Raw genomic sequence first — 57,671 nt, 5'->3', positions numbered from 1 at the left:
ATGCATGCCGCGCATGAGCGCATCACCTACGAAAAGCTCAAGGCGGGCCGGGCCTGCAGCAACCTGCGCTCGCAGATGATGCTGGTGCCGCTGAACGTGGCCGTGAGCGCGAAAGAGGCTGCCGCCGCCGAAGAGCACGCGGATGCGCTGGCCGAATGGGGCCTGGAGTTGTCGCGCAGCGGTCCGTCGGGCGTGGTGGTGCGGCGGATTCCCGCCTTGCTGGAAGGCGCCGACGTTGCCCAGTTGTGTCGCGATGTGCTGGCCGAACTGGCCCAGCACGGCAGTTCGCGGCGCCTGCAAGAATTGGAGAACGAACTGCTTTCCACCATGGCGTGCCATGGTTCGGTGCGGGCAGGGCGGCGCCTGACCATTCCGGAAATGAATGCCTTGTTGCGTGAAATGGAAACCACCGAGCGATCGGGACAGTGCAACCATGGGCGCCCGACCTGGACGCAGTTGAGCCTGCCCGAGCTGGACAAGCTGTTCCTGCGCGGTCGTTGAGCCGGCCCTGGCGCGCTTGCCACATCGCCAAATGGACGGCCATACTCGGATACTGATGTCGACGGGGCCTGCCATGTTGCGTACCGCCGTTTTTGCTTTCGTCTTGAGCCTTGGAGTTGCCGCCGTGCATGCCCAGAATTCCTCCGCCGCCGACCCGGCCGATGTCTCGCAACAAGTCCTGCAGTGGCAGCAGAAGCGCCTGGCCAGCCTCACCGCACCCAACGGCTGGCTGAGCCTGGTCGGCCTGGAATGGTTGAATGAAGGTGCCAACCGGGTCGGCAGCGCGGCCGACAACGACATCGTGCTCAAGGTGGGTCCTGCCCACCTTGGCGTGGTCACCCTGGGCAAGCAGGGCGCGATGCACATCGTGCTCGACCACGACAGCGGCGCCACCATCGATGGCAAGCTCGTGCATGAGGCCGATCTGGTCGACGACATGCACGCCAGCGCAGCCTCGCCGGCGACGCTGGTGGCCTTCGGTTCGGCCAATTTCTTCGTGATCGATCGCGATGGGCGTAAGGGGTTGCGCGTCAAGGACAGCCAGGCCGAGACGCGCACGCATTTCCTCGGCCTCGATTATTTCCCGATCGATCCGTCGTGGCACATCGTTGCCGACTGGGTGCCGTTCGACCCGCCGCATGAGCTGGAAGTGGGCTCCGTGCTCGGCACCATCAACAAGGAAAAAGTGCCAGGCAAGGCCGTCTTCCAGCGTGATGGCCATACTTACGAGCTGCTGCCGATCCAGGAAGAGCCGGACTCGCTGTTCTTCGTGATCGCCGATCGCACCTCCGGTCATGAGACCTACGGCGCCGCGCGATTCATGTACGCCGACCTGCCCAAGGATGGCAAGGTCGTGCTTGATTTCAACCGGGCGTATAACCCGCCGTGCGCATTCACGCCGTATGCGACCTGTCCGCTGGCGCCGCCGGAGAATCGCCTGGATCTGCGCGTGACCGCTGGCGAGAAGAACTACCGCGGCGGGCACTGATACGGGGCTTGGGTAACTGGGCCGGGTAGCGGGGTACCCCGCTTGCCCGGCCCTGCTCTGGCAGGCTCAGCGACCGTGGAACACAGCCTTGCGCTTCTCCAGGAACGCCGTGGTGCCTTCGCGCATGTCCTCGGTGGAGAAGGCGAGGGCAAACGCCTGCGTCTCGAACTCCAGCCCCTGATCGATGGTGGTTTCGCCACCCTGCAGCACCGCATCCAGGATGGCGGCCGCGGCCAATGGCGCCGCCTGGGCGAGCTGGTCGGCCAGGCCGTCTACCGTCTCATCCAGCGCTTCGGCCGCCACCACGCGGGTGACCACCCCCAGCTCGTACGCACGCTGGGCGTTGATCAGGCCGCCGCTCAGGCACAGCTCCAGCGCCGCGCCACGACCGGCGAGGCGAAGCAGGCGCTGGGTGCCGCCAAAGCCCGGGATCAGGCCGAGATTGATTTCCGGCTGGCCAAACTTCGCCTTCTCGCTGGCGATGCGCAAATGGCAGGCCATCGCCAGCTCCATGCCGCCGCCGAGGGCGAAACCCTGGATGCGCGCGATGACGGGTTTGCCCAGGCGTTCGATCAGGCTCATCAGGCGCTGTCCGGTGCGCGAGAAACCCTGCGCCTGCACCGGGCTGTAGCCATGCATTTCGGCGATGTCGGCGCCGGCCACGAACGCCTTCTCGCCCGCACCGGCCAACACGACCACACGCACGGCGTCGTCCTGGGAGGCCTGGGTGAAGGCCAGCGTCAGTTCGTTGAGTGTTTCGCGATTGAGCGCGTTGAGCTTGTCCGGACGATTGACAGTGATCGTGCGAACCGCGCCGCGGTTGGCGATTTCAAGGTTTCGATAGGCCATGAGGAAATCCGGCGGGGAAAACAGGCATAGTACCAGTGGGAACCTTTGTCGCCCCCGGCGTTCTCAGCAGGGACGCCGGATTTGCCGGTGTTCGCTGCACGATCCGCCCGGACCGCTTACGATGGTGGAGTTCCGGCTGCAATGGAGATAGGCATGGCACAACTGCGTTGGCTGGCTCTGGGCGTCCTGTTATGGGGTGCGGCAGTGCATGCGCAGGACAACGCGGCATCGCGCGATGCCGCTTCGACCAAGCTCGACAAGAGCAAGCTTTCCTATGCCATTGGATTCCAGATCGGCAGCCAGTTCGCCAATGGCGATCCGGATATCGATATTCCGACGCTGCAGCGAGCGATCCAGGACGCCTACTCGAAGAAGCGTCCCAGCGTGTCGATGCAAGACATGCATGATCAGCTGCAGATGCTCGACGAACAGATGCACGCGACCGCGATCGCCGAATTCAAGCGCATCGCCGAAAGCAATGCGCGCAAGAGTGCCGATTTCATGGAGCGCAATCGCCAGCAGTCGGGCGTGGTCCAGCTGCCGTCCGGCATCCAGTACGCGGTGATCAGGAAAGGCGAGGGCAGGATCAGTCCCACCGTGACCAGCATGGTTACGGTGAATTATCGCGGCATGCTGGTCGACGGCACCGAATTCGACAGTACCTGGGCGCGCGGTGCGCCGGTTCATTTCGAGGTCGACAAGGTGATCCGCGGCTGGCAGGACGTGATTCCGCGCATGCACGTGGGCGACCGCTGGAAAGTGGTGATTCCGCCGCAACTGGCCTATGGCACGCACGGCGCCTTGCCGCGCATCGGGCCAAACGAGGCGCTGGTGTTCGAGATCGAGCTGCTTGAGATCCAGCAGTGATGCCCTCCAGCAGTGACGCACCGCCCTGCTAGTCGACGCCGAATCGGCTAGCATTAGCGGGCTCATGCTTAACGACCCCGCTCCAACCATCACCGTCGCCCTGTCGCCCTGCATTGGTATCTGCAGGCTAGACGCGCGTGGCTATTGCATTGGCTGCCTGCGCACCGGCGACGAGATCGCCCGTTGGCGCGGCATGAACGACAGCGAGCGCCTGCGTTATATGCGCGAGGTGCTTCCTCCACGCAAGGTGCCGTGATGGGCGAGGTACTGACCCAGCTGCATTCGGCGCTAGTGCCGTTGTCGGCGCCGCCGACCGGCCAGGGTTGGAATCACCGTGACATGGCGGAGCTGCTGGGTGACGTGCCGCGCCGTCCGGCTGCCGTGCTGGTGGGTGTGCGGGAGGGTGTCCAGCCACGCCTCGTGCTCACGGTCCGTACCGATCATCTGCAGGATCATGCGGGACAGGTGGCGTTTCCCGGCGGTCGCACGGATCCGGCGGACGCCGACGCCGTTGCGACGGCGCTGCGTGAGAGCGAGGAGGAGATCGGCCTGGCGCGCAAGCTGGTCACGCCCTTGGGTTTCCTCGATCGCTTCGAAACCGTGAGCGGCTATTGCATCACGCCGGTGGTGGCGCGCATCGATCCAGACGCGCGGCTTTATCCCGCACCCGATGAAGTGGCCGAGGTCTTCGAGGTGCCGCTGTCATTCTTCCTGGAGCCGGCCAACCTGCGCCGTTACACCATGGAGTTTCGCGGACATCGGCGCGACATGGTGGAATTCGTGCATGGCGGTCACCGCATCTGGGGCGCGACTGCCGCCATGGTCTTTAACCTTCTGCAGAGGATGGGCCGCGCATGACACGCAAGACCACGCTGATCGAAGCGGGCGAACTCGCCGCGCTGTCGCCGCAAGACGTTCTGATTGTCGATTGCCGCTTCGAGTTGATGGCGCGAGCGAATGGCAAGCGTGATGTCGCCAAGGGCGAACGTGATTATCTGCAAGGACATATCCCGGGCGCGGTGTACGCAAGCCTGGACCAGGACCTCTCCGATCTGTCGCGCCAGGCCGAAGGGCTTGGGCGCCATCCCTTGCCGCTGGCATCGGCGTTCTCTGCCGTCGTGTCGAGTTGGGGCTGGCGCCCCGGCTTGCAGGTCGTGAGTTACGACGCCGCGGGTGGCTCGCTGGCAGCAGCACGCCTGTGGTGGCTGCTGCGACTCGTCGGTGTGCAGGAAGCGGCCGTGCTCGATGGCGGCTACGCTGCATGGCTGGCGGCTGGCTTGCCGGTGGAAGCGGGCAAGGTGACGCGCGCGCCGAGCAAGGTGGAGCTGCATTACGACACCAGCCGCTATCTGACCGATCACGCGCATTTGCTCGACGCGCCGGAAAGACTCTTGCTCGACGCCCGCGCCGCGCCGCGTTATCGCGGCGAGGTGGAGCCGATCGATCGCGTCGGTGGGCATGTGCCGGGGGCGCTCAATCGACCGTTCTCGGAGAACCTGGGCGCCGATGGCCGCTTCAAGTCGGCGGATGCGCTGCGCCAGGAATTCCTCGATGTGCTTGGCCCGCACGCGCCACGAGACGTGGTGCATATGTGCGGCTCCGGCGTTACCGCCTGCCACAACCTGCTGGCGATGGAGTACGCGGGATTGGCAGGTTCGCGGCTGTATGCGCCCTCATGGAGCGGCTGGGTCAGCGACCCCAGCCGCCCGGTGGCGAAAGGCTAGGGCGTTCAGTCCTTCTTCTTCAGGCGAGCCACCAGCTGCTGCAGTACGGCCTGGGTTTCTGGGTGGAAGGTTGCGTCGACGAACTGATCGATCGGCAGCGCATCAACGTCGGCCCATACCTGGATGAGATCGGCTCGCGCCAGGGCGCGGGTGGTCAGCATGGCGTGGGACGGCAGGGCCAGCAGCTCATTCAGCCACTGCACGGCGCGCGTGGTGACCTGTTCCGGCCCTGCGAGCTCGTCCACGAAGCCGCAGGCGAGGGCCTGGGATGATTCGATCATCGCTCCGGCGACCAGCAGGCGTTCCGCGCGATAGGTTCCCACGATGCGGCGCAGTGCCATCTGGATGCACTCCGGCACCACCAACCCAACCTGGACTTCGTTGAGGCCGATGCGGAACGGGCCCTCGGCCATCACGCGGTAGTCGCAGAACAGCGAAAGCACGGCGCCACCCGCCGGACTATGGCCGGTGATTGCGGCGACGACGGGCACCGGTGTGCGCGCCAGTTTGGAGCAGGTGACAAAGAACTCGCGCCAGAATTCATACACGCCCGCACGATCGCTGGTCAGCAAGGCGGGAACGTCCACGCCCGCCGAGAACATGCCCTGGGCACCGGACAGCACGATGCCGCGCGTACCGGCATTCACCGCATCGTCGATCGCGCCCTGGATGGCTCGCAGCAGCTCCAGGTTGAGCGCGTTGACGGGCGGGCGCGCCATCTTGATTTCGGTGATGGCGTCGTGGGTGATCAGGTTGAGCATGGCTGAGCCCTGGCAGGAGTGGATAGCGGGAGCTGAGAGTAGCAAACCCGCCAGGGCGTCGCGTCTACCGATGCAATGACGCTTTTCTGCATGCCTTACTGCGCTTGTTCGTCGGCAGTCCATTGGTAGCGCACCGCATAATCCAGCGTGGCCTTGCCGCCTGCCGGTACGCTCACCTGGAACTCCAGGCTATCCGGCGTCTGCTGGCTGGGCTTGATGCTTGATGAGGCCAGGGTCCACTCACGCCAGCGCACCGGGTGCTCGCGAACCGTGATGGTGCGGGCGCTGTCGCCGGCGTTGGTCAGCGTGATGCGAAAAGCTTCGTTGAGCGTGCGGCCAGCCTTGTCCACCTGGAACGCCGTGCGCTCGCGCTCTCCACGCAGGTCGAACGCATTGCCGAGCACGATGCGGGCATCGCTGCCCTTGGGCGTGTCGTTGATGCGACCCTCGCCGATGAATTGCGGCATGCCGTTGCGATCGGCAGCCAGCACGCGCAGATAACCGGCAGGCAGGCTGTCGAACGCGCGCAGCTGCAGCGTGCTGACAATCGCGTTGTTGCTGCCTTGAAGGACATCGCGGCCGATCATCGGGTGCGGTGGTGTCCAGATGCTGCCGTTCTCATACAAGGCGGTGCGTTCGCAAGCGATCGTGCGGGTGGCATACAGCGGCACCTGGCTGACGCTGCCGTCGGGCAGGTCGACGGCGGCCGGAAGTGTATAGGTGCGGTAATCGGCGAGCGTGGCTTGCTCCGGCAGCTCGGCGCCGTTTGTTTTGGCAAGCACCGCATGCGCCATGGCCATGGGACGAGGTGCCGAGGGTTTGGCAAATTGAGGTTCCCCCGCCACCAGGGTCAGTTGCAGGTTTTTCCAGTCGCGTCCGCTACGGTTGGCGATGCTGGCACGCGATTCGAATTGCAGCTTGCAGCTGTTTCCGGCTTGCAGCGTACCGACGTAGGCGGCGCGCCAGCCCAGTCCGCCGGTGGGGTAGCTCAAGGTGGCCCGCGCCGCACCCGCGCGGCTCGCATCGACGCGCAGCTCGAGGCTGGAACCAGTCTGGAAGCTGCCTTGCGCGCGGACCGAGGCAAACTCGCGGATCAGGCTCGTGCGCCCCGCGGCATCCTGTACCAGCAAGCCGTCGCCGGCTCGCAGCAAGGTGCCGCTGGCGAGCGGCTGTCCGCTATTGGCCAGTACGTCCACCGGCTGACCGATCAGGCTGGCCAGGGCGGCGTTCTGGCCCTGGCCCAATTGCAGGCGCTGTGAAATGACCGTGGCGGCGTTGCCATCAACGCTCAGTGCCAGCGCTTCAGGGTCCAGATACTGCGGCAGGCCGCCGAGGCGCAGGTCCTGTATGCCGGCTTTGAGCTGCAGTTCGCGCGGCTCGCGCACGACGGCGTAGCCTGCCTGCACATTGCCGCCATCGCCGGCGCTGAACAGCGCGGCATCATCACTGCGATACAGCGTGAGGCTGGTCGATGCCGATGGTGCCGCGACGGCGGCAGTCGTGGCTGCCGCTGCGATGGCGAAGGCAAGAAGGCGGAGGGAATGCTGGCTCACGGTCGAACTCCTTTCGGGTGTCGACGTGAATCTTACGGATGCCGTATGAAGCTTCGGCATCCGCTGGATGCGATGTTTAACCCCTTAATCGGCCCAGGCCGTTCAAGCGGCGGCTTCGGCCGCATCGCGGATGGCTTGCGGCAGCGCCACGGGCTTGCCAGTGGTGGGATTCATCCACACCATCACCACCCGCCCATCGCTGTACAGGCGGTCACGATCGTCGGCATCGATGATGCGGTGGGCCAAGGTCACCGAACTGTTGCCGAGGCGTTCGCAGGCCAGCTCGACCAGCAGCTGCGCCGGCCATTCGATCGGTCGACGATAGTTGATCTCGCTCGCCGCCAGCACCGGCATCGACTGCTCGTCGAACCAACCCGGCACATGTTGCAGCCAGTGCAGGCGCGCCTCTTCCAGATAGGTGAGGTAGTTGGCGTTGTTGACGTGGTTGAACGCGTCGAGGTCGCGCCAACGCACGCTGATGGGCGCGACGAACAGCGGCCCGGGTTGCGTCGATGTTGTCCCGGCCTCGGGCGCGACCGAGGCAGGGTCCGCTGCCTCGGCCTGGTTGGCGCGCGCGCGTTTCTTGGGCGCCGTTTCGCTGGAACTCATGCAGTCTTCTTCCGTAATGCAGGTTTGCTCTTGCCGTTGCTCTCGACCTTGGCGACCTTGGCCGGCTTCATGTCGAGATGGGGTGCCAGGAAGTGCCCGGTATGCGAGCCTGGTGTCGCGGCCACCGTCTCCGGCGTACCCGTCACCAGGATGCGGCCACCACCGGCGCCACCTTCCGGACCGAGATCGACGATCCAGTCGGCGGTCTTGATCACATCGAGATTATGCTCGATCACCACCACGGTATTGCCTTGCTCGACCAGCTGATGCAACACGTCGAGCAGCTGTTCGATATCGTGGAAGTGCAGGCCGGTGGTGGGCTCATCGAGGATGTACAGCGTGCGGCCGGTGTCGCGCTTGGACAGTTCCTTGGAGAGCTTCACGCGCTGCGCTTCACCGCCCGAGAGCGTCGTCGCGCTCTGGCCCAGCTTGATGTAGTCGAGGCCTACGGCACGCAATGTTTCGAGCTTGCGCGCGATGGTCGGCACGTTCTCGAACAGCTTCAGTGCATCTTCCACCGTCATCTCGAGCACATCGGCGATCGTGTGGCCCTTGTAATGCACCTCGAGCGTCTCGCGGTTGTAACGCTTGCCGTGGCACACGTCGCAAGGCACGTACACGTCCGGCAGGAAGTGCATCTCCACCTTGATCATGCCGTCGCCTTCGCAGGCTTCGCAGCGGCCACCGCGCACGTTGAAGCTGAAACGTCCCGGCGTATAGCCGCGGGCACGCGCTTCCGGCACCTGCGCGAACATTTCGCGCAACGGCGTGAACAGGCCGGTGTAGGTCGCCGGGTTGGAGCGCGGCGTGCGACCGATCGGCGATTGGTCGATGTCGACCACCTTGTCGAACAGCTCCATGCCGTCGATGGACTTGTACGGCGCAGGCTGCGCGCTGGCGCCGTTCAACTCGGTGGCCGCCAGGCAGAACAAGGTGTCGTTGACCAGGGTGGACTTGCCCGAGCCCGACACGCCGGTGACGCAGGTGAACAGGCCGGCCGGAATCGCCAGGTCGACGTTCTTCAGGTTGTTGCCGCTGGCACCCTTGAGGTGCAGCCAGGAATCGGGATCAAGCTGCTGACGCCGCTCCTTGGGCACTTCGATGCCGCGCTTGCCGGACAGGAACTGGCCGGTAACCGAGCGCGGCGAGGCGAGGATGTCCTTCAGCGTGCCCTGCGCCACGATTTCGCCACCGTGCACGCCGGCACCGGGACCGATGTCCAGCACGTGGTCGGCCATGCGGATGGCGTCCTCGTCGTGCTCGACCACGATCACCGTATTGCCGAGATCGCGCAGTCGGGTCAGCGTGCCGAGCAGGCGTTCGTTGTCGCGCTGATGCAGGCCGATGGATGGTTCATCGAGCACGTACATCACGCCCACCAGGCCGGCGCCGATCTGCGAGGCCAGGCGGATGCGCTGAGCCTCGCCGCCGGAAAGCGAGTCGGCCTGGCGGTCCAGCGTGAGGTAGTTGAGGCCTACGTCATTGAGGAAGCTCAGGCGCTCGCGAATCTCCTTGACGATCTTCACGGCGATCTCGCCGCGCCAACCGGTCAACGTCAGCTTTTCGAAAAAGGCCAGTGAGTCATCGATCGAACGTGCGGTGAGCGAGGGCAAGGCATGATCGGCCACGAAGACGTTGCGCGCCGAACGGTTGAGGCGCTGGCCTTGGCAATCGGGGCAGGGCTGGTCGCTGATGTATTTGGCCAGCTCTTCGCGCACGGCGGGCGACTCGGTTTCCTTATAGCGCCGCTCCATGTTCGGCAGGATGCCTTCGAACGCATGCTCGCGCGTGACCCGGCCGCCGCGTTCGGTGATGTAGCGGAACGCGATCTTGTCCTTGCCGCTGCCGTACAGGATCGCCTTCTGCACCTCGTTGGACAGTTTCTGCCACGGTGCATCGACATCGAAGCCGTAGTGCGCGCCCAGCGACAGGATCAGCTGGAAGTAGTGCGCGTTGCGGCGATCCCAGCCGCGCACCGCGCCACCGGACAGCGACAGCTCGGGATGGCCCACCACGCGCGCCGCGTCGAACACCTGGGTGACGCCCAGGCCGTCACAGGTCGGACAGGCGCCCACCGGCGAGTTGAACGAGAACAGACGCGGCTCAAGCTCGGGCAGCGAGTAGTCGCAGACCGGACAGGAATAGCGCGAGGACAACAACTGCTCGGGTGCCTTCGCATCATCCATGTCCACCACGATGACCAGGCCGTCACCCAAGCGCAGAGCGGTCTCGAACGATTCGGCCAGTCTCTGCTTGATGTCGTCGCGCGGACGGAAGCGGTCGATCACCGCTTCGATCGTGTGCTTCTGGCGCAAGGTCAGCGGCGGCACGGCATCGAGGTCGTAGACCGTGCCATCGACACGGGCGCGCACGAAACCCTGCGCGCGCAACTGGTCGAATACCTGCACATGCTCGCCCTTGCGCTCCCGGATCACCGGCGCCAGCAGCATGTAGCGCTTCTCTGGATCGAGCGCCAGCGTCGCATCGACCATCTGGCTCACCGTCTGCGCTTCCAGCGGTATGCCGTGGTCGGGGCAACGCGGTGTACCCACGCGGGCGTAGAGCAGGCGCAGGTAGTCGTACACCTCGGTAATCGTGCCCACGGTGGAGCGCGGATTGTGCGAGGTGGACTTCTGTTCGATCGAGATCGCCGGCGAGAGACCTTCGATGTGGTCCACGTCCGGCTTTTCCATCATCGACAAAAATTGCCTGGCGTAAGCCGACAACGATTCGACATACCGCCGCTGGCCTTCGGCATAGATGGTGTCGAACGCCAGTGACGACTTGCCTGAGCCGGACAGGCCGGTGATCACGATCAATCGGTCGCGGGGCAGGTCAAGATCGATGTTTTTCAGGTTATGCGTGCGCGCGCCGCGTATGCGGATGGTGTCCATGACGCCCGGGGTTTGGGGAAAAGTGTACTATACCAAACTAATCAGGTTAGTTATTACCCGCCCGTTAGTTGCCCTCCTCCTTAAAACCCCCATCTTCAGGGAGGTTCGGCCCGACTATGGCTTAATAGCCTTTTGGCCGATCCAGGCCCAAGTGAATGACAGAGAGTGCGGATGAGTAAGTTGACACGATGGGGCGCCGCCCTGGCGCTGGCCATCTGCGGTGGGCAGGCCATGGCCTCGACCGCCCCGGCCAGCGAAGAGCAGGTACGCCAACTGATGGACGTGGTCGGGGTGGGCAAGATGCTCAGCCAGATGAACTCGCAGGCGGTAAGCACGATGCAGCAGTCGATGCCGTGCGTGCCGGCCGAGTTCTGGCAGAACTACATGGACGCGAACCAGACGCAGCAGTTCATTGGCCGCCTGGTGCCGGTTTACCAGCACCATTTCAGCGCCGACGAGCTGGACGGCATGCTGAAGTTCTACCGCTCGCCCTTGGGCCAGAAGGTCATCAACGAGATGCCCACGACCATGGCCGAGGCCAACCAGGCCGGCCAGCAGTGGAGCCATGAGCGCAGCGACCAGATGATCGCCGAGCTGAAGCAGATGGGTAGCCTGGATGCCAGCGGCCGCTGTCCGGGCAAGCTGGCGTCCGCGGGCGTAGGTGCAGGCGTTGCCGGGTTTGCGGGCGCTGCCGCGGCCAAGGCGACGGACGATACGGCCGAGGCCGCTCCGGCCAAGGCCGCCACCAAGGCCAAGCCCAAGCCCGCGGCCAAGAAGCCGGCCAAGGCACCGGTCAAGAAGCCCGTGGCCAAGACGCCAGCCAAGACGGACGCGAAAACGGACGCCAAGCCGGCGGCCAATCCTGCTGCCAAGACTGATGCCGGCGCGGCGCCGGCCAAGGCGCCGGCCCAGGCGGCACCTCAGAACGGCTCGTGAACGGCGCGGCCGGGGCGAAATGTGATGGGTGGTCAGTAATTGACCAGCGCCGGATGGGCTCGCTATAATCCGCAGTTCGCCGGTGACGGTTTGTACTAGGCGAACCCAAGAGAATAACGACAGAAGGGATAATCCCATGAGTTACGCAGTCATCAAGACCGGTGGCAAGCAGTACCGCGTTCAGCAGGGCGATGTCCTGCGCGTGGAGCTGTTGAACGCCGAAGAAGGCGCCGCCATCAACTTCGACCAGGTCCTGCTGGTCGGTGCCGGCGAGTCGATCACCGTGGGCGCGCCCACCGTGGCCGGTGCGACCGTCAGCGCCACCGTGCGCAAGCACGGCCGTGCCGACAAGATCCGCATCATCAAGTTCCGCCGCCGCAAGCACCACAAGAAGCAGCAGGGACATCGTCAGCATTTCACCGAAGTCGAGATCACGGGCATCAACGCCTGAGCAACTGGAGCACTAAGTCATGGCACATAAAAAAGGCGTAGGTTCCAGCCGCAATGGTCGCGATTCGAACCCGAAGTACCTCGGCGTGAAGATCTACGGTGGCCAGGCCATCGAAGCCGGCAACATCATCGTGCGTCAGCGTGGCACGCAGTTCCACCCGGGTACGGGCGTGGGTCTGGGTCGTGATCACACTCTGTTCGCACTGGTCGACGGTACCGTTGAGTTCAAGGTCCGTGGCCCGCAGAACCGCCGGTTCGTCAGCGTCGTCAAGGGCTAAGTCCTTTCGATGCGGCAGCGAAGGCCCCGCTTCGGCGGGGCTTTTCGTTTGTTTTCCAGATAAATCGGCAACAGTGGATGGCGAAGGTTGAGCGGGCGTTGGCGTGTGCTTTGCCGCTGACAGGTCCGCAACGTGCTTACCCCTTACCATTAACCGATCACTATTACGGTCCTTGATATGAAATTTGTCGACGAAGCCATCATCAAGGTCCAGGCCGGTGACGGCGGCAACGGTTGCATCAGCTTCCGTCGCGAAAAATTCATCCCCTTCGGTGGCCCCGACGGTGGCGATGGCGGCAGCGGCGGCTCGGTCTGGCTGGTTGCCGACGAGGGCCTCAATACGCTGATCGACTTCCGCCACCAGCGCGTGTTCAAGGCCGAGCGCGGCCAGAACGGCATGGGCAGCCAGATGTACGGCAAGGGTGGCGAAGACACCTATATCCGCGTGCCGGTCGGCACCGTGATCACCAATGTCGATACCGACGAGACCATTGGCGACCTCACCCAGCATGGCCAGCGCCTGCTGGTGGCGCAGGGCGGCAAGGGTGGCCTGGGCAATATCCACTTCAAGAGCTCGGTGAACCGCGCGCCGCGCAAGGCCACGCCGGGTACGCCGGGCGATGTGCGCGAGCTGAAGATGGAGCTCAAGCTGCTGGCCGACGTGGGCCTGCTGGGCTTCCCGAACGCCGGCAAGTCGACCTTTATCCGTGCCGTATCGGCGGCGACGCCGCGTGTGGCGGATTATCCGTTCACCACGCTGCATCCCAACCTGGGCGTGGTCAGCCTGGGCACCGACCAGAGCTTCGTCATTGCCGATATTCCAGGTCTTATCGAAGGTGCGGCGGACGGTGCGGGCCTGGGCATCCAGTTCCTGCGCCATGTGTCGCGCACGCGCCTGCTGCTGCATGTGGTCGATATCGCACCGCTGGACGAGTCCGATCCGGTCGACCAGGTGCATGCGATCGAGCAGGAGCTGATCAAGTTCGATCCCGAGCTGTTCGAGCGTCCGCGCTGGCTGGTGCTGAACAAGGCGGACGTGCTGCCCGAAGATGAGCGCCAGGCCGTGGCCGAGGACATCGTCCAGCGCCTGGGCTGGACCCAGCCCTGGTTCCTGGTGTCGGCGATTGCCCGCGAAAACACCATGCCGGTGTGCCAGCAGGTGCAGCGCTTCCTCGAGGCGCAGCACATGGCGCATCAGGAGCGTAACGATATGTTGCCGGGCGATGTGCGTTTGCGTGGGGAAGGGGCGGTGGAATAATTTCGCCAGACCTCGCGACTGAAAAGGGCGGCCATTGGCCGCCTTTTTTATTGCCCGCCATCCGAGGCTTTTTGCTCGTCATTCCCGCGAAAGCGGGAGGCGCTTTTCAACAGCGAAGCTGGTCATCCAGTGACTTTGGCTCTACGTCCAAGGCAAGGCACGGGATTCCCGCTTGACCAGCCCTTCGGCTGTTGAGAGCCGCGGGAATGACGGTGCTTTTTGATTGGCGCATGAGGGTTTCAGGGGGGGGCGATGGGGGGGGGGGCTTTCGCCGGCCCCGCACTTGGACAACACAAAAAAGCCGGCTTTCGCCGGCCCCGCACTTGGACAACACAAAAAAGCCGGCTTTCGCCGGCCTCGCACTTGGACAACACAAAAAAGCCGGCTTTCGCCGGCCCCGCACTTGGACAACACAAAAAAGCCGGCTTTCGCCGGCTTTTTCGCCAACCCAAGAATCACTTGATTGCCGGCTTACGCCAGTTCGCGGATCTTCGCGTTGAGACGGCTCTTATGGCGAGCAGCCTTGTTCTTGTGGATCAGGCCACGGGCGGCGTAGCGGTCCATGACCGGCTGCGCGGCGGCGAACGCCTCGACGGCAGCAGCCTTGTCCTTGTTCTCGATCGCCTTGACGACCTTCTTGAGTGCGGTGCGCACCATGGAGCGGGCGCTGACGTTGCGCAGGCGGCGCTGCTCGGACTGGCGCGCGCGCTTCTTCGCGGACTTGATGTTGGCCAAGGTAGAACTCCGGAATTGCTGGGTTGGAAAAAGACGGCGATTATGCGGCCAATGCGCCGTTGCGTCAACAGCTTAGCTGTTTGTCAAGGCGCCAGGGCTGGCGCAACGCCTTGTGAAAGGCGCTAGAGGTGAACAGGTGGCCCGCATTATGCCACGTCTGAGCTGTCATCTTGCCATCGGCGGCTGTCAGACTATGCGCCTTCCCGGGCAGGGGGTCGGGTTCCGACGCGGCCTGGCTCTTATTCAAGCAAAGGCATCATCAGAGGCATGAAGTCTCCCAGCATGTTCCGTGGGCTGCTGTCGTTCAGCAGCATGACCATGATTTCGCGCGTACTCGGTCTGGTCCGGGATATGTCCATCAATGCGGTCTTCGGCGCGAACGCGGCGACGGACGCGTTCTGGGTGGCGTTTCGCATTCCCAACTTCATGCGCCGGCTGTTCGCCGAGGGCTCGTTCTCCACGGCCTTCGTGCCGGTCTTCACCGAGGTGAAGGAGAAGCGCAGCCACGAGGATCTCAAGCAGCTGATGTCCCGCGTCTCAGGGACGCTGGGAGGCGTGTTGCTGGTGGTGACCGCGCTGGGGGTGATCTTTGCGCCCCAGGTGGCCACGCTGTTTTCGCAGGGCGCGGCCGATACGCCGGAAAAATTCACGCTGACGGCTGATCTGCTGCGGCTGACCTTCCCGTTCCTGCTGTTCGTGTCCCTGACCGCCTTGTCGGGCGGTGCGCTCAACAGCTTCCACCGCTTCGCCTTGCCGGCGCTGACCCCGGTGATCCTGAATCTGTGCATGATCGGCGGCGCGCTGTGGCTGTCGCGGCGGATCGAGCCGCCGATCATGGCGATGGGCTGGGCGATCATGGCGGCTGGCGTGCTGCAGCTGCTGTTCCAGCTGCCTGCGCTGCGTGGCCTGGACCTGCTGACCTTGCCGCGCTGGGGCTGGAGCCATCCGGACGTGCGCCGGATTCTCAAGCTGATGGTGCCGACCCTGTTTGGCTCCTCGGTGGCCCAGATCAACCTGCTGCTGGATACGGTGATTGCGGCCTATCTGATGACGGGCTCGCAAAGCTGGTTGTCCCAGGCCGATCGCTTCCTGGAATTGCCGCTGGGCTTGTTTGGCGTGGCGCTGGGCACGGTGATCCTGCCGTCGCTGTCGCGCCATCACGTCACCACCGATCGCGATGGTTTTTCCAAGGCACTGGACTGGGGCTTGCGCACCACGCTGTTGATTGCCGTGCCCGCCATGTTTGCCCTGATGCTGCTGGCCAGGCCACTGGTGGCGACGCTGTTCCAGCATGGGCAATTCACCCCGTTCGATACGCGCATGGCGACGCTGTCCATCACGGCGCTGAGCTTCGGATTGCCGGCGTTCGCCCTGGTCAAGGTGGTATTGCCGGCGTTCTATGCGCGCCAGGACACCCGGACGCCGGTACGCGCTGGCGTCGCTTCGCTGGTGGCGAACATGCTGTTCAACCTGCTGTTCCTGCTGCTGCTGTTTGGCTTGTGGGCGACGCCGGCGCAGAAGCAGCTGCCGTGGCTGGCGGCGCTGGCCGCGGTGCCTGGCCTGCACATGGCGCTGGGCATGGCCAGCGCGCTGGCCAGCTATATCAACCTGGGCCTGCTGTGGCGCTGGCTGCGCCAGGCCGGGGTGTATCAGCGCCAGCCGGGCTGGGCGCGGCACATGCTGCGCCTGGCGCTCTCCTGCGCGGTGATGATTGCCGTCCTGCTGCTGGGCATGTGGCTCTGGCCGGACTGGACCACCGCCTCGAAATGGACGCGCGTCTGGCGCCTGGCGGTGCTGGTGGCGGCAGGTGGCGGCGCCTATGTCGTCACCTTGTTTGCCGCCGGCTTCCGCATGCGTGAACTTCGTGGCGTGTGACGGTCAAGCAAGGCGGGGCGGGCAGCGCAGCGGCTATACTCGCTGAATGATGAGACTTTCCAGGGATGTCGCCGGCACCTGTCTGGCTCCCGGCGGCAGCGTGGTTGCCGTTGGCGCGTTCGATGGCCTTCATCGAGGCCACCAGGCCTTGCTGGCGGAGGTGCGCGCGCGCGCGACCGAACGCGGGCTGACGCCGGTGGTGGTGAGCTTCGAGCCACTGCCGCGGGCCTACTTTTCGCCTGAGCCGGTGCCGCGGCTTTCCAGCGTGCGCGAGAAACTGCTTGGCTTCGATGCGGCCGGCATGGAGCAGGTGCTGCTGCTGCGTTTCAACCATGCGTTGACGCAGATGTCGGCCGAGGATTTCGTGCAGCGCGTGCTGGTTGACCGGATTGGCGCGCGCGAAGTCTGGGTCGGTGGCGACTTCCGTTTTGGCCACAAGCGTGGCGGCGATGTGGCCATGCTGCAGACCCTGGGCGCCGAAAAGGGCTATGTGGCCCGCACGATGCCGCCCGTGTTGCTGGATGGTGCGCGGATTTCCGCCACGCGCGTGCGCATGCTGCTGGCGGCGGGCGAGTTCGCCGGCGCGGCCCCGCTGCTTGGCCGTCCGTTCGTGATCGAGGGCAAGGTGGAATACGGTCATCAGCTGGGTCGTACGCTGGGCTATCCCACCGCCAATATTCATCTGCGTGAGCGCACCAGCCCGGTCCATGGCATCTTCGCCGTGCGCGTGGGGCTGGGTGAGGGCGAGTGCAGCTGGCCTGGCGTGGCCAGCCTCGGCATCAGGCCGACCATCAACGAGGTCGCCGAGCCGTTGCTGGAGGTGCATCTGTTCGATTTCGATGGCGATCTTTACGGCCAGCGCATGGCGGTGGAGTTCGTGGCCAAGCTGCGTGACGAGCTGAAATTCGATGATCTGGACGCGCTTAAGGCGCAGATGGTGCAGGACTCGCGCCAGGCACGTGAGCTGCTGGGCATGAATCCGCGTCTCAGCGAGGCGTAGGCGCCCCAAATCCGGTAACGTTGGCGCTTTCGCCAAGTCCATGGCGACCCCGACAGCAATGAGCAACGGCGCGGCATGCCCGCGCCAGGCACAACCCGACGGCATTCAAGCAATGACTCAGGACTACAAGAACACCATCAACCTGCCGCAGACGGAATTCTCGATGCGCGGCGACCTGCCGAAGCGCGAGCCGAAATGGCTGGCCGATTGGGAGCAGGTCGGGCGCTACGCGCAGATCCAGCAGCGCGCCGCCGGGCGCGACAAGGTGTTCGTGCTGCACGACGGCCCGCCGTATGCGAACGGCGCCATCCACCTGGGCCATGCGGTCAACAAGGTGCTGAAGGACGTGGTGGTGAAATCGCGCCTGCTGGCCGGCTACCGTGCGCCTTACGTGCCGGGCTGGGACTGCCACGGCCTGCCGATCGAGATCGCGGTCGAGAAGAAATTCGGCAAGGCGGGCGACAAGCTCGACGCCGCCGCCTTCCGCCAGAAGTGCCGCGAATACGCGCAGCAGCAGATTGACCTGCAGCGCACCGACTTCAAGCGCCTGGGCGTGCTGGGCGACTGGGATCGTCCGTACCGCACGATGGATTTCAAGTACGAGGCCGACATGGTGCGTGCGTTGGCAAAGATCGTTGCCAACGGCCACGTGGTACGCGGCGCCAAGCCGGTGTACTGGTGCTTCGATTGCGGCTCGGCCCTGGCCGAAGCGGAAATCGAGTATGCCGACAAGACCTCGCCGGCCGTCGATGTGGCCTATGACGCCGTCGACGCGAAGGCGCTCGCACAGAAATTCGGCGTGGACGCAGGCGACGCCATCGTCGCCGTGCCGATCTGGACCACTACGCCGTGGACGCTGCCGGAAAGCTTGGCCGTCTCGCTGGGCGCGGAACTGGAATACGCATTGATCGAAGCCCAGCCGCGCGACGGCCGGCGCGTGCTGCTGGTGGTTGCCAGCGCACTGGCCGAGAAGGCTGCGCAGCGTTATGGCCTGGAGCACGCACAGGTGCTCGGCCACGCAGCTGGCCAGGCGCTCGAGGGCGTCCTGCTGAAGCATCCGTTCTACCCGCGCGAAGTGCCGGTGTTGCTCGGCGAACACGTGTCGGCCGAGGACGGTACCGGTGCCGTGCACACCTCGCCCGATCACGGCGTGGAAGACTTCGTGGTGTCGCGCAAGTACGGCATCGAGACGCTCAACTACATCGAGAGCCGCGGCACTTATCGCGCCGACACGCCGGCGGCAGCGGATGGCACGGTCATCGCTGGCCTGCATGTGTGGAAGGCCAACGACGCCATCGTCGACCTGCTGCGCCGCCAGGGCGTGCTGCTGGCGTTCGTCAAGATCGAGCACAGCTATCCGCATTGCTGGCGCCACAAGACGCCGGTGATCTTCCGCACCACACCGCAGTGGTTCATCAGCATGGAGCAGCAGGGGCTGCGTCAGACCGCGCTCGATGCGATCAAGCAGGTGCGCTGGGTGCCGGGCTGGGGCGAGGAGCGCATCGCCGGCATGGTCGGCGATCGTCCGGACTGGTGCATCTCGCGTCAGCGCACCTGGGGCGTGCCGATCGCCTTGTTCGTGCACAAGGCGACGCAGGAACCCCATCCGGACAGCGTCGCGCTGCTGGAACAGGTGGCCAAGCGCATGGAGCAGGGCGGCATCGACGCGTGGTATGCGCTGGATGCAGCCGAGCTGCTTGGCGACCAGGCGAAGGACTACGAGAAAGTCCTCGACGTGCTCGACGTGTGGTTCGACTCCGGCGTCAGCCACTTCGCCGTGGTTGGCCAGCGCCCGGAGCTGCAGCAGGGCAACGCGGGCAGCTACAAGGTGATGTATCTGGAAGGTTCGGATCAGCATCGCGGCTGGTTCCAGTCGTCCTTGCTGACCTCGGCCGCCATGTTTGCGCGTGCGCCGTATGACGACGTGCTCACCCACGGTTTCACCGTGGATGCGCAGGGCCGCAAGATGTCCAAGTCGCTGGGCAACGGCATCGAGCCGCAGGACATCATGAAGACGCTGGGCGCGGACATCCTGCGCCTATGGATCTGCTCGACCGACTACCGCAACGAGATGTCGCTGTCGGACGAGATCCTGAAGCGCGTGTCCGATACCTATCGGCGTATCCGCAATACCGCGCGCTTCCTGCTCGGCAACCTCGATGGCTTCGACCCGGGCAAGCACCTCATGCCGGTGGAGCAGAGCCTGTTGCTGGACCAGTGGGCGGTGCAGCAGGCGCATGACGTGCAGCAGGCGGTGGCGGCGGCGTACGACCGCTACGACTTCCCCGAGATCGTGCAGCGCGTGCAGAACTTCTGCACCAACGAGCTCGGTGCGCTGTATCTCGACATCACCAAGGACCGGCTCTACACGATGCCGACCGACAGCCACGGTCGCCGCAGCGCGCAGAGCGCGATGTACCGCATCGCCGAAGCGCTGGTGCGCTGGCTGGCGCCGGTGTTGACGTTCACCGCCGAGGAAATCTGGCAGAGCCTGCCGGGCGAGCGCAGCGAAAGCGTGCTGTTCGAAACCTGGTACGACGGCCTGACCGCCACTCAGGGTTCGCCCGAGCAGCGTCGCTACTGGTCCGACTTGTTGGCCATCCGTGACACGGCCTCGCGCGTGCTCGAAGGCATGCGCAAGGGCGAGCAGATCGGCGCCTCGCTGGAAGCGAAGCTGGCGATTCATGCCGACCAGGCCATCGTGTCGCGTTATGCGCCGGTGGCCTCCGAGCTGCGCTTCTTCTTCATCACTTCCGAGCTGCGCATGGATCTGGCCGGTGGCCAGCCGGCCGACGCCGTGCTGACCGAGTTGGAAGGCGCTGACGTTTGGGTCTCCGCCACGGTGAGCGACGCCGCCAAGTGCGTGCGCTGCTGGCACCGCCGCGAGGACGTCGGCACGCACGCCGCACATCCGGAGCTGTGCGATCGCTGCATCAGCAATGTGGAAGGCCCGGGCGAAGACCGCCGCTGGTTCTAGCACTTTCCTCCTCTCCCCTCCGGGGAGAGGACCGAGGTGAGCCCCTAAAAGGGGGTAAAGGGCGGGTGCTCGCGACCACGTTGCAAAGAAAGCCGCTTCGCTCTCTCTTGTCGCAAGATTTTCCCCTCACCCCAGCCCTCTCCCCGCAGGGGAGAGGGGGTTAATTCGCCACCGTGACTTGCCTATGAAATCCAAACCCAACGCACTCCCCTGGCTGTGGCTCTCCGTAGCCGTCATCGTGCTCGACCAGCTCAGCAAATGGTGGGCCTTGGGTGCGTTGCAACCGGCGGGCATGCCGCATCCGGTCATTCCGGGATTTCTGAACTGGACGCTGGCCTTCAATACCGGTGCAGCGTTCAGCTTCCTGGCGGACAGTGCGGGATGGCAGCGTTGGTTCTTTGTCCTGCTGGCCCTGGTGATCACCAGCGTGCTGGTGGTGTGGCTGGCCCGCACGCCGCGAAGAGATTGGCGTACGGCCCTGCCGCTCGGTCTCATCATCGGCGGCGCACTGGGCAACCTGATCGATCGGCTGCACGCGGCCCAGGTCACCGACTTCATCCAGGTGTACTACCGCCAGTGGAGCTATCCGGTATTCAACGTGGCCGATTGCGGCATCACCGTGGGCGCCGTCATGCTGATCGCGTTTGGCCTGTTCTCGGGCAAGGCCAAGGCCTGAGCGCCCGCTAACGTGCCCCCGGGCGGGCCGTGCGATAATGCGGGCCAGTCAGTCGACCGATTCCAGCTTCGGAGCCTCCGTGGATATCCTGCTCGCCAACCCCCGTGGATTTTGCGCCGGCGTGGACCGTGCGATCGCCATCGTCGAGCGGGCGCTCGAATCCTATGGCGCGCCGATCTACGTGCGCCACGAAGTGGTGCACAACCGCTACGTGGTCGACAAGCTGCGCGCCGATGGCGCGGTGTTCGTCGAGGAGCTGCACGAGGTGCCCGATGGCGCCACCGTGATCTTCAGTGCGCATGGCGTTTCCAAGGCGGTGCGCGAAGAGGCCGACCAGCGCAAGCTCAACGTATTCGACGCCACTTGTCCGCTGGTCACCAAGGTGCATATGGAAGTGGCGCGGCTGGGACGCCTGGGACGCAGCGTGGTGCTGGTCGGTCATGCGGGCCATCCGGAAGTCGAAGGCACCATGGGCCAATGGAATCCCGCGAATACGGGTGAAATCCTCCTGGTCGAGTCGGTCGAGTGCGTGGCTACGCTGGAACCGAAATTCCCGCATGAGCTTTCCTACGTCACCCAGACCACGCTGTCAGTGGATGACACCAAGGCCATCATTGCCGCGCTGCGCGAGAAATTCCCGGATATCGAGGGGCCGCGCAAGGACGACATCTGCTACGCCACGCAGAATCGCCAGGATGCCGTGCGCCGCCTGGCCGATGCGGTGGATCTGATGCTGGTCGTGGGTTCGGTGAACAGTTCCAACTCCAATCGCCTGCGCGAACTGGCTGAAAAGCAGGGCGTGCGCTCTTTTCTGATCGATGGCGCCGAACATATCGAGCGCAGCTGGCTCGACGGCGTCACGCGCATTGGCCTGACGGCCGGGGCCTCAGCACCGGAAAAACTTGTTCGCGACGTGATCGCGCGGCTGCAGTCCTGGGGCGCGGGTGAAGTGCGCGAGCTCGACGGCGAACCGGAAACCATCACGTTCGCGCTACCCAAGGAACTGCGCATGGTAGGCAGTTCTTCCGCGAGCCTGTAAGCGCGAACGTCTTGCACGGTTTCCCTCAGCTCCGTAGAATTGGCGGTTCCTCGCCGGAATAGCTCAGTTGGTAGAGCGGCGCATTCGTAATGCGTAGGTCGTAGGTTCGATTCCTATTTCCGGCACCAGTTTCAACACAAAGGCCCGCGCAAGCGGGCCTTTGTGTTTTCATCGTGCGGCGCAAATGCCGGCCAGGTCCTACTTGGCAGCGGGACCCGAACGTAGCGCATCACGCCGCTATGCGCCCGGCAATATATTGCGAGATTGACGCAGGGGCCATCCACCCGGACTGCGTCAAGCAACTGATTTCAAGCAGCTTTCGCCTTTAGTTTGATCTGCGTCTCGATTCAATTGCATGAACTTGCCGTTCGTCGGGGGTTTCATACCGCCCATCATCGCAAGTATTTACGTACGAATTCATCTGATTAAAGTCCCCTGACGGCACCAGGGGAGACTCCATATGCAGGCTCGTTCGCGACAGCGCGGCATCTCGCTGATCGAGGTGCTCATGGCTGTGTTGATCTTCAGTGTTGGCCTGATTGGCCTGGCTGGACTGATGGTGATGGCGGCACGCTCCAACCACGCGGCCTACCTGCGCACACAGGTCACGTTTCTTGCCGGCAACATGGCTGATCGGATGCGCGCCAATCCGATCGGGCTGTGGAACGGAGCGTATGACGCCAGTGGTTCCGCCGGCTACCCGACCTCCACCAGTCAGACCTGCAGCCAGGCCTCGCCATGCACGCCCGCGCAGGTCGCTGTGCGTGACCAATATGAGTGGAGCCAGCTACTCAAGACACTGTTGCCCGACGCATCCGCAACGATCAGCTGCACCGGCAAGGCCGGTCTCGGCTACGACCCCAGCGCGCAGATGGGCATGCGGCCACCTTACGGCGGGACCTGCGCGATGACCATCAGCTGGACCGAGCGCAAGGTGATTGCCACCGGCAAAAGCGACACGCCGACGCAGTCGTTTGCCTGGGAGTTTCAGCCATGACCAGTCCCCGTCTGCGCGTCCATCAGGCTGGCGTAACGCTGGTCGAACTGATGATAGCCATGGTGCTCGGCCTGCTCGTCTCTGGCGGCATCATCACCGTGTTCCTGACGACGTCGCACAGCAATCGCGTGCAGAACCAGCTGGCGCGACTGCAGGAAGAGGGGCGCTACGCGATAGGTCGCCTGGTCGGCGATCTGCGCATGGCCAATGGCCATTACTGCACGAACACCGGAGGCCTCGCCAACCAGACATCCAGTGGCGTGCTACTCGACGGCTTGCGCTCACCGATGGTGTACGCCAATAACCTGGTGGGCGCGATGAGCGACGTGACCACGAACTGGGGCGCGTCTCCCTATCCCGCCAAGCCGACGTCGCCTTACTACTTCCCGTCGTTTCTTGCCATGCGTGGCTATGACTGCACGCGTACGAGCTGCACGCCGGTGGTAAGCAAGGTTCCCAACATGGGCACGAACGTCGACAGCCGCGTGGTTGGCTCGAGTGTCCTCACCCTGCGCTATCTCGATTCGTCCAAGGGTTGGGCGCTGGGCGGCGCCAACAGCACGGTGACCACGGACGCGGATGGCACGGTGGCCGCCATCGATCTGAAGCAAGGTCGGGGCGAACCGCCCGTCACCGACTTCGAAAGCGGTGATCTGGCGATGCTGGCGAACTGTTCCAGTGCGGCAATCTTTGCCGTCGACGGTGGCGGTGCCCGGATCTCGCCGGCGGCGGTGAGCACGGCACTCGATGGCAACACCGGCAAGCCAGTGGCGTTGCAGCCGCAATCCGCGCCGCGCCTGTTCGACTTCAAGAAGGATTTCCTCACCGTTACCTATTACCTGAAGGTGGTGGCGAACGACGATGGCAGCACCACCGGAGCACTGATCCGTCGCGTCAACGGCAAGGACAGCGAGATGGTCCGCGGTGTTGAGCGGCTGGATTTCCTCTACGGCGTGGAGGACAGCAACGGCAACACGAGTTATCTCACCGCCGCCCAGGTCGATGGCGGCACCAACTGTCCGCCGTCAGTGCCGGTAAAACTGGGCAACGATCCTGGCTGCCTGTGGCGCGGTGTGAAGAGCATCGAGGTGCGCATCCTCATGAGCGGCCAGCAAGCGCTGCCGACGCTGGCCGCGAGTGACACCCGGTACACCTATGCCTCAGACGGCATCACCGAGCCCAAGCCGCCCGCTGACGCTGGCCGTTCCGTCACGCCTGCGCAGCAGGGATTTGACGATCGCATGCTTCGACGCGAATTCAGTGCGCTGGTCGCGCTTCGCAATTACAACCCCTGAGCTTGCGCGTGGCCGCGAGGGCGCGATGAGGACTCCATGATGACGTCACGTTTCTCCAGATGGTCCAAGCGCTCCGGCCCACGCGCTCAGCACGGCGTGGTGCTGGTGGTGGCGCTGATCTTTCTGCTGTTGCTGACCATGCTTGCGATCAGTGCTTCCGGTCGCTCGTTGCTGCAGGAACGCATGGCCGGCGGCCTGCGCAACAACCAGATGGCCGAGATGGCGGCCGAAACGGCGTTGCGCGGCGCGGAGTGGAAGTTGTGGAAGGCAGGCAGCCAGGGCGGCGTGAACTGTGGCACCTCCGTGATCACCGAGTGCTACGTGTTCGATGCGGCGAGTCCGGTCAACGACGTCATCGAGTTCCGCACGAGTGGTGGATGGGTGACGGCTGGCTCGACCGAATACAGGGGTGAAAACGGCGGGCATGACTACACCAGCCCCAGTTCGAGCGGATTCTCTGCGGAGCACAAGTTGATTGCCGCGTTGGCAAGCAATCCGCGTTACCTGATCGAGGATCTCGGCCCGGAGTTGCCGCCAGGCGCGGGCGGGCAGCACGAATCCGGCGTCACCAGCAGCACGGGCACGGGAGCATCCAACCCAGGCACGCATATCTATCGCATCACGGCGCGTGGTGTCGGTGGCAATGAAAACGCCGTGAGGGTGCTCGAGTCCACCTTCGGCGCGAAGAGCAACTGACACCCGGAACGATAACCATGGCTAAAGCGAATTTCGCACTTCAGCGGCTGCAGCCCGCCTTCATTGGATTGGCGATGAGCGTGTTTGCCGGTACTTCTGCCGTATCCATGGCCGGCACGGTCGAACTCAGTCCAGGGCCGCCAGCAGCCACCACCTCGGTGGCGCCTAATCTGGTGCTGACATTCGACGATTCCGGCTCGATGACTTGGCGCCATATGCCCGATGCGCGCCCCTATAGCAACGTCAGCTGGGGCGCCGGCAACGGGCAGACGGAGGCGGAGAATTACGCCTATCCGAGCGGCACCGCCGTTGGTCCCTATCTTTGCGCGGGCGTGATTGCACCCGGCATCACGGACAGCAGTGATCCGCGTTCCTGGAGCATGAATGGCGTCTATTTCAATCCCGACAATACCTATGCGCCACCGGTGAAGGCCGACGGCACCAGCATGCCCAATGCGGTGTTCACCGCAGCCTGGGTCAATGGGTTCAAGGTCAACCGGCCTGCCAGCCCCGTTTCGGCGACGAACTACACGCAGAACCTAGCCACGCTCAGCTTTTGTGGAAACAAAGGAGCGGGCTACTACAGGTACACCGGGGCGGCGAGTACCTTGCCGGTGAATAGTTCGGGCCAGCTCACGACGCAGGCGATAGCCAATCTTTACACCGCCGGGAGCTGGACCTGGGTACCGCTGCCGGCGGCCCAGCAGCAGAACTTCGCCAACTGGTTTTCGTACTACCGTACCCGCACCATGGCGTCGGTATCTTCCGTTTCGCACGCCTTCCAGCCGTTCAATGACAACGTCCGCGTCGCGTGGCAGAACATCAATGCGAATACCACGACAAATCCATGGCTGACCACGGCGACCTCGATCTACAAGTTTGTCGACGGTACGACGACGAGCAATGTGCGCACGCGCTTCTACAACTGGCTGTTCGCCATGCCGGACGCAGGCGGCACGCCGAATCGCACCGCCGCGTTGCGCGTGGGCGAGTATTTCAAGAACCGCACGGGCGCGACCGACAATAATCCGTATTGGGACCGCGATGTCGGCAAGGAGCTGGTATGTCGCCAGAACTACCACATTCAAATGACCGACGGCATGTGGAATGGGGATACGCCAACGCAGGGGGCCGTAAACGATCGCGCTCCCATCAGCCGCTTGCCTGACGGGATCGGCAGCTTTTCCCTGTCGGATAGCGAAAGCAAGGTCGTGTGGAACGAGGAAAGCAATAGCGTCGAGACGATGGCTGATATCGCTTTCCGATATTGGGCCACCGATTTGCAGGCGGGCGTGACGGGCACCAGTCTGTTCGCAACCCCAGCCAATCGGCTCAAGGTGTTGTCCAATTTTCCCGACCAATCCACCACGCTGTTCAACAAGCCACTGGCGCCGGATGCGGATCCGCGCACGAACAAGGAGATCTACTGGAACCCGGCCAATGATCCGGCCACCTGGCCGCACCTGGTGCAGTACATGATTGGCTTCGGCGCTTCGGGGACGCTGTCGAACAATGCGACGACCTATAAGAGCCTGCGCAGCGGAGCCATCGCCTGGCCTGTTCCCGTCGTCGGAACGGACGATGGCAAGAAGATCGATGACATGTGGCACGCGGCGCTCAACAGCCGCGGCGTGTTCTTTGCCGCCAGCAATCCTTCCGCACTCAGCAATGCGTTGAAGAACATCATCAACAGCATCGTCTCGCGCAACACCACGTCGGTGTCGGGGAGCCTGAGCTCGGCGGTTCTTACCGAAGGCGCCGTAACCTGCCAGGCGGGCTACGACACCAATGACTGGAAAGGCAGCCTGACGGCCAACGCGGTCAATACCGACGGAAGTATTTCGGCGGCCGCGCTTTGGAATGGCCGCAGCTTGCTGGATACGCGGGCGAAGGCCGGGGATAGCCGGGTCATACTTACGAGTACGGGCGCGGGCGCGGGAAAAGGGACCGCCTTCCGCGGCGCCGCGGTCGTCAGCGCAGTCCATGCGGTGGATGCGGGTTTTGGATCGGGAACCACCACGCCAACCGGCAACGACCGGCTGAGCTGGTTGCGCGGCGACCAGAGCAAGGACGGCACCAGCTTCCGACAGCGCAACTCCGTGTTCGGTGCGGTCGTCAATGCGCAAACGCTTTACGTGGCCCAGCCAAACAGCGGTTACGGCAATACCTGGCCGGCAGGTTCTGCCGAGGCGGCGGCTGCCGCATCGGGTAAATCGTATGAGAAGTTCCGCGCCGATCATGCCAGGCGTGCGCCCACCGTCTACGTGGCGGCGAACGACGGCATGCTGCATGCATTTGACGCAACCACCGCGGCAACGCTTGCCAGCGCCGTGGACGTCGCGCCGAATCCAGGCGCGGAGCGCTGGGCCTATGTGCCGTATTCCGCATTTGGCCGCCTGTCCGGCTGGTCATCGCTGGACGATTTCAAGTTCATGCCATCGGTCGACGGTACGCCGGTGAGTCGCGATGTCTATTTCAGTACCGGCAGCAACCAGGGCTGGCACACCATCCTGGTAGCCGGTTTGCGGCTGGGTGGCCGGGGTGTCTACGCGCTGGATATCACGGAGCCGTCGGCCACGGAGGGCGGTACTTCCGGCAAGGTGATCGGGCCTGCCGAAAAAGTGCTGTGGGAATTCAACCACACCGTACCGCCGACGGGTGGCAACGATCCCGCCAATCTCGGTTACACCTATGGCAGGCCCAATATCGGCAGGTTGGCCAATGGCAAGTGGGTCGTCATGGTGCCGGCTGGCTATTTTCCGACGGGCAGCACCGAGCCGGCGGCAAGCAACGCATTCAGTTCGCTGTTCGTGCTCGATGCACAATCCGGTGAATTGCTGCGGGAGCTGAGGACGCCCACCAGCGTCAGCGGCTTGGCGGGATCCATCGAGAGTTACGGCCTGACCACGCCAGTCTTGGGCGACTACAACAGCGACCAGGTCGATGACGTCGCCTTTGCCGGCGATCTGCTGGGCAATCTATGGCGCTTTGATCTTACGGATGGCAATCCTGCGAATTGGAAAGCCGAGTTGTTCTACCGCCCCCAGAACCCGGGCTACCAGCCCATCACGGTGATGCCGCGCCTGTTTCCGGATGCCGCTGCGGGTGGCTTCATGGTGTTGTTCGGCACGGGCAAATATCTCGGTGGCATCGACAACGTCATCGACGCCAATACCAGGGTGCAGTCCATCTACGGGATGCGCGACGCAGGTTCCGCGGGGCAGGCGCCGATCATCGGCGGCAGCTCGTCGAGCCCTCTGGTGAAGCAGACGATGGTCGAGTCTTCCGGCATAAGAGGCCTCACCAGCAATCCGGTACCGGCCAAGACGACAAGCGGTACGGCCATTCGCGGTTGGTCTATCGATCTCGATATCAGCTCGGCCAAGGGCGAACGGGTAGTGGTGGACGCAACGGCGATCTTCACTACCAACCAGGCGATCATCACGACCTTGATACCGCAGAACAACGATCCTTGCGATCCCGCGCCGCGCGGCGCGCTGTTGATACTCGATGCGTTGACGGGCCAGGCCAATCTTGGTGGCAGCTACGGCGGCATCACCGGCTGGCCCGACGGCTATGCGCAAGCAGGACTGCGCGTAAAAAATCCGCCGACAGGCGGCTTTCTGCCGGTGTCCTCGTCGATGGGTGGTGGTCTTGCCTACGTGCCAGGCTTGATCGCGGACACGGGCAATCAGGCGCTTGATGGCAAGGCGCCTTCGTTCGGCATTCCCGTCTGGCGCCGGCGATCCTGGCGAGTGCTCAACCATGCGGACTAACCGGGAGCGCATCATGCGGCGTGTGCATGGCTTTACCCTCATCGAGCTGATGGTCGTGGTTGCGATCATCGCCGTACTTGCAGCATTCGCCGTGCCGGCCTATAGCCGTTACGGTTATCGCGCACGGCGAACCGATGGACAGGAGTTGCTCTTGCGCATCGCCACAGCGCAGGAGCGCTACTACGCCACGTACAACAAATACGGTGCACTTGCAGAGCTTGGCTTCGCCGATCCCGCGCTATCCGATAACGGCTTTTACTCCGTATCGCTGTCGAACCAGACAGCCTCGACTTACCTTGCCACGGCGACTCCTCGCAGCGCCCAACAAAGCGATGCGTGCGGATCGTTGCAGCTCGATGGCATGGGTACGAAAACCTCGGCGGCGGCGGGCAACGTCAGCAACAATGGCAGTTGCTGGTGATGATCATGGCCAAGCACCGTTCCAGGCATCGTGGCTTTACGCTGGTGGAACTGATGGTGACGTTGGCGGTCATCGCCATTCTCGCCATGATTGCCGTTCCCAATTTCGGCAGCCTGACGCGCCGTCATCGCGTGGCCTCGGTGGCCAATGAATTGCTGGCGGATTTCACCTACGCACGAGCTGAGGCTGCCACGCGCGGAAAGTACGTATCGATCTGCGCCAGCAGCGATGGCGCCACCTGTAGCGAATCGGCGGACTATGCGTCCGGCTGGATCGTCTATGCCTACCCCACAGGCGGCAAAGGTGCGAATCAGTTGTACGACGGCAGCAAGGCGGACTTTGCCTTGTTGCGGGCCACGGGGACGCAGCCGGGCGTGGCCATCGCGGCGTTGGATGCCGCTCCGTTCACGTACGGCCAGCAGGGGGAGGCGAGGCGTGACTCGTTCGGTCTCATCGTCTGCTCGCGGCCGTCAAGCGGCGCCCAAGCAGAAAATTCAGCTGCCGTACCAGGCATCAAGGTCGGCTTGATCGGTTCTGGCAGCGTTGCGCTCGGTCCGTTGCCGTCCGGCAGCAACTGCTCTTGATCGCCGGCATGGGGCCGGCTATTCGGTCACCTGCCAATGTGCATGCAGTCCTGAGTGTCGATATACCGGCTGGCCGACGGTTTGTTCGACGATGGACATGGCGGCCTGCAGGCTGAACCACCTGCGGGCGCGGGTTATCCCGGTGTAGAGCAGCTCGCGCGTGAGGACGGCGTTTGGCTCATCGGGCAGCACCAGCGCGGCGTGCTCGAATTCGGAGCCCTGTGATTTGTGCACGGTCATGGCATAGACCGTTTCGCGCTCGCCCAGGCGTGAGGGCAGTACGAAGCGGATGCGCGTGGCGGTATCGCCGGCCGTTCCGGCGACCTCGAAGGCCACGCGCAGATGCAGCACGCCAAGTTCGTCGGGAACGCGCAGTGCAATGCCGACATCGCCATTCATCAGGCCCAGGCTGTAGTCGTTGCGGGTCACCAGCACGGGGCGGCCTTCGTACCATTCGCGGCTCGCGTCGATCAGTCCCGCTCGGTGCAGGATGTCGGCCACCTGGCGATTGAGCCCGTCGGCGCCCATCGGGCCCTGGCGCAGCGCGCATAGCAGCTGGAAGCGGCCGAAGCTCTGCAGCACGCTACGGGCCCAGGCGTCGAACGCCGCCGCGCCGGCATCGGCGCGCGGGCGCTCCTGGCGCATCCATTCAAGGTAGTGACGGTAGCCTTGCGGCGAGGCATCGTCGCTGCGTGCAGAAAAACGCCTGGCGCCACCATCGAGGACGAGTTCCGCAAGGCGTTGCGGTTCGGCGGACGGGTTCACCCATGCGATATCGGTCTGCGACCGCCGCAGCAGCTGCCGCACTTTGGCGACGTCGCCTTCGTTGGTGGCTTGAGCGAGCATGCCGATGCCGCTGTCGGCGCCGAAGCGGTGGCTGTGGCGCAGCATGGCCACATGCTGGTCCAGCGGCGCGGCGTCGGCACGCACCCAGGCATTGACGTCGTCGCCCGTGGTCTGGCGCAGCCACTCGGCCGTTGCGGGATTGTAGTGCGCGCTTTCCGCACGGCGACAGAGGTCGCCCAGTACGGCGCCCGCTTCCACGGACGACAGTTGATCCTTGTCACCGAGCAGGACCAGTCGCGCATCCTCGGGCAGCGCGGCCAGTACGGCCGACATCATCTCCAGATCGATCATCGAGGCTTCGTCGATGACCAGGACGTCCAGGTGCAGCGGATGGCTACGGTCGTGGCGGAAGCGACGCGTATCCGGCCGTGCACCCAGCAGCCGATGCAGGGTGTCGACCTGGCTGGGAATCGTTGCGCGCACGTCGCTGTCGACATCGAGCTGCGCGATCTGCGCGCTGATCGAGGCCTGCAGTCGCGCCGACGCCTTGCCGGTCGGTGCGGCCAGGCGAATGCGCAGTGGTCGGGACGAGTGGTCGAGCTGCAGGGTTTGCAGCAGCCCAAGCAGGCGTACGACGGTGGTGGTCTTGCCGGTTCCCGGGCCGCCGGTGATGACAGTGAAGGCGCCGCGTGCAGCCAGCGCGCAGGCGATGCGCTGCCAGTCGGGGAGGTCGCCGGCCTCGGCGGGAAACAGTCGCGCCAATTGTTCCGCCAGTTGTGGCGGCGCGCTGGGTGACTGGATCAAGCGCAGGCTGATGGCCTGCGCCACGCGTTGCTCATGCTGCCAGTAGCGGCGCAAATAGAGCCGATGGCCGTCGAGCACGAGGGGCGAGCCGGCGTGATCGCCGGCATCAGGCGTGGCGACGAGGATCGAGTGGGTCAAGGAGGCAGGATCGGCGGTGGCAGTCGCGACCAGTGCGCGCCAGCTCGTGGGCCACGCGAACTCGTCGGCCAGCGGCTCCCACGATGCCAGATCGAGGCAGAGATGGCCGTCGGCCTGTTGCCGACTCACCAGGGCGCCCAGCAAGGGGAGTACGGCCGGGGCATGGGCATCCTGCGCCGCGAGGAAGCGGGCGAAGGCGACGTCGAGAGCGCGCAGGGTGCCGCGCTCGGGAGCCTGGTCCAGCAGGTCCAGCCTGGCGTCATGCCGCATGCGCGTGCACTCCCGTCGCGAACAGGCGGTCCATGGCGTCGATCAGCGTCCGTGGCAGACGCTCCTGGTGGACACCATGGCCCGCGTCGTCGATACCGCGCAGATACAGGTAGGCCACGCCGCCCATATGGCGATCGTAGTCATAGCCCGGCAGGCGCGCGCGCAGCTGGCGATGCAGGGCCAGCGTGTAGATGGCGTACTGCAGGTCATAGCGTTCGCGCAGGATCGATTCGCGCATGGCGGCAGGTGTGTAAGCGCCGGCGTCGTTGCCGAGCTTGTTCGATTTGTAGTCGATCACGTAGTAACGCCCCTGCTGCTCGACCACCAGGTCGATAAAGCCCTTGAGCAGTCCGTTGATGCGTTCGGGCAGCAACGGCGTGCGCGCCTGGCCATCGAGCGAGTGCGCGGTGACCAGACGGTCGAGTACCAGCGTGTCGACATGTTGCGCCTCGAACCAGAATTCCATTTCGGCGTAATAGCCATCCACGCCGGCGAGGCTGGCCGAAGCGCCATCGGGCAAGGCGAGGTTCGCGCGAAGCAAGGCAGGCATCCAGCGCGATAGCAGGGGAATGTCGGCTTGCCAGCCTCGCCGTTGGCAGCGTCGGGCGATTTCCTTTTCCAGTCCACCGGGGTCATCCACGACCGCCGCGAAGCCCTCGTCCGCTGCCCATTCCAGCAGGTCGTGCAGGAAGGTGCCGGCCTCGGCGCCGGCGTGAAAGGCGTGCATGCCCTGCGCGTTGGCAGGCGGGAAGTCGGCCATGGCTGCTTGCGCGCTGCCCAGTTCGATAAGAACGTCCTGCGTTGGCGTTTCCGGCGCGGGCACCGAGGCAAGTTCGGCTTCGGCGTATCGCAACGAGCTATAGCTCGCCACCCACCAGCGTTCCTGGGCGCCGCCGGTATACGTGCGAGCATCCCACAGCGGGGTGATGTCTGCGTCCACGGCCCTGAGCAGATGCTGCTCGGGCTGCTGCAGTATCCCGATCGACAGGTCCGGATGGCCTCCGCGCAAACTGGCGAGGCGGCGCATCAGTTCGCCCGGCGGGATCGGCTCGCCACCGGACAGCACGTGGCCAAAGGCGGACTTGTGCAGAGGGGTAGTCCTGCCGCCGCCCACGCCGGCGATGCCCAGCCAGCAGGCATAGCGCGCGCGGGTCAGGGCGACATAGAGCAGGCGAAGATCCTCCTGCAGGCGCTCGCGATCGGCGAGCGCCCGTGCCGCGTCGTCGGCGCGCAGATCCATCTGCGCTTCACCTTCCGTGTCATGCCACAGGAAGCTGTCATCGCGTTTCACCTCGCGTGCGGCGCAGACGAAGGGCAGCAGCACCAGCGGGTATTCCAGGCCCTTGGATTTGTGGATGGTCACCACCTTGATCAGCGCGGCCTCGCTTTCCAGGTGCACGATCTGCTCTTCCGCCGTTTCCGCCTGCGGATCGACCGCCGTGGCCATCTGCGCGGCCAGGTAACGGATCAGCGCATGATCGCCGTCCAGGCTCGTCGCTGCGTGTTGCAGCAGCTCGGCCAGGTGCAGCAGATTGGTCAGCGCGCGTTCGCCGTCGGGCCGCGCGAGCAAGTGGGCAGGGAGATCGAAGGCATGCAGCAGATCGTGCAGCATGGCCAGCACGCCATGGCGCTGCCAGGTGTCATGCAATTGGCGGAAGCGTTCACCACAGGCTTCCCAGTGATGCTCGTCGAGATTGAGCCGGTCCAGCTCCGCGTCGCTTCGTCCCAGCGTCGGCGTGGCCAGGGCCGCGCGCATGCTGCGGTCGGACCCCGGATCGGCGCAGGCTTGCAGCCAGCGCAACAGATCGGCGGCCTCGGCCGAGGCATAAACCGAATCGCGATCGGACAGATAGACACTCTTGAGACCACGTCGCTGCATTTCAGCGCGTACGCGTGCGGCTTCGTTGCCGTTGCGCACGAGGATGGCGATATCGCCTGGTCGCAACGGCGTGACCTGCTCGTCCTTGTCCATGAAGCCGCAGCGTCCTTGCTGTGCCGCGGTCAGCAGTTGCACCAGATAGGCGGCGGCGTGGCGGGCCATCACGTCCACATAGGTCGAGCCGCTGATCGCTTCGGGCCGGTCTTCGACGGCCAGTTGCATGGGCGGTAGCGCCTGGCCATCAAGCACGAGCCGATCGTTTCGTCCACGCGCGGCGACTGGGTGGAACGGCAGCGCGCTGCTGCCATGTCCGAAGCCAAAGGCGCCCTCCGCATGGCTGTCGGCATGCTCGAAAATGCGGTTGACCGCGCCCACCAGCGCCTGGGTCGAACGGTAATTGGTGTCGAGCGTCCAGGTTGGTTGTTGCGCCGTGGCGCGGGCGCGCAGGTAGGTATGGATGTCGGCGCCGCGGAAGCCATAAATCGCCTGCTTGGGATCGCCGATCAGCAGCAGGCCGGTAGGCCCGCGTCCCGCGTAGACGCGGCGAAAGATGCGCCACTGCAGTGGGTCCGTGTCCTGGAACTCGTCGATCAAAGCGATCGGGTATTGCCTGGCGATGGTGTCGGCCAGCCTGGCGCCGGCGTGGCTGTGCAGTGCGCCGTCCAGGCGCTTGAGCATGTCATCGAAACCGAGCTGGGCGCGACGTAGCTTGGTCTGCTCCAGCCGCCGGGTCACCCAGGTGGTGGCATGGGCCAACATCGATGCCTGCAGTGCAGCGAGACCATTCCGCGTCGCGGCACAGGCTTCGATGGCCACGAACGCTTCATGGATGAGCGGCGCGGCGTTCTTGTTCTTGGCAGCGGCCAGTGCGGTCTGGGTATAGCGCGGAAGAGTCTCGCTGGCGTCGGCCAGGCCCTGCGACCATTGCCGCAACAGTGCGAGTTCGGTCACGACTTTCTCGCGCCTCATCTTGTTGCCGTTCAGCGCGCCCGAGTCCAGCGCCACGGCAAACATCGTCTCGATCGGCTCCACGTTCTCCAGCCACTGCTGTCGTGCGACCGCTTCGGCCGCGCTCAGTGCTTCGACGCTGCGCTTGAATTCACTGAGGGCGCGCGCTGGTTCGGGCAGCGGCTTGCCATCCAGGCGCAGGCTTGGCAGCGGCTGGCGGAGCAGGGGACGCAGTGCTTTCAGCAACGCCGGCGGGCTCTTCCACCAGCGCGAGATCACCGCCGCACCGTGACGGTCGAGCGGGAAAAAATAGCTGCGCCAGTAATCGCGGACGGCTTCGGCGAGCAGTTCGCTTTCGTCGATCTCGGTGTCCTGCACAAAGGCATGGCCACTATCAAACGCGTGTCGGCCAAGCATGCGCTGGCACCAGGCATGGATGGTGTGGATGGCCGCTTCGTCCATCCATTGCGCGGCCAGCTCGAGTTGCCTGGCGGCGCGCGCGCGCGCATCGGCATCGGGATAGGCAGCGATGAGTTCGCGCAGGAAGTCATCGGACGCGTGATCGCGGCGGAACGCCTCGGCGGCTTCGCCAAGGCGTTCGCGAATGCGCTCGCGCAGCTCGGCCGTGGCTGCCTTGGTGAAGGTAAGCACCAGGATCTGGGCGGGCAGCAAGGGCTCGGCGTCCGTGCGGCCGTGACCCAGCACCAGGCGCAGATAAAGCGCTGCGATGGTCCAGGTCTTGCCGGTGCCCGCGCTGGCCTCGATCAGCTGGATGTCATACAGGGGCAGCTGCAGGGGTTGGAGCGATGCGCTGGCGCTCACGCGACATCTCCTTGCGAGACAACATCCATCAAGGGGCGGTAGAGCTCAAGCCAGGCCTTGAATCCTGCCGCTTCCATGTGGGCGAAGCTGGGCCAAGCGCGCGCCAGGCAGGCGTCTTCCTCGACTTCGCCGGGAATCTGGCTGAATCCGCTGCCGTCGTAGGCGAGTTCGGCCTGCTGACGGGCCTTGTCCTCGTCCTTGGCATGCTGAAGCCAGGCATAGGCAGCCTTGCGGGCTATCGGCAACGGTGCGTTCATGCCTTCGCGCAGTGCTGCCAGCAGCTGGTCGGTCCACGTGGTCGCTTCGGTCTTGTCCAGCACGCGAAGAATCACGTGTGCATCCGCGCTGATGACGTGCGTCTGCAGGCGCAGGCCGTGGGCGTGCGCAAGCAGGTGGATCACCCAGGCGCCGATCAGCTTGTCATGGCGAAGGCCGCCATCCTTCTGCCGCAGCTTGCCGCTGGCAAGCTCCAGGCGAACGAGATGGGTGTCGTCGCCCACACGCAGATCCGTCAGCCAGTCTTCGATGCGAACACCGTGCGCGGCGTACTGCAGCTCGAGCTTGTCGGCAGCCTGCGGCCAGCGTCGGCAGGTCGCGAGCCAGTGGGCGGCCAGCTCGCCGGCTTCCCGCGCCAGCGTATCGCGCAGCAGTTCGCCGAATCCGCCAGGTGGCAGGGCGCCCTGTTCGGCCAGATGGCGCGCGGCAATGTCGACGGCTTCGTCGGTATCGTCAGCCTGTACGGCAGCACGCAGCACGCTTGTGTTGGCGACGTGTCGTTCCAGTGCGTTCAGCGCGAACGGTTCGTCATTGGGCGTTTCCTCGTCCAGGTCGGCGAAATGCACTTTCAGGCGCTGGTTATAGAAGTAGCGCACCGGCCGACTGAGGAAGCTTTGCAGCTGGCCGATGCCCAGTGCAGCATCCGCTTCCCATCGCGCCAAGGCGTTGTCGCCTTGCGCGGCGACGTGGCTGCGATGCGCTTGCCGCCATTCGCGCGCATAGGTGAACACGTGGGCATTCGCATCGGCGCTGAAGTAGCGTCGACTGAATGGTTGCAGCGGATGCTCCGTCGTCATGGCCTCCACCAGTGCCTGGCCGGTGGCGGCATCGCTGGCGTCATCGCCGTCGCGATGCCAGCCGGCGGCGACGTAGTCGCGCAGCTGGCCGACGAGCACCGAAGCTGGCAGTGCGCTGTTGTCACGCACGTTACGACCCACCCAGCTGATATAGAGCGCATCGCGCGCGGAGACCAGCGCCTCGAGGAACAGGTAACGATCGTCTTCGCGACGGGACCGATCACCTGGCCGCGCGTGGCCGGGCTGCGCCATCAGGTCGAAGTCGACTGGTGCCTGGCGACGCGGGTAGTCGCCGTCGTTCATGCCGAGCAGGCATACCACGCGGAATGGGATGGCACGCATGGGCATCAAGGTGCCGAAACTCACCGCACCACCCATGAAGCGTTGCGACAGGCGGCTTTCATCGATCGCCTTGAGCCAATGCTCGCGCACGATGACTAGCGGCACGGGCTGCGTGAATGCCGCCTCGGTGCACGCTTGCTGCCAGGCGTCCAGGGCATCGCCAAGGCGCGCCAGACGGTCGCTATCGGCCGGATCGTCCGGCGCGAAGAAGTCGCCGAGCAGGGCCTGCAGGCGCTCATGCCACTGGGCTGGCGTGCCCGCTTCACGCAGCAACTGCCAGTAGCGTTCCAGTTGATCGAAAAGCTCGGTGAGCGGGCCAATCATGGCGGCGTCGAGTCCACCCACTTCATCGTAGGGTGCGATGCCTTGCCAGGTATCGGCGTCGCCCGCGGCATAGCCCAGCAGCATGCGTTGCAGGCCGAAGCGCCAGCTGTTCTGTTCGATGCCGGGCAAGTCGAGGCTCTGCTTCTGCTCGCCATGCAGGCCCCAGCGGATGCCGGAGCCTTCGATCCAGCGTCTGAGCGTGGGCAGGCCAGCCTCGTCGATGGCGAAGCGTGTGCGCAGCGCCGGCACATCGAGCAGGTCCAGTACAGCGCTTACCGCGAAGCGCGAATCCGGCAGCGTGAGCAGATGCTCCAGCGCCACCATCAACGGCACGGCACCGCGCGAGGGTTGGTCGGCCAGGGAGTAGGGCAGGTGCCGCGGGTCGTCGACCGGTAGTCGGCCAAAGACCGCTTGCACATGCGGAGCGTAGGCCTGGATATCGGGCACCATCACGATCACGTCGCGCGGCGACAATGGCGTGCCTCGGCGGCGCGCGTCCTCGAACATTGCCAGCAGCTGGTCGTGCAGAATCTCCACCTCGCGCTGCGCACTGTGGGCGAGGTGGAATCGCAACGAAGCATCGTCGCTGCGCCACGCCTTGCGCTGCGATGGGTGGGGCGGCAGCGGCTCCAGATCGAGAATGGCCTGCTGGATCTGGCGCAACAGCGTATCGCCATCGGTATCGGCGAACAGGTCGATGCTGCGGTTCCAGGCGGCGAAGCGCTGGCGGTAGCCCTCGGGCTTGTCGAAGGCGTCGAGCAGCCGGATGTAGTCGCGACCCTGGCGACCCCAGGCGGCCAGCAGTGGGTTCGCGTGCAGATGAAGGTCTTCATAGCGCGGCTCCACCGGCAGGCCAGGCTTGCCGGCCTGGCGTCGCTGGTTCGCCTTGAGCAGCTCGCGGTCCTCGATGATGTCGGCCCAGTAGTGGCGGCAGGGGTTGGCGACGAGCAGCATCACCTGGCTGAATCGGGCCAGGGCGGTCAGCGCCTCCAGCGTCTGCTGTGGCAACGAGGAGATGCCGAACACCACGATGCGTCGCGGCAGCGAGGCAGGCCGCGCGGTCAAGCTGCCGATGCGCTCGAGGAAGGCATGATGGACCGCCGCGCGATGGTTGTGGCGTTCCTCACCCACGTCATCCAGGACGAGCTGCCACAACCGGGCCTGCCAGCGCTGGTCATCGCCCAGCGGCGTGTGGCGGCTGCGCAGGTCATCGCGCAATTGATAGCGACCTTGCTCCCAATCGGCGAGCCAGTCGGCGCGATAGACCTGGTATTGATCGAACAGGTCGGCCACCCGCTCGGCCAGCTGGAAGCGCTTGTGCTCGTCCGGGTCGTCGCTGAGAAACTCGCGCAGCGGGGCGAAATCGGCTTCGTGCAGGTGTTCGGGTAGCAGGCGCAACAGTCGCCAGGCCAGGCGTGACTTGTCAAACGGCGACGTCGTTGCCACGGCGTCGCGACCTAGCACGCTGCGATAGGCCGCCCAAAGAAACCGGCCGGGCAATTGCACATCGATCGCCGCGCTGATGCCGAGGCCGCCTTCGCCAGCCGGACGCGCCAGCGCCCATTTCAGCCACTGGGCGATGCCGTTGCTCTGCACCAGCATCAGCTCGTCTTCCAGTGGACGCAGCGGTGCACGGGCCAACCAGGCCGTCAGAAGGTCGCGCAGGTCCTCCATGCGGTTGCCATGGATGACCATCAGGCCCGGTTCGATAGGCGACTCAAGCGGCAAGTCCAGGGTGTGGCTCACGGTAGGCAGGGGGCGGCTTGGCTCATGGGGGCATTCTCGCCGAGCGGCTGGTGGAAGTCCCGCATCCTGCCGGCTCGCCTTCTCAGGAGCTGAGAAAGCTCACGGGCGGGATGGAACGCTGCGCTTTTCCGCCATCCGGCAGGCATGGCGGCTGATGCCATGGCCAGCACCGAGTCCAGGGCTTTTAAGGGCTCACTGGCCCGGGTCGGAGCAATGGGTTTTACGTGATTTCAGATAAGTCTTATAGAGGCGCCAGGCGGCGGGCCGCACACTAACCCCCGGCTTCACGAGAGTGATGCCGTGTCCCCGGCCCTTCCCCTGGGCCATCACCACTTAACTGTGGTGGAGCGTTACGAAGGAGCCTCCTGCAAAGGGGGAGCGTGCCGCCAGGCACGCGTTAGGGTTCGCAATGGAGTGCGGACGCGCAGGGTGGTCATCCGTCCAGGATCGGACGGCCCACCCAAATTTGTAGCTCGCCGGGAGCCGCTCAAGCATGAGTTCGGCTCCCCAAGCGTGGGTGCACATGAGCACGAGTGTTCTGATGGTCAGTCCATCGGGTGTGATCAGCGCTCGCCCTCGTCGCAGCGATACGCATGCGTTGATATGGAACGACGGCGTTCAACCCGGGCGAGCTTGCGAGTCGGCGCATTGATCCTGCTGTCGTTCGGCACGCATGGGCGCAAGAAAATGCAGCGCTGCCGACGAGCAGCAGCTGTCATCTCGATCGTTGCGCTGTCCGTTAGGATGCGTCGTCATTTCAAACCACATCATCGATCGAGTGAGAGCAACTTCATGAATACGCGCCCATGGAAGCGGGAATGGCCGATGCGGCTGGTGATCGGTGGTGCCGTCGCCGCGCTTGCGCCGATGCAGCTGGCGGCGCAAACGGCGAGCGCGCCGCTGCAACAGGATGGCGATGCTGTGCCGAGCGATGCCGACCTGGCCAATACCAGCTGCACGAGTGGCGAAGAACGCTTTCTCCCCGGTGATTTTTACTACTGCCTCGGCACGCAATCGTATGGCGCGCATCACTATCAGGATGCGCAGAAATTTTTCACCACGGCGGCGGCCTGGGCCAGCAAGCCCGCGCAATACGTGCTCGGCATCATGGCGCTCGACGGCGACCAGCAACCGGTGAACCGCCCGCTAGCCCTGGCCTGGCTGGCGCTCGCGGCAGAGCGCTCGAATGCCGACCTCAAGCGGGCGTATGACAGCGCATACAAGAGCGCCACGACGCAAGAGCGGCAGGCGGCCGACGCGCTGCTTGCAAGCATGCGTCCCGTCTACGCCGACAGTACCGCGGCCGTGCGTGCGGAGAAGCGCTATGTGCAGGGCATGGCCGAGTTGACCAGGCTAAGCAACAGCGGCGCCAGCTACTGCATGCAGGACGACAAGGCGATCACGCGGCAGGCACCGCCGCCGACCGGTTGTCCCACCGCCAAGGCCGTCATGCAAGCCGTCGATAGCGCCGCCGTCAAAGTCTTCGACGGATGGGTCGGTCACGTGCAGGTGGGCCCGCTGGAGCAGGCGGGTGGCCCTTCCGGGAAGGGGAGTTGAGCTCAGGCGAGCAGGGGGCCGTTGGCTACACTTAGTTGCGCAGCGTGGCGGCGGGCAGGTCGACCACGCTGGCCACCACGTTGGCGCCAGCCATCGAACGATCGGCACGCTCCAGCGCGCTGCATGCCGATTCGGCGGCGTAACGCATGAGATAGGCAAGGTGCGCCCGATACTGCGAACCGATGCCATGGGCGCGAATCATGCCGGCGGCTTCGGCCAGGCATTCGAGATCGGAGTAGGCGCGATCCAGATCGGAGCTGATCGAGCATTGCGCCAAGGCATGTGCAACGGCGGCATCATGCAGGCGGGCGCCGACCACATCTTCGACCAGCTTGGCGGCCTGGCGCGCGGCGAACACCAGCACGTCGGCAGCCGCATGCGAAAGTTCGCTGTCGGACACGGCGCGGTCGGTCAGTTCCACCAAGCTGCGCGTGACGGTAAGCAGTTGCGTCACGGGGTACGCCGTAGCGTTGCTCTGACTCATGATCCCGATCCCCCCGGAGAAATTGATCGCGCATTCTCCACTGAGGCGGGACATTTGTGTATCGGAAAATTGGGTCCATCGGGTGTAGGTGGGCGATGACCCCGACGATCGCGGGCCTGGCCGGCTGGGGCCGGAGCCCCGCCGGGCCCTGGGCCAGCCGCAAGGCTTGCCGATAAAGCCCTGGCCATGCCTGTTCGGTCAATGGGTTACGCGAGTTCGAACGGGCAGGACGGGCTTGGCGGGCTGCGAGCAGGGACGATGGGCTGGGGATGCCATCCGGTCCAGCAAGAGGCTGGACCGGATGGCGTCTGACGTCGCCGGCGCATTTGCACGGCCGGCATGCAGGCGAGACTGCGCTTGCTAGATCTGCTGGGTCGCCACCCGCCCGAGCTTCACGCGGGAACGCCCAAGCAGCTTCACCGCAAAGGTCGCCAGGCAAAGGACGCCCAGGGTGAACACGATGTCGCCGGGAACGCGCAGCCAGACCAGGGTCTGCATGATCGAGGAGTGCACGATCTCGGGCGAACGCGCATACCACAGGCCGTATTCCACGCTCGCCCAGGCCTGGTAGATGCCTGAAGGCAGCAGGGACAGGAAGACCATCATGGCCAGGCCGATATTGAGCAGCCAGAACATCGGCTTCAGCCACCCGTCGGACCAGTTCCTGCTCGACGACAGGCCGCGCAGGCAGAACAAGGTCAGGCCGATGCCCAGCATGCCGTAGACGCCGAACAGGGCCGCATGGCCATGCGCGGGGGTCAGGTTCAGGCCTTGCACGTAGTACAGCGAAATCGGCGGATTGATGGTGAAGCCAAGCAGGCCGGCGCCCACCGTGTTCCAGAAGCCCACGGCGATGAAGCACAGGATGGTCCACTTGTACGAAGCGACCCAGGGCGCGGCCTTGCTGCGCTGGTAGTTGCGATAGCCCTCAAAGCCCACCAGGGCCAGCGGCACGACTTCGAGCGCAGAGAACATCGCGCCGAAGGCGATCACGGCCGTAGGCGTGCCGGTGAAGTAGAGGTGGTGCAGGGTGCCGAGAATGCCGCCGAACAGGAACACGATGGTCTCGAGCACGATCGCCGTGTTTGCCGTGGCAGCGCGGATCAGGCCGAGGCGCGAGAAGATCAGCGCAATCACCGCGGTGGCGAAGACCTCGAAGAAACCCTCGACCCACAGGTGGACCAGCCACCAGCGCCAGTACTCGATCATCGAGTAGTGCGTGTGTTCGCCCCAGACCAGGGACGTCGCGTAGAACAAGCCAATGCAGGTGGCGGCGATGAAGACCATGGCGATGAGGCCGCGGCTTTCCGAAGGACGCATCAGCGCGGGCCACAAGGCGCGTCCCATCAGCAAGAGCCAGAACATCAGGCCGATGAACAACAGGATCTGCCAGACGCGCCCCATGCTGGTGTACGCCAGGCCCTGGTTGCCAAGCCAGAACGCGTAGTGGAAACCCAACTTCTGCATGGTGCCGATCCAGCCGCAGAGCAGGGATCCGACCACGACAAAGACCAGCGCGCCCAGCAGCACGTTGACCCCGAGTCGTTGGTACTTCGGCTCATGCCCCGACAGGGCCGGGCCGATATACAGGCCGGTGGCCAACCATGCGGTGGCGATCCACAACACCGCGAGCTGGGTATGAATCGTTCTGCTGGCGACGAAGGGAAGTATTGAAGCCAACGGAATGCCGAAGAAGCTCTGTCCTTCCACCGCGTAGTGGGCGGTGATCACGCCCATGGAAATCTGCAGCAGCATGAGCCCAATGACGACGTAGAAGTACTTCATCGTGGCGCGCATCGAGGGCGTCGGCTTCAGGTCAAACAGCGGGTCCGACTTGGGCGCGACGGGATCGGTTTCGTCATGATGCGTCACGTGATACCAGACCATGCCGGCGATGCAGGCGATCAGGCCGATGATGCTGGCGATGGACCACATGCCGTTGGCCGTGCTGGGGACATTGTCGACCAGCGGCTCGTGGGGCCAGTTGCTGGTGTACGACAGATGCGCTTCGCCGGGGCGGTTGGTTGCAGCCGCCCAGGATGACCAGAAGAAGAACGCCGGCAGGGCTTTCAGATCTTCGGCCTGCGTCAGCGAGCCGGGCATCATCGCGTACTGCTCGCGCAGCTTGTCCAGGGCCGGGTCGGTGCCGAACAGCCCTTCATAGTGGCGCGCGACTTCCTCGACCGCTGCGGCACGATCGGCGCTCAGCGTCAGCGTGCCGGTGGCGCTGTCATAGGTGTTGGCGCGCAACACGGTCTTTAGTCGATTGCCGAGTGCGCCTTGATCTTCGGCATCGAGCTGGTCGAACGGCACGCGATGGCCTTGTTGCGCCCAGCGGTCGCGCAGCGTGAGCGCCTCCCGGTGCAGCCAGTCGGCGGACCAGTCAGGCGCGATGTAGCTGCCGTGGCCCCACACGGTTCCCAGCTGCTGGCCGCCGGCTTGAAGCCAGGCTTGCTGGCCGCGCTGGATCTGCTCGCCGGTAAAGATCACCCGGCCGTCAGGCGCCACCACCTGCGTGGGGATGGGAGGTGCCGCCAAATAGATTTCTCGCCCAAGCCATCCCAGGACGGCGAAGGACGCAAAGAACATGATGGCGAGCCAGCGCCACAGTTTTCGCGTGGATTGCATCGATTTTCTCCTGCTTGATGATGGATCGGAGCACTACGAATATGTATGGAATATGCAACTTATAAGATAGATGTATTCGATATCCATGGTTTAGATCAATCTCTGGGAGGGCCGGTCAAGCCGGCGGGGAGGGAGGTGGCTTGTGGGTCAGGCGATCTGCAGCAGCGCTGCGAGGTGGCGCGGTTTGATGATGAGGTCGGCCAGCGTGTAGTTGTCCAATACCTTGTACATGGCCTCCATGGCTTCGCCGAGGATGCCCTTCAGGCGGCAGGCGGGGGCGATGCGGCAGCAGGAGGTGGCGGGGTCGAAGCATTCCACCAGGGGTATCGAGGCCTCGCTGGCACGAACCAGTTCGCCGATCGAAATGGCGCCCGCGTCGCGCGCAAGCTGCATGCCGCCGCCTTTGCCGCGTACGGTTTCGAGATAGCCCTGGCGGCCAAGCCAATTCACGACCTTCATCAGGTGGTTGTCCGAAATGCCGTACGCATTCGCGATGTCACTGCGCGTGGTCAGCGAGTCTTCGTTGATCCCGACGTACATCAGCGTGCGCAGGCAGTAGTCGGTGAATACGTTCAGGCGCATGGGGGCGGCCTTTAAGATGTCTACGAAATACATGTTATATTGAACCGCCAGCAACGAAAAGCCCCGCGTCCACGCGCCTCGTTACCAAGCGTCGGGTCCTGGATGCTGGAGCGGAACACCAGGGCCATTCGGCGGGCGCGGCTTCGGCGACTGCGGCAGGAGGCCGCAGGTCTAGAACCGATCGCTGCGCTGGATAGAATGGCGCGCCCCACCAAGACTGTTTCCCCACTACGACCCGCCGGCGCATCGATATGCATTCCATTCCGCAGGTTCCAGCTGGTGAAGCGAGCGCGCATGTCGATGCGCATGCTTTTTGCCAAGGCTGCGCGTTTTCCCGTGCATGCACCGCCATGGGCTACGGCAAACGCGAGTTGGCCGCTTTACAGTGCCTGGTTGAGCATGCGCCGCCGGTGGCGGAAGGCGACTATGTGCTTCGACGGGGCGAGCCGTTTCGGGCGATCTACGCGGTACGCACCGGCAGCGTGAAGGCGTCACTGTTCAGCCGTGATGGCCGCGAACAGGTGCTCGGCTTCTACTTGCCTGGCGAGGTCGTGGGACTCAGCGGCATTCATCCCGACTGCCATCCCAGCGACGCGATTGCCTTGGAGCGGTCGACCTTTTGCCGCTTCTCGTTTCCCGCCATGAGCGATCTCGCGGCCACCGTGCCGGCGATCCAACAGCATCTGTTTCGCCTGTTGAGCCGGGAACTCGGCATGGTCAGCAGGCTCGCTGGCGACCACACGGCTGACGAGCGGGTGGCGGCGTTCCTGCTGGACCTGGGCCAGCGTCACGCACAGCGCGGGCTGTCGGACACGGTCTTCCAGCTCAGCATGTCGCGTAGCGATGTGGCGAGTCACCTGCGCCTGGCGCCCGAGACGGTAAGCCGGGTGCTGAGCCGGTTTCGCGCGAAGGGCTGGGTCTCGGTCGAGGGCCGGCGGGTGCAGTTGCGTCACGTCGAGGCGCTGCGCGACACGGGTTTCGCGCTATGGCAGGCTTCCTCGGCGGCCTAGTCAGCGGCCTGGCTCTTCGCCGTCAATGGGCGTCTCGCTGTCGGCCGCAGGCCGTTCGACGGGATCGGCTTCTTCCATCAGCGGCAGCATGCCAGGACTCTCCAGGTCATCGAACTGCTGGTGGTTCACCGCCCAGAAGAAGATGGCGACGGCCACGATGACGATCAGCAGGGTGACGGGGATCAGCACCAGCAGGATGTTCATGCGCGCACCGCCGGTGCTGGCGGATCATCGCGGCCGATGCGCCAGGCATTGAGCACGACCACCAGTGAACTCGCCGACATGCCGATCGCTGCCAGCCACGGTGGTACCCAGCCCAGCGCCGCGAAGGGAACGGCGCAGAGGTTGTAGGCCAGCGACCAGCGCCGGCCTCGCGCGATGACGTCGCGTACCTTGCACGCCACATCGCGTGCCACCACCAGTCCATGCAGTTGACCGTGCAACAGCAGGAAGTCGGCGTGCGCCTGGGCCAGTTCGCTGCCTGAAGCGAGGGCAGCGGAAACATCGGCACCGGCGAGGATGGGGGCGTCGTTGTTGCCGTCGCCCACGGCAAGCGTGACGTGGCCTTCGCGGCGTTTCTGTTCAAGCAGGGCGAGTTTGTCCGCGGGGGTTTGCTGGGCGTGGTGTTCATGCACGCCCAGGGCCGCAGCCGTCTGCGCGACACGTCCTGCAGCATCGCCACTGGCGATCACGGTGGCCATGCCTCGTTCCCGCAGTGCATTGAGCGTGCGCGCCGCATCGGCGCGCGCGGCTTCGTGCGGACGGAACGCGGCAATGGGCCCTTGGGCGTCGGCAAGCCAGAGGTCGTCGGAAGAGCGTGATGATGCGGCGCCCTCCAGCACGAACGCGCCGCGTCCCAGCCGAACGGTGTGGCCTGCAATGGTGCCGGAAATACCCGAGCCGAGCGTCACTTCGACCTGCGTCGCCGTCGCCGGCCGATGCCCCGACGTTGCCTGTACCACGGCACGTGCCATCGGGTGCGAGCTCTCCCGGGCCAGCGCCGCAGCGAGCGCCGGCCAGTCGGTGCGACCGTCGGCACGCAGGTGAGTGGCTTCGTCGAGATCGATGTGGGGCACGGTCAGCGTGCCCGTCTTGTCGAAGACGGCGACGTCGACGCGCGCCAGGGTCGCCAGGGCGGCGCTGTCCGCGACCAGCACGCCGCGTTGGGCGAGGATGCCTAGCGCCCGTACCATGGCGCTGGGTGCCGTGAGCGCGAACGCGCAAGGGCAGGCAATGACGAGCACCGCCACGGCTGCCTCGAACGCGCGTGACGGATCGATCAATAGCCACGCCGCGGCGGTGCCAAGCGTCAGCACCAGCACGCGTGCGACGAAGCGGCCCAGTTCCGCGTCATTCACTTGCGTGGCGGCTTCACGTGCGAGGCGTGCGCGCGTACTGAGTGCGCCCATGCGTGCGGCGGCGGTGTCATCGCCACTGCGCTCGACCCGTAGGCGCGCCGGCCCGCCGACCAGGACGCTGCCCGCCACCAGGGGATCACCACGGTGGCGCGTGACCGGACAGGATTCGCCCGACAGCAAGGCTTCGTCCACCTGGATCGAGTCACTCTCCAGCACGCCGTCGGCGGGTACGGTGCCGCCTTCGGCGATATGCACGCGCTCGCCGGGCAGCAGTTCGATGGCTGGCACCGTCTCCAACTCGCCATTGGCGCGCAGACGCTCGGCCAGCAAGGGCGCGCCGTCGATCACGGCATCGCCCAGGGCACCACTGCGATGGCGGGCGCGAAGCTCGATGTAACGGGCCGCCAGCAGCAGGAACACGAACATGCTGACCGAATCGAAATAGATCTCGCCCTGGCCGCGCACGGTGTTGATCGCACTGGCGAGAAACACCAGCCATACGGCGGCCGCGACCGGGATGTGGATGCCCAGGCGTCGGCTGCGCAGTTCCTGCCATGCGCCGCGGACGAACGGGTGAGCGGAATAGAACACCACCGGCGCCGTGGAGATCAGGCTCAGCCAGCGAAACAAGCCGCGCGTGGTGAAGTCGACGAAATCCACTACGCCAATGTAGATCACGAACGCATACGTCATCACCTGCATGGCGCACATGCCGGCGACCAGCAGGCGCTTGAGCAAGTCATTCGCCTCACGCGAACGCGTATCGTCGATGCTGTCGCTGCGCAGTGGTTGCGCGGCACAGTGCATCGCGGCCAGGGTTTGCAGAAGGGCGGGCAGGGAGGTGCGATCGCGATCCCAGATCACGCGCACGCGCCGGGACGCGGCGTCCACGCTGACCCGTCGCACGCCGGGAATGGCATGGATGACTTGTTCCAGTCGTAGTACCTGGCGCGCGCCCTGCAATCCATCGACACGCAAGGCGACTTCGCTCTGGCCATCGCGCCGCGCGCGCAGCACCTGGGCTGCCAGCAGCGGATGTGCCCATGCCTCATAGGTGTTCACGGCTTGGCGCCCCGATGCTCATGCGAGCTGGAAGGCACGCCGAAGACCGCATGGGGCGCGTCCACCGGTTCATCGGCGTGTCGCGCGCCAAGCACGATCATCCATACGCAACCGGCCAGGGATGCCCCGAAGACCGCCGCCCCGATCCACAGTACCGGCTGCCGATACCAGTTCCAGTTGGTGCGGCGCCGAAGTTTATTTCGGGTAGGCATGATCCGGGTGCGACAGGTGATAAACGTAGGCGGCCAGCACGCGGATCTGGTCTTCGGTCAGGCGCGGGCTCCATGCCGGCATATGGCCCTGGCGACCATCGCGGATGGTGGTTTCGATATCGGCCAGGGTGCCGCCATGCAGCCAGATCTGGTCGGTGAGGTTCGGCGCGCCCAGCGCCTGGTTGCCCTTGCCATCGGGACCATGACAGGCGGCGCAGGTCGCGAACAGGGGCTTGGCGGCCGCGGCGCGCTGTTCGTCGTGCGGCCGGCCGGAAAGACTCAACACGAATTGCGCGAGGTTCTTCACGTTTTCCTCGCCCAGGCTCGCCCATGGCGGCATCACGCCAGCGCGGCCGTCGTGGATCGAGGTGAAGATGGCCTTGCCGTCGCCGCCATAGAGCCAGTCGTTGTCGGTGAGGTCGGGCGCGCCAAGCAACTGATTGCCGGTGGCCGAGCGGCCATGGCAGGCGGCGCAATTGTCCAGGAACAGGCGGCCGCCGAGCTGCTGGGCGGCAGGGTCGCCGGCCAGCTGCTCGATCGGATAAAGCGAAAAACGCTTCATCAGCTCGTCGAGCCGCGCGTTATTGGACGCCACGTTGGCGGCCAGTTCACCGTGGGAGGTCCAGCCAAGCAGGCCCTTGAAGCGGCCAAAGCCCGGAAACAGCGCCAGGTAGGCGAAGCCGACCACAAACATGCTGGCCGACAAGATGACCCACCAGAGTGGTAGCGGGTGCACGCCTTCGCGCAACACGCCGTGCGCCCATACGTGGCCGCTGGTGCCGTCCTGCTGCACGGGAATCTTGGCGCGCGGCGCCCACAGGAACAGGAACAGCGTGATGCCCAGGTTGAGCACCACCAGAAACATGATCCACAACGACCAGAACAGGCTCATGGCTGGGCATCCTTCGCGTCGGCTGCCGTGTTCGGATTCTCACCGGCCGACTCGTCTTCCATCGGAAGCTCGGCCATGCGCGAGAACGCCTTTTTGTGTCGACCGCTCCACGCCCACGCCCAGATGCAGATGAAGGTGAACATCATCACGACGATGATCACGCCGGTGAGGTGACCCCAGATCTCGTTCATGGTTCGCCTCCGTCGGTGGCCGGTTGGCCATTCGCCGCCATCGGTTCGTTCTTGATACCCAGGCCTTGCAGGTAGGCAACCAGGGCATCGAGTTCCGTCTTGCCCTTGAGCGCGTCGGGCGCACTGGCGATGTCGGCGTCGCTATACGGGTCGCCGAGTTTGCGCAGTCCACGCATGCGCGCCTGGATGTCGGTGGCATCGAGCTTGGTTTGCGCCAGCCATGGATAGCCGGGCATGTTCGATTCCGGCACGACCTTGCGCGGAGCCATCAGGTGCAGTTGGTGCCACTGGTCGGAATACTTGCCGCCAACGCGGGCGAGGTCGGGTCCAGTGCGCTTGGAGCCCCACTGGAAGGGCCGGTCGTACACCGACTCTTCGGCGATGGAGTAATGACCGTAGCGCTCGGTTTCGGCGCGCAGCGCGCGGATCATCTGCGAATGGCAGAGGTAGCAACCCTCCCGCACGTAGATATCGCGACCGGCCAGCCGCAGCGGGTCGTATGGCTTGACCCCGAGGGGCGCCCGCACGGAATGGGCTTCCATGAACAGCGGCGTGATCTCGGCAAGTCCACCGATCGACACCATCACGGCGGTGAGAATGGCGAGCAGCGGCGCGTGTTTCTCGATCGTTTCGAAATGTTTGTAGGCCATGGGTGCGCTCCTCAGCCTGCCGCCGGCAGCGGGGCCGGCACCTGGTGCGGCTCGGGCTCGGGAATCGGCACCGGAATCGGCTTGATCAGGTGGGCCCGCGCATCGGCTGCCGTGTGCCAGAGATTCCAGGCCATCACCACCATGCCCGACAGCACGAAGCAGCCGCCGAACCAGCGGATCAGGTACATCGGCTTGATCGCGATCAGGCTGTCGAGGAACGAATAGGTCAACGAACCATCCGCATTGGTGGCGCGCCACATCAGGCCTTCGGTCACGCCGGCGGTCCACATCGAGCCGATGTACAGCAACAGGCCCGTCATATGCAGCCAGAAGTGCACTTCCATGCCCTTGTTCGAATACATCGCCGGCTGGCCCAGGGCGCGCGGCGCCATGGCATAGAGCGAGCCGATGGTGATCATCGCCACCCAGCCGATCGAGCCCGAATGCACGTGGGCGATGGTCCAGTCGGTGTAGTGGGACAGCGAGTTCACGGTCTTGATCGCCATCATCGAGCCTTCGAAGGTGGCAGCGGCGTAGAACACCAGCGACATCACCATGAATTTCGCGGCGGGATCGGTCTTGAGCTTGTGCCAGGAGCCGTTGAAGGTGAGCAAGCCGTTGGCGGCCGAGCCCCAGCTCGGCATCAGCAGCACCAGCGAGAACGCCATGCCCACCGACTGCACCCAGTCGGGCAGCGCCGTGTACATCAGGTGGTGCGAACCCGCCCACATGTATACGGAGATCAGTGCCCAGAAATTGACGATGGAGAAGCGATAGCTCCACAGCGGCTGCTGCGCCTGCCGCGGCACGAAGTAATACATCATGCCGAGGAAACCCGCGGTAAGGAAAAATGCCACCGCGTTATGGCCGTACCACCACTGCACCATCGCATCGACCACACCGGAGTAGACCGGATACGACTTGGTCAGGCTGATCGGCAGCGCAATGTTGTTGACGATATGCAGCAGGCCCACCGCGATGATGAAAGCGCCGTAGTACCAGTTGGCCACATAGATATGCCGGATGCGACGGCGCCCGAGGGTGGCGAAGAACACGACGCCGAACGAGACCCATACCATGGCGATGAGGATGTCGATGAACCACTCGGGCTCGGCGTATTCCTTGCTCTGCGTGATGCCCAGTGGCATCGTCGTCATGGCCAGCACGCAGATCAGCTGCCAACCCCAGAACGTGAGCTCGGCCAGGCGTGGCAGTGCCAGGCGGGTGTGGCCGGTGCGCTGCACCACGTAGTAGCAGGTGCCCATCAGGGCCGAGCCGCCGAATGCGAAAATCACACCGAAGGTGTGATCGGGCCGGATACGGCTGAAGGTCAGCCAGGGAATATCGAAATTGAGGGCGGGCCACATCAACTCGGCGGCGGCGTAAACCCCTACCGACATGCCGATGATCCCCCAAACGGCCGCTCCAAGCAGGAACAGGCGGACGACTTTGTCGTCGTAGTACTCGGTCACAGACATGCAAACCCCACCTTTTCAATGGATGGATGGTGCCCTGATCAAACGTCGCACTTCGATGACTTGGATCAATTTCCGCCAATCATAGCCTTACAGACCCGCGGTGTGTTGCCACAGTCTTGCTTGGATTCCGCGGCAAGCATTGATCAAATTGGCGTGACGACTCGCCGGCTTGTTGACCCGGATCAGCGCGAAAACTCTTGCGCTCTGGCAAGCTTCGCGGCAGGTCGCTGGAGCGCGGGAATGACCCACGTCGTCACTGAGAACTGCATCAACTGCAAGCACACCGACTGTGTCGAGGTATGTCCGGTCGACTGCTTTCATGAGGGCCCCAATTTCCTGGTGATCGACCCGGACGAATGCATCGATTGCACCTTGTGCGTCGAGGAATGCCCGGTCGATGCGATCTTTGCCGAGGGCGACGTGCCGGCGGGGCAGGAGCCTTACCTGGCCCTCAATGCGGAGCTGGCCAAGAGCTGGCCGGTGATCGCCGTAAAGATACCCGCGATGCCGGATGCCGCTGAATGGGACGGCAAGCCAGACAAGTTGCGTCTGCTAGTCCGCTGAGTGGCGTGCGGCCCGTGCCGCGGATGGTCAGGCAGCGCGCGCCCGCCATCGATTGATGGCGAAACCCAGGGCCAGCATCAGCGCCACCGCCAGCTGGGCCAGCAGCGACTGCCAGGTGGGATAGATGCCGAGCAACTCGATGGAAGGAACCGGCGCCACCGTGACGGCAGTCCAGCCCGCCTCCTGCAACGCGGCCACGCCCTTTCCGGTCAACACGATGGCCAGGGCGGCGATGATCAGGGAGCTGACCGAGAAGAACACGCCGAGCGGGAGGCGCCGGCTGGTCCGCAGCAGCACATACGCGATCAGGCCAAGGATGAGGGCGCCGGCGGCAATGCCAGCCAGCAGCCAATGCCCCTGGCCCTCGTTCCACAGTGCCGTATAGAACAGGATGGTCTCGAACACCTCGCGGTAAACCGAGATGAAGGTCAGGCCGAAGACGAACCAGGCGGACTTGCGGTCCAGGGCCGTGGCCATCTTGGCCTTCAGATAGCTCTGCCAGCGCCCACCGATACTCTTCTGATGCATCCACAAGCCGACGCCGAGCAACACCGCCGCGGCAAACAGTGACGACAGGCCTTCGGTCAGCTCGCGACTCGCCCCGCTGATCGAAATGGCGTAGCTGGCCACGGCCCAGGTCAGCGCACCCGCCAGCAAGGCCAGCAGCCAGCCCGCATGCACATAGCGCGTGGCGTCATGCCGGTCGGCCTTGCGCAGAAAGGCGAGCAGCGCCACCACCACCAGCAGGGCTTCCAGTCCTTCGCGAACCAGAATAGTCAGCGCGCCCAGGAAGATGGTCAGCGGGCTGCTCGCTGCCGCGGACGTCACCTGGCCGGCGCGCGCCAGCAGGCCGTCGATGGTCGCTGCCTGCGCGGCGATCTCATCGCCCGAGGTGTCGTTCGACAAGGCGGTGCGATAGGCGCCCATGGCGGTCTCGATACGCGCGCGTAGTTCACCGTCGCGGGTATTGAGCTGGGCCTCGACCGGTTCAACACCATCCAGATAGGCGGACAACGCGAGTTGGCGGGCTTCGTCCACGTTGCCGGCGCGATAGGCCGCCGTGCTGGAGGCGAGGCGGGCGCGGGCGAGCGCGATGCCCGTCAACGCCTGTTGGACGGCGCCAGGGTTCGCGCGCAGATAACCCATGATCAGCCGGGCCTGTTCGGTACCGAGCGTGTCGGACAACTGCGTGACGCGTGCGCGGGAAAGTTCGCTGAGCGACGCAATATCGCTGCGCGCGGCGTCGTTGTCATGCCAGGCGCGCGCGCCGTTGGCGGTCGCTGCGGGATAGGCGAGCGTGCCGACGTAGTAAGCGAGCGCCCAACGATCGTCGCTGGACAGCGTGCTGGCGTAGCTCGCCATGGGCGTACCTGCCACGCCCTGGGTGATCACTTCATAGAGCGACAGCGCACTGCGTTGATCGGCGCGTTGCTGGCTGGTGAAGTCGACCGGGCGCGGCGTGAGGCTGAGTCCGACCGGACCGTCGCCGTGGCCGCCCGCGCCATGGCAGGCCGCACATTGGGCCTGATACAGGTTGGCACCGCGTGCGAGATCGGGTGCGTGGACGGGGGCCGTTGGCACCGGATAGCTCTGCAGCAGCGCGTCTGCGAGGGCATGCGCTTCGCGCGCCACTTGCGCCTGCGACGCCTTGGCGTCGATCGACGCCACCAGCTGATCGGCTTGCTGCTGCAGCGCGGCTGACGCGGGCGCGGGGGGCAGCGCGCGAATGCGCTCGCGCGCATTACGTGCGAACTCGCGCATCTCGGCATATTCGGAAGCGCTGATCACGGCGCCGTTGTTTACCGCGCCGGCGTAATCGGTGGCGAGGTAATCGAGCATCTGCCATGTCTGCGACACGCTGGATGGCGCGTCCGCCGCATGCATCACGCTTGCCAGCGTGAGCAGGGCCGACAGGGCCAGCGCGCGGCCAAGGTCAAATCGCTTAAAAATGCGAGTGCTTCTCATTTGTATAGTGTGCGCCTGCAACCCATTCGCATGGAAGGGGGCGGCGATACGTCGTCAGCCGCTGCGGCATTACGACACGATGTGCAGCGGCCCGATGATGGGGGAGGGATGCTCCAGCGACAGCCTGCCCAGGTTCATGCCGAGACTGAGGCCTTGGGCAACGCGCTCGGCCGTGCCAATGAAAAGCTCGGCGGTCGACGCTTCGAAAACCTCGTGGGCGGTGTCCCGCCACAGCGCCAGCCAGCGTCGAAAGAACGCTTGCGGAAACGGTGGCAGCTCACGATGCGCGCGCATGGGATTGCCGTGATAGCGGCCCGAGCGCAGCACGATGGATGACCAGAAGTCGCGCAGGATGCGCTTGTGCGCGGTCCAGTCCGCGATGGCGCCATGGAAGATCGGCCCTAGCTGCTCGTCCGCGCGAACCTTGTCATAGAAACGATCGACCAGGGTGGCAATGCCGACCTCGGTGGCCGTGGCGAACAGCGGCATGGAGTTCTCCGGAAACAGTGCAATCGATCAGCCCGGCTTGCCGTCACGACGTGGCGTGAGATAAATCCACAACGAGCGCGCCACCCAGGGCATCAACACCAGCAGCCACAGCGCGGCCGCCGCTACGTAGTACGGCAAGGGGCGCGACGCGCATTCGGCCAGCACACGGATCAGCGCAACCACTTGCATGCCGACAAAGCCGATCCACGGCAGCGGTCCCATCACCAGCGGCCGGCCGGAATGACCATGCGTCACGCGGGTCACCATGGCCACCAGCATCGAGCTGAAGAAGCCGATGGTGAGCGCGTGCAAGGGGGCCAGCGGCCAACCGGCCGCGCCCGTCGCCATGACGCGCAGGCTGTCGACCGTGAACAAAGCAAACGACAGCGGCAACCAGGCCAGCGCGATATAGAGCACGGTCAGCAGCCCTGGTCCGCGTGCTTTCCACGGTTGCCAGGCCAGCCATTGCCATAACAGCAGCGCCGTCAGTGGCAGGTCGGCCAGCCAGCGCCAGGCTTGGGCATCGCGCAGGTCGAAGGCGAGGTGGGCGAGGCTGAGGATCCATACACCCAGCAGCGACCAGGCCGGGCGTACGACGCGATATCCGGCCAGCACATTGTTGGAAAAGAACGGCACCATGCGATGCGCGACGGTGAAGTACACCGGCACCAGCAAGCCGAATGTGCCGATGCCGATGGCGATCGGCATCAGTGCCGGCGATCCGCCCACGGCATAGAGCAGGGCCAGCGCAAGCCCCAGCGCCCCCAGGACCAGGGCCGCGTAAGCCGAAACCGACCAAACATCCCGATACCCATGGCGATGCAGCCGCGCGCCGAGCGCGAACATCGCTGCCAGCCAGCCGAGCAACATGGCGACCAGGCCAAGCGGCAGGACGATGGGGGCGCCGCTCTGCGCGGCAATCACCAGTGCGGCGCCGCCGAACATGAGGGCAAACACCGCGGCGTAGATGCGCTTCGGCACGGCAGGGAGATCGAGCCAGCGCGGAAACACCGTCAGCAGAAAGCCGAGCACGAACGGCGCGAGCGTGGCGTACTGCATCAGCAAGCCGTGCGCCCAGGCGACTGGCATGGCATAGCGCACGAACAGCCAGCCGCGCCACGACGCCAGCAAGGCCCACGTCCACCAGGCCATGCTGGCCAAAAGCGCCGTCGCACCCATGAAAAACATCGCCCGGTGCGGAGCCTCGAGCAGCGTCGTCAGCGGCTGGGTAGGCGGAATGGCTGGCTTTGCGGAGCGCATGAAAAGGATGCCTGGGCCAGTGGCGCCAGAAACGGAGAGCGCCAGTCTGACGATGCCCGCCCGTGCTGCGCTCTGACCTGGGTCAGAATTTTCTCACCTGGCTCGTGAACGACGCGACTCGGTGGGCGGAGCATATTCCTGTTGCCACGTACCGCTTGTATCGCCGGGGAGTGACGCCACCTTTGCCATGAGCGCCACGGCGCATGCGCACCTCATCAGGAGAACTCCCCATGCATATCGATTTGACTGGCCGGATGGCCGTGGTGACCGGATCGACCGCCGGCATCGGCCTGGCGATCGCGCAAGGCCTCGCGGCCGCGGGCGCCCACGTGGTGATCACCGGCCGCACCCAGGCGCGCGTCGACGAGGCCCTCGCCAATGTGCGCGCGGCCGTCGCCGGATCCACGCTCACCGGTCTGGCGGCTGATCTGGGCACGCTGGCCGGCGCACAGCGGCTCATCGCGACGATTCCGGATGCCGACATCCTGATCAACAACCTGGGCATCTTCGAGCCGAAGGCGTTCTTCGATATTCCGGACGAGGACTGGCTGCGCTTCTTCGAGGTGAATGTGTTGAGCGGCGTACGCTTGTCGCGGCACTACGCGCAGGGGATGGCCAGGCGCGGCTGGGGCCGCATCCAGTTCGTATCCAGCGAGTCGGGCCTGCAGATTCCGGCGGAGATGGTGCATTACGGGATGAGCAAGACGGCGCAGTTGGCCGTTTCGCGCGGGCTGGCCGAGTCGCTGGCGGGTACCGGTGTGACGGTGAACGCGATACTCCCGGGGCCAACGCGCTCCGAGGGAGTCGGTGACTTCTTCGGCAAGATCGCGGCCGAGCAAGGCGTATCGCAGGAGCAGGTGGAGCGTGACTTCATCCAGACGCACCGTCCATCGTCCCTGATCAAGCGGTTGGCGACGGTGGAAGAGGTGGCGAACCTCGCCGTGTATCTTGCGTCCGAACAGGCGTCAGCGACGACCGGTGCCGCCATGCGTGTCGATGGTGGCGTGGTGCGTTCGATTGCCTGAGGGAAGCAACTCCGGAGAGGTCATGGCCGGACGATTCGGGTGCCCACTGTGCGGTGGCCCGAGTCGTTGAGTGCCGTTCATGGCTTACGTTTCATCAACGCATAAAGAGGTGCCGTCAACAACAGGACGAGGAGCGCCCGGCGGCCCAGGAGGTCGGATTGACCCACCACCACGCCTACGCAATACAAGCATGCGATCACGCCTGCGATAAGCAGTGCCCGCCGTCTTGACCTCGGCAGCTCGATGGTTTGATCGAGGCGCCACATCGAGATCACCGAGTAGATGTAAGGAAGCGCCATCAAGACCACGGTCGCGTTGGTGATGATGGAAAACTGCTTGGCGATCGAGGGCGATGCTGTGAGCACCAGTAGTCCTGTCATCAGCAGGCCGGTGATGACGAGATTCTGCGTGGGCATGCCATGATCGTTGGTCACCGCGAATCGGCGCACGAACATGCCGTCGCTGGCAGCGGCCTGGGCCGACTGGGCCACGATGAGGATCCAGCCAACGAGGGCGCCGGCCGCCTTCAGGATGGCGGCCACCGAGATCACTTCGGCCGCCCATGGCCCCAGCATGATGCGCGCCGCGTCGGCGAACGGAGCCGCCGAATTCTTCAGTTGGTCGTTGGGAAGTATGCCCATGATGGCCGTGCAGCAGGACACATAGATCGCTGTTGCAATGACGAGCCCGATAATCGTCGCCAACGGTACGTTGCGATTGGGATTCTCGATGATGCCGGCCGAGACGGCCGCACTCTCGACGCCGAGAAACGCCCACAAGGCGATGGACGCGCTTTGGGCCACGGCGGAATGCGTGGGCAGGGAACCTGGATTCCAGCCGGCGCTGAAGACTTCCGGTTTAAACCACAGCCAACCAAGCACGCCGACAAAGGCGATCGGCAGGATGCCGGCAATCGTGGTGATGCTGGTGAATTCGCCGATCGTCTTCGCACCACGCGAGTTCAGCCAGATAAAGAGCCAGATCACGGCGGCCGTGCAGCCATTCGCCATCCAGGGGCTCTTCAGGATCGGAAAGAACACCGCCAGGTAACCGGTGACCGATATCGCGATGGCGACATTGCCGATCACGTTCGCGCCCCAGTAGAGCATATTGGTCTGGAACGCCGCGAACGGTCCCATATGGTCGCGCGCATAGGCATAAGGCCCACCGGCCTGTGGCTGGACCATGCCCAGGTGCGCGAACACCAGGCCTAGCGCACTGGCGCCGATGGCCGAGATGATCCAGCCAAAGATCGAAATGCTGCCGATGCTGGCCAGGCTGGAAGGAAGCAGGAACACGCCCGTGCCGACCATGTTCGCCACGACGAGCGAAGATGCACCGACCAAACCCATCTTCTTTGCCTGTGGCGCCGCCATGCTTACTCCCGTTTGCGT

Annotated in this window: 46 protein-coding genes, 1 tRNA gene and 1 pseudogene (1 of these 48 only partly in view); 25 read left to right on the top strand and 23 right to left on the bottom strand. The window is 64.7% G+C overall.

The window, feature by feature from the left end:
* On the top strand, positions 1-501 hold the 3' end of the coding sequence (mutL, locus tag OUZ49_RS10490) for a DNA mismatch repair endonuclease MutL (RefSeq protein ID WP_266150333.1). 1,335 nt of this gene lie to the left of the window's left edge; the window shows 501 of its 1,836 coding nt (coding positions 1,336-1,836); the start codon falls outside the window, past its left edge; the stop codon is at positions 499-501.
* 73 nt (positions 502-574) lie between these two features.
* Entirely contained in the window at positions 575-1,489 is a 915-nt protein-coding gene (locus tag OUZ49_RS10485) for a DUF1684 domain-containing protein (RefSeq protein WP_266150332.1), read from the top strand.
* A gap of 66 nt (positions 1,490-1,555) precedes the next feature.
* Here the strand turns inward: OUZ49_RS10485 and OUZ49_RS10480 are convergent, their stop codons facing one another.
* Complete coding sequence (locus tag OUZ49_RS10480; protein ID WP_266150331.1) at positions 1,556-2,338, bottom strand: enoyl-CoA hydratase-related protein; 783 nt, start codon at positions 2,336-2,338, stop codon at positions 1,556-1,558.
* 153 nt (positions 2,339-2,491) lie between these two features.
* Between OUZ49_RS10480 and bamJ the strand changes: the two genes are divergently transcribed.
* The 3 genes and pseudogenes from bamJ to OUZ49_RS10465 all read left to right on the top strand — a co-directional run bounded on the left by bamJ (position 2,492) and on the right by OUZ49_RS10465 (position 4,929).
* Entirely contained in the window at positions 2,492-3,205 is a 714-nt protein-coding gene (gene bamJ / locus OUZ49_RS10475) for a BamJ family beta-barrel-assembly machinery protein (RefSeq protein WP_266150330.1), read from the top strand.
* Between the two features lie 64 nt (positions 3,206-3,269).
* Positions 3,270-4,063 (top strand): annotated as a pseudogene (locus OUZ49_RS10470) (CoA pyrophosphatase).
* A complete protein-coding gene (locus tag OUZ49_RS10465) occupies positions 4,060-4,929 on the top strand; it encodes a sulfurtransferase (RefSeq protein ID WP_266150329.1) in 870 nt (289 codons plus the stop codon). Before OUZ49_RS10470 ends, OUZ49_RS10465 begins: the two are co-directional and overlap by 4 nt.
* A 5-nt stretch (positions 4,930-4,934) precedes the next feature.
* Here OUZ49_RS10465 and OUZ49_RS10460 read toward each other — a convergent pair whose 3' ends face one another.
* From OUZ49_RS10460 to uvrA, 4 genes are all read right to left on the bottom strand, one after another.
* A complete protein-coding gene (locus OUZ49_RS10460; protein ID WP_266150327.1) occupies positions 4,935-5,690 on the bottom strand; it encodes an enoyl-CoA hydratase/isomerase family protein in 756 nt (251 codons plus the stop codon).
* Positions 5,691-5,785: 95 nt separating this feature from the next.
* Positions 5,786-7,243: a DUF4139 domain-containing protein gene (locus OUZ49_RS10455; RefSeq protein WP_380004392.1), complete on the bottom strand. Its 1,458-nt coding sequence runs from the start codon at positions 7,241-7,243 to the stop codon at positions 5,786-5,788.
* 102 nt (positions 7,244-7,345) lie between these two features.
* Positions 7,346-7,852: an acyl-CoA thioesterase gene (locus tag OUZ49_RS10450; protein ID WP_266150326.1), complete on the bottom strand. Its 507-nt coding sequence runs from the start codon at positions 7,850-7,852 to the stop codon at positions 7,346-7,348.
* Positions 7,849-10,746 carry an excinuclease ABC subunit UvrA gene (gene uvrA / locus OUZ49_RS10445; RefSeq protein WP_266150325.1) on the bottom strand — a complete coding sequence of 966 codons (2,898 nt, stop codon included), beginning with the start codon at positions 10,744-10,746 and terminating at the stop codon, positions 7,849-7,851. Before uvrA ends, OUZ49_RS10450 begins: the two co-directional genes overlap by 4 nt.
* A gap of 171 nt (positions 10,747-10,917) precedes the next feature.
* Between uvrA and OUZ49_RS10440 the strand changes: the two genes are divergently transcribed.
* The 4 genes from OUZ49_RS10440 (at position 10,918) to cgtA (ending at position 13,667) form a co-directional block, all read left to right on the top strand.
* Complete coding sequence (locus tag OUZ49_RS10440) at positions 10,918-11,682, top strand: DUF2059 domain-containing protein (RefSeq protein WP_266150324.1); 765 nt, start codon at positions 10,918-10,920, stop codon at positions 11,680-11,682.
* Between the two features lie 136 nt (positions 11,683-11,818).
* Positions 11,819-12,133, top strand: coding sequence for a 50S ribosomal protein L21 (gene rplU, locus OUZ49_RS10435; RefSeq protein WP_266150323.1), 315 nt, complete (start codon positions 11,819-11,821; stop codon positions 12,131-12,133).
* 19 nt (positions 12,134-12,152) lie between these two features.
* On the top strand, positions 12,153-12,410 hold the full coding sequence (gene rpmA, locus OUZ49_RS10430; RefSeq protein WP_266150322.1) for a 50S ribosomal protein L27: 258 nt from the start codon (positions 12,153-12,155) through the stop codon (positions 12,408-12,410).
* A gap of 177 nt (positions 12,411-12,587) precedes the next feature.
* Positions 12,588-13,667, top strand: a complete 1,080-nt coding sequence (gene cgtA, locus OUZ49_RS10425; RefSeq protein WP_266150321.1) for an Obg family GTPase CgtA — start codon at positions 12,588-12,590, stop codon at positions 13,665-13,667.
* Between the two features lie 471 nt (positions 13,668-14,138).
* Here the strand turns inward: cgtA and rpsT are convergent, their stop codons facing one another.
* Positions 14,139-14,402 (bottom strand): 30S ribosomal protein S20, encoded by a 264-nt coding sequence (gene rpsT / locus OUZ49_RS10420; protein ID WP_038616506.1) that lies wholly within the window; start codon positions 14,400-14,402, stop codon positions 14,139-14,141.
* Positions 14,403-14,669: 267 nt separating this feature from the next.
* Between rpsT and murJ the strand changes: the two genes are divergently transcribed.
* The 12 genes from murJ to OUZ49_RS10355 all read left to right on the top strand — a co-directional run bounded on the left by murJ (position 14,670) and on the right by OUZ49_RS10355 (position 29,738).
* Entirely contained in the window at positions 14,670-16,277 is a 1,608-nt protein-coding gene (murJ, locus tag OUZ49_RS10415; RefSeq protein ID WP_266150320.1) for a murein biosynthesis integral membrane protein MurJ, read from the top strand.
* Between the two features lie 46 nt (positions 16,278-16,323).
* Positions 16,324-17,277, top strand: a complete 954-nt coding sequence (locus tag OUZ49_RS10410) for a bifunctional riboflavin kinase/FAD synthetase (protein ID WP_266150319.1) — start codon at positions 16,324-16,326, stop codon at positions 17,275-17,277.
* A gap of 112 nt (positions 17,278-17,389) precedes the next feature.
* Positions 17,390-20,254 carry an isoleucine--tRNA ligase gene (ileS, locus tag OUZ49_RS10405; RefSeq protein ID WP_266150318.1) on the top strand — a complete coding sequence of 955 codons (2,865 nt, stop codon included), beginning with the start codon at positions 17,390-17,392 and terminating at the stop codon, positions 20,252-20,254.
* A gap of 184 nt (positions 20,255-20,438) precedes the next feature.
* Positions 20,439-20,930 (top strand): signal peptidase II, encoded by a 492-nt coding sequence (lspA, locus tag OUZ49_RS10400; protein WP_266150317.1) that lies wholly within the window; start codon positions 20,439-20,441, stop codon positions 20,928-20,930.
* Between the two features lie 79 nt (positions 20,931-21,009).
* A complete protein-coding gene (gene ispH / locus OUZ49_RS10395) occupies positions 21,010-21,969 on the top strand; it encodes a 4-hydroxy-3-methylbut-2-enyl diphosphate reductase (RefSeq protein WP_266150316.1) in 960 nt (319 codons plus the stop codon).
* A gap of 52 nt (positions 21,970-22,021) precedes the next feature.
* Positions 22,022-22,097 (top strand) — tRNA-Thr (locus tag OUZ49_RS10390).
* Positions 22,098-22,429: 332 nt separating this feature from the next.
* Positions 22,430-22,966, top strand: coding sequence for a type IV pilus modification protein PilV (gene pilV / locus OUZ49_RS10385; RefSeq protein WP_266150315.1), 537 nt, complete (start codon positions 22,430-22,432; stop codon positions 22,964-22,966).
* The gene (locus tag OUZ49_RS10380; protein WP_266150313.1) at positions 22,963-24,261 is read left to right on the top strand and encodes a PilW family protein; all 1,299 of its coding nucleotides are present in this window, start codon (positions 22,963-22,965) and stop codon (positions 24,259-24,261) included. Before pilV ends, OUZ49_RS10380 begins: the two co-directional genes overlap by 4 nt.
* A gap of 36 nt (positions 24,262-24,297) precedes the next feature.
* The gene (locus OUZ49_RS10375; RefSeq protein WP_266150312.1) at positions 24,298-24,957 is read left to right on the top strand and encodes a pilus assembly PilX family protein; all 660 of its coding nucleotides are present in this window, start codon (positions 24,298-24,300) and stop codon (positions 24,955-24,957) included.
* 17 nt (positions 24,958-24,974) lie between these two features.
* Entirely contained in the window at positions 24,975-28,733 is a 3,759-nt protein-coding gene (locus OUZ49_RS10370) for a pilus assembly protein (protein ID WP_266150311.1), read from the top strand.
* Between the two features lie 13 nt (positions 28,734-28,746).
* Positions 28,747-29,154 carry a type IV pilin protein gene (locus OUZ49_RS10360; RefSeq protein WP_323134924.1) on the top strand — a complete coding sequence of 136 codons (408 nt, stop codon included), beginning with the start codon at positions 28,747-28,749 and terminating at the stop codon, positions 29,152-29,154.
* Between the two features lie 5 nt (positions 29,155-29,159).
* Positions 29,160-29,738, top strand: a complete 579-nt coding sequence (locus tag OUZ49_RS10355) for a GspH/FimT family pseudopilin (RefSeq protein ID WP_266150310.1) — start codon at positions 29,160-29,162, stop codon at positions 29,736-29,738.
* An 18-nt stretch (positions 29,739-29,756) separates the two neighbouring features.
* Here OUZ49_RS10355 and recD read toward each other — a convergent pair whose 3' ends face one another.
* Genes recD through recC form a run of 3 tightly spaced genes read right to left on the bottom strand, consistent with a single transcriptional unit; the run spans position 29,757 to position 38,870 of the window.
* Entirely contained in the window at positions 29,757-31,736 is a 1,980-nt protein-coding gene (gene recD / locus OUZ49_RS10350; RefSeq protein ID WP_266150309.1) for an exodeoxyribonuclease V subunit alpha, read from the bottom strand.
* Positions 31,726-35,385 (bottom strand): exodeoxyribonuclease V subunit beta, encoded by a 3,660-nt coding sequence (gene recB, locus OUZ49_RS10345; RefSeq protein ID WP_266150308.1) that lies wholly within the window; start codon positions 35,383-35,385, stop codon positions 31,726-31,728. Before recB ends, recD begins: the two co-directional genes overlap by 11 nt.
* A complete protein-coding gene (gene recC, locus OUZ49_RS10340; RefSeq protein WP_266150307.1) occupies positions 35,382-38,870 on the bottom strand; it encodes an exodeoxyribonuclease V subunit gamma in 3,489 nt (1,162 codons plus the stop codon). The genes recB and recC overlap by 4 nt, the downstream gene beginning before the upstream one ends.
* Positions 38,871-39,662: 792 nt before the next feature.
* On the opposite strand from recC, the gene OUZ49_RS10335 reads away from it, so the two are divergent.
* Entirely contained in the window at positions 39,663-40,427 is a 765-nt protein-coding gene (locus OUZ49_RS10335; RefSeq protein WP_266150306.1) for a hypothetical protein, read from the top strand.
* A gap of 31 nt (positions 40,428-40,458) precedes the next feature.
* On the opposite strand, the gene OUZ49_RS10330 is transcribed toward OUZ49_RS10335, so the two are convergent.
* The 3 genes from OUZ49_RS10330 to OUZ49_RS10320 form a co-directional block, all read right to left on the bottom strand.
* Positions 40,459-40,911, bottom strand: a complete 453-nt coding sequence (locus tag OUZ49_RS10330) for a hypothetical protein (protein ID WP_266150305.1) — start codon at positions 40,909-40,911, stop codon at positions 40,459-40,461.
* 360 nt (positions 40,912-41,271) lie between these two features.
* Positions 41,272-43,539 carry a nitric-oxide reductase large subunit gene (locus OUZ49_RS10325; RefSeq protein ID WP_266150303.1) on the bottom strand — a complete coding sequence of 756 codons (2,268 nt, stop codon included), beginning with the start codon at positions 43,537-43,539 and terminating at the stop codon, positions 41,272-41,274.
* Between the two features lie 147 nt (positions 43,540-43,686).
* Positions 43,687-44,121, bottom strand: coding sequence for an Rrf2 family transcriptional regulator (locus tag OUZ49_RS10320; protein ID WP_266150302.1), 435 nt, complete (start codon positions 44,119-44,121; stop codon positions 43,687-43,689).
* Positions 44,122-44,471: 350 nt separating this feature from the next.
* On the opposite strand from OUZ49_RS10320, the gene OUZ49_RS10315 reads away from it, so the two are divergent.
* Entirely contained in the window at positions 44,472-45,131 is a 660-nt protein-coding gene (locus OUZ49_RS10315; protein WP_380004371.1) for a helix-turn-helix domain-containing protein, read from the top strand.
* Here the strand turns inward: OUZ49_RS10315 and ccoS are convergent, their stop codons facing one another.
* Genes ccoS through ccoN form a run of 7 tightly spaced genes read right to left on the bottom strand, consistent with a single transcriptional unit; the run spans position 45,132 to position 50,974 of the window.
* The gene (gene ccoS, locus OUZ49_RS10310) at positions 45,132-45,335 is read right to left on the bottom strand and encodes a cbb3-type cytochrome oxidase assembly protein CcoS (RefSeq protein WP_266150299.1); all 204 of its coding nucleotides are present in this window, start codon (positions 45,333-45,335) and stop codon (positions 45,132-45,134) included.
* Positions 45,332-47,551 carry a heavy metal translocating P-type ATPase gene (locus tag OUZ49_RS10305; RefSeq protein ID WP_266150298.1) on the bottom strand — a complete coding sequence of 740 codons (2,220 nt, stop codon included), beginning with the start codon at positions 47,549-47,551 and terminating at the stop codon, positions 45,332-45,334. The genes ccoS and OUZ49_RS10305 overlap by 4 nt, the downstream gene beginning before the upstream one ends.
* Positions 47,548-47,763: a hypothetical protein gene (locus OUZ49_RS10300; protein ID WP_266150297.1), complete on the bottom strand. Its 216-nt coding sequence runs from the start codon at positions 47,761-47,763 to the stop codon at positions 47,548-47,550. The genes OUZ49_RS10305 and OUZ49_RS10300 overlap by 4 nt, the downstream gene beginning before the upstream one ends.
* Entirely contained in the window at positions 47,747-48,655 is a 909-nt protein-coding gene (gene ccoP, locus OUZ49_RS10295) for a cytochrome-c oxidase, cbb3-type subunit III (RefSeq protein ID WP_266150296.1), read from the bottom strand. Before ccoP ends, OUZ49_RS10300 begins: the two co-directional genes overlap by 17 nt.
* Positions 48,652-48,846: a cbb3-type cytochrome oxidase subunit 3 gene (locus OUZ49_RS10290; RefSeq protein ID WP_266150295.1), complete on the bottom strand. Its 195-nt coding sequence runs from the start codon at positions 48,844-48,846 to the stop codon at positions 48,652-48,654. The genes ccoP and OUZ49_RS10290 overlap by 4 nt, the downstream gene beginning before the upstream one ends.
* A complete protein-coding gene (gene ccoO / locus OUZ49_RS10285; protein WP_266150294.1) occupies positions 48,843-49,496 on the bottom strand; it encodes a cytochrome-c oxidase, cbb3-type subunit II in 654 nt (217 codons plus the stop codon). The genes OUZ49_RS10290 and ccoO overlap by 4 nt, the downstream gene beginning before the upstream one ends.
* An 11-nt stretch (positions 49,497-49,507) precedes the next feature.
* The gene (gene ccoN, locus OUZ49_RS10280; protein ID WP_266150293.1) at positions 49,508-50,974 is read right to left on the bottom strand and encodes a cytochrome-c oxidase, cbb3-type subunit I; all 1,467 of its coding nucleotides are present in this window, start codon (positions 50,972-50,974) and stop codon (positions 49,508-49,510) included.
* 240 nt (positions 50,975-51,214) lie between these two features.
* On the opposite strand from ccoN, the gene fdxA reads away from it, so the two are divergent.
* A complete protein-coding gene (fdxA, locus tag OUZ49_RS10275) occupies positions 51,215-51,538 on the top strand; it encodes a ferredoxin FdxA (protein WP_266150292.1) in 324 nt (107 codons plus the stop codon).
* Positions 51,539-51,565: 27 nt separating this feature from the next.
* Here fdxA and OUZ49_RS10270 read toward each other — a convergent pair whose 3' ends face one another.
* From OUZ49_RS10270 to OUZ49_RS10260, 3 genes are all read right to left on the bottom strand, one after another.
* Positions 51,566-53,503, bottom strand: coding sequence for an FTR1 family protein (locus tag OUZ49_RS10270; RefSeq protein ID WP_323134923.1), 1,938 nt, complete (start codon positions 53,501-53,503; stop codon positions 51,566-51,568).
* Between the two features lie 69 nt (positions 53,504-53,572).
* A complete protein-coding gene (locus OUZ49_RS10265) occupies positions 53,573-53,992 on the bottom strand; it encodes a group III truncated hemoglobin (protein ID WP_266150291.1) in 420 nt (139 codons plus the stop codon).
* A 27-nt stretch (positions 53,993-54,019) separates the two neighbouring features.
* Positions 54,020-55,252, bottom strand: coding sequence for an NnrS family protein (locus OUZ49_RS10260; RefSeq protein WP_266150290.1), 1,233 nt, complete (start codon positions 55,250-55,252; stop codon positions 54,020-54,022).
* A gap of 230 nt (positions 55,253-55,482) precedes the next feature.
* On the opposite strand from OUZ49_RS10260, the gene OUZ49_RS10255 reads away from it, so the two are divergent.
* A complete protein-coding gene (locus OUZ49_RS10255) occupies positions 55,483-56,277 on the top strand; it encodes an SDR family NAD(P)-dependent oxidoreductase (protein ID WP_266150289.1) in 795 nt (264 codons plus the stop codon).
* Between the two features lie 77 nt (positions 56,278-56,354).
* Here OUZ49_RS10255 and OUZ49_RS10250 read toward each other — a convergent pair whose 3' ends face one another.
* Positions 56,355-57,653: an amino acid permease gene (locus OUZ49_RS10250; protein ID WP_266150288.1), complete on the bottom strand. Its 1,299-nt coding sequence runs from the start codon at positions 57,651-57,653 to the stop codon at positions 56,355-56,357.
* Between the last annotated feature and the right edge of the window lie 18 nt (positions 57,654-57,671).

Source organism: Dyella halodurans (assembly GCF_026283925.1).
GTDB lineage: Bacteria > Pseudomonadota > Gammaproteobacteria > Xanthomonadales > Rhodanobacteraceae > Dyella > Dyella halodurans.
This window is presented reverse-complemented; position numbering and strand designations above follow the sequence as displayed.

Excerpts from the sequence above, each read along its gene's own strand:
- OUZ49_RS10485 (WP_266150332.1), top strand. The coding sequence starts at position 575 with ATGTTGCGTACCGCCGTTTTTGCTTTCGTCTTGAGCCTTGGAGTTGCC.
- OUZ49_RS10480 (WP_266150331.1), bottom strand. The coding sequence starts at position 2,338 with ATGGCCTATCGAAACCTTGAAATCGCCAACCGCGGCGCGGTTCGCACG.
- bamJ (WP_266150330.1), top strand. The coding sequence starts at position 2,492 with ATGGCACAACTGCGTTGGCTGGCTCTGGGCGTCCTGTTATGGGGTGCG.
- OUZ49_RS10465 (WP_266150329.1), top strand. The coding sequence starts at position 4,060 with ATGACACGCAAGACCACGCTGATCGAAGCGGGCGAACTCGCCGCGCTG.
- OUZ49_RS10460 (WP_266150327.1), bottom strand. The coding sequence starts at position 5,690 with ATGCTCAACCTGATCACCCACGACGCCATCACCGAAATCAAGATGGCG.
- OUZ49_RS10450 (WP_266150326.1), bottom strand. The coding sequence starts at position 7,852 with ATGAGTTCCAGCGAAACGGCGCCCAAGAAACGCGCGCGCGCCAACCAG.
- uvrA (WP_266150325.1), bottom strand. The coding sequence starts at position 10,746 with ATGGACACCATCCGCATACGCGGCGCGCGCACGCATAACCTGAAAAAC.
- OUZ49_RS10440 (WP_266150324.1), top strand. The coding sequence starts at position 10,918 with ATGAGTAAGTTGACACGATGGGGCGCCGCCCTGGCGCTGGCCATCTGC.
- rplU (WP_266150323.1), top strand. The coding sequence starts at position 11,819 with ATGAGTTACGCAGTCATCAAGACCGGTGGCAAGCAGTACCGCGTTCAG.
- rpmA (WP_266150322.1), top strand. The coding sequence starts at position 12,153 with ATGGCACATAAAAAAGGCGTAGGTTCCAGCCGCAATGGTCGCGATTCG.
- cgtA (WP_266150321.1), top strand. The coding sequence starts at position 12,588 with ATGAAATTTGTCGACGAAGCCATCATCAAGGTCCAGGCCGGTGACGGC.
- murJ (WP_266150320.1), top strand. The coding sequence starts at position 14,670 with ATGAAGTCTCCCAGCATGTTCCGTGGGCTGCTGTCGTTCAGCAGCATG.
- OUZ49_RS10410 (WP_266150319.1), top strand. The coding sequence starts at position 16,324 with ATGATGAGACTTTCCAGGGATGTCGCCGGCACCTGTCTGGCTCCCGGC.
- ileS (WP_266150318.1), top strand. The coding sequence starts at position 17,390 with ATGACTCAGGACTACAAGAACACCATCAACCTGCCGCAGACGGAATTC.
- lspA (WP_266150317.1), top strand. The coding sequence starts at position 20,439 with ATGAAATCCAAACCCAACGCACTCCCCTGGCTGTGGCTCTCCGTAGCC.
- pilV (WP_266150315.1), top strand. The coding sequence starts at position 22,430 with ATGCAGGCTCGTTCGCGACAGCGCGGCATCTCGCTGATCGAGGTGCTC.
- OUZ49_RS10380 (WP_266150313.1), top strand. The coding sequence starts at position 22,963 with ATGACCAGTCCCCGTCTGCGCGTCCATCAGGCTGGCGTAACGCTGGTC.
- OUZ49_RS10375 (WP_266150312.1), top strand. The coding sequence starts at position 24,298 with ATGATGACGTCACGTTTCTCCAGATGGTCCAAGCGCTCCGGCCCACGC.
- OUZ49_RS10370 (WP_266150311.1), top strand. The coding sequence starts at position 24,975 with ATGGCTAAAGCGAATTTCGCACTTCAGCGGCTGCAGCCCGCCTTCATT.
- OUZ49_RS10360 (WP_323134924.1), top strand. The coding sequence starts at position 28,747 with ATGCGGCGTGTGCATGGCTTTACCCTCATCGAGCTGATGGTCGTGGTT.
- OUZ49_RS10355 (WP_266150310.1), top strand. The coding sequence starts at position 29,160 with ATGGCCAAGCACCGTTCCAGGCATCGTGGCTTTACGCTGGTGGAACTG.
- recD (WP_266150309.1), bottom strand. The coding sequence starts at position 31,736 with ATGCGGCATGACGCCAGGCTGGACCTGCTGGACCAGGCTCCCGAGCGC.
- OUZ49_RS10335 (WP_266150306.1), top strand. The coding sequence starts at position 39,663 with ATGAATACGCGCCCATGGAAGCGGGAATGGCCGATGCGGCTGGTGATC.
- OUZ49_RS10330 (WP_266150305.1), bottom strand. The coding sequence starts at position 40,911 with ATGAGTCAGAGCAACGCTACGGCGTACCCCGTGACGCAACTGCTTACC.
- OUZ49_RS10325 (WP_266150303.1), bottom strand. The coding sequence starts at position 43,539 with ATGCAATCCACGCGAAAACTGTGGCGCTGGCTCGCCATCATGTTCTTT.
- OUZ49_RS10320 (WP_266150302.1), bottom strand. The coding sequence starts at position 44,121 with ATGCGCCTGAACGTATTCACCGACTACTGCCTGCGCACGCTGATGTAC.
- OUZ49_RS10315 (WP_380004371.1), top strand. The coding sequence starts at position 44,472 with ATGGGCTACGGCAAACGCGAGTTGGCCGCTTTACAGTGCCTGGTTGAG.
- ccoS (WP_266150299.1), bottom strand. The coding sequence starts at position 45,335 with ATGAACATCCTGCTGGTGCTGATCCCCGTCACCCTGCTGATCGTCATC.
- OUZ49_RS10300 (WP_266150297.1), bottom strand. The coding sequence starts at position 47,763 with ATGCCTACCCGAAATAAACTTCGGCGCCGCACCAACTGGAACTGGTAT.
- ccoP (WP_266150296.1), bottom strand. The coding sequence starts at position 48,655 with ATGAGCCTGTTCTGGTCGTTGTGGATCATGTTTCTGGTGGTGCTCAAC.
- OUZ49_RS10290 (WP_266150295.1), bottom strand. The coding sequence starts at position 48,846 with ATGAACGAGATCTGGGGTCACCTCACCGGCGTGATCATCGTCGTGATG.
- ccoO (WP_266150294.1), bottom strand. The coding sequence starts at position 49,496 with ATGGCCTACAAACATTTCGAAACGATCGAGAAACACGCGCCGCTGCTC.
- ccoN (WP_266150293.1), bottom strand. The coding sequence starts at position 50,974 with ATGTCTGTGACCGAGTACTACGACGACAAAGTCGTCCGCCTGTTCCTG.
- fdxA (WP_266150292.1), top strand. The coding sequence starts at position 51,215 with ATGACCCACGTCGTCACTGAGAACTGCATCAACTGCAAGCACACCGAC.
- OUZ49_RS10270 (WP_323134923.1), bottom strand. The coding sequence starts at position 53,503 with ATGAGAAGCACTCGCATTTTTAAGCGATTTGACCTTGGCCGCGCGCTG.
- OUZ49_RS10265 (WP_266150291.1), bottom strand. The coding sequence starts at position 53,992 with ATGCCGCTGTTCGCCACGGCCACCGAGGTCGGCATTGCCACCCTGGTC.
- OUZ49_RS10260 (WP_266150290.1), bottom strand. The coding sequence starts at position 55,252 with ATGCGCTCCGCAAAGCCAGCCATTCCGCCTACCCAGCCGCTGACGACG.
- OUZ49_RS10255 (WP_266150289.1), top strand. The coding sequence starts at position 55,483 with ATGCATATCGATTTGACTGGCCGGATGGCCGTGGTGACCGGATCGACC.
- OUZ49_RS10250 (WP_266150288.1), bottom strand. The coding sequence starts at position 57,653 with ATGGCGGCGCCACAGGCAAAGAAGATGGGTTTGGTCGGTGCATCTTCG.